Origin of the sequence: Archangium sp. Cb G35 (assembly GCF_001896145.1) — a bacterium.
Taxonomy (GTDB): Bacteria; Myxococcota; Myxococcia; order Myxococcales; family Myxococcaceae; genus Archangium; species Archangium violaceum.
In genome coordinates, this window is sequence record NZ_MPOI01000017.1 from 297,067 (window position 1) to 354,586 (window position 57,520).

48 protein-coding genes and 1 pseudogene (2 of these 49 running past the window's edge) are annotated in these 57,520 nt (G+C 67.1%); 22 read left to right on the plus strand and 27 right to left on the minus strand.

Going from position 1 to position 57,520, the window contains the following annotated elements:
• Window positions 1-5,340 carry the 5' portion of an Ig-like domain-containing protein gene (locus BO221_RS43330; RefSeq protein ID WP_073566785.1) on the minus strand. 264 nt of this gene lie to the left of the window's left edge, so only the first 5,340 of its 5,604 coding nucleotides appear in the window; its start codon is at window positions 5,338-5,340; the stop codon falls past the left edge of the window.
• Between the two features lie 407 nt (window positions 5,341-5,747).
• Between BO221_RS43330 and BO221_RS43335 the strand changes: the two genes are divergently transcribed.
• Entirely contained in the window at window positions 5,748-6,710 is a 963-nt protein-coding gene (locus BO221_RS43335) for a fatty acid desaturase (protein ID WP_158080018.1), read from the plus strand.
• 76 nt (window positions 6,711-6,786) lie between these two features.
• On the opposite strand, the gene BO221_RS43340 is transcribed toward BO221_RS43335, so the two are convergent.
• A complete protein-coding gene (locus BO221_RS43340) occupies window positions 6,787-7,992 on the minus strand; it encodes a serine protease (protein WP_073566787.1) in 1,206 nt (401 codons plus the stop codon).
• Window positions 7,993-8,466: 474 nt separating this feature from the next.
• Here BO221_RS43340 and BO221_RS57490 point away from each other — a divergent pair, with 474 nt between their 5' ends.
• Window positions 8,467-9,096, plus strand: coding sequence for a collagen-like protein (locus tag BO221_RS57490; protein WP_198956302.1), 630 nt, complete (start codon window positions 8,467-8,469; stop codon window positions 9,094-9,096).
• 160 nt (window positions 9,097-9,256) lie between these two features.
• On the opposite strand, the gene BO221_RS43350 is transcribed toward BO221_RS57490, so the two are convergent.
• Both BO221_RS43350 and BO221_RS53145 read right to left on the minus strand, forming a co-directional pair.
• Window positions 9,257-10,030, minus strand: a complete 774-nt coding sequence (locus BO221_RS43350) for a M57 family metalloprotease (RefSeq protein WP_073566789.1) — start codon at window positions 10,028-10,030, stop codon at window positions 9,257-9,259.
• Window positions 10,031-10,150: 120 nt separating this feature from the next.
• Complete coding sequence (locus BO221_RS53145) at window positions 10,151-14,731, minus strand: kelch repeat-containing protein (RefSeq protein WP_233166518.1); 4,581 nt, start codon at window positions 14,729-14,731, stop codon at window positions 10,151-10,153.
• A 322-nt stretch (window positions 14,732-15,053) separates the two neighbouring features.
• Between BO221_RS53145 and BO221_RS43390 the strand changes: the two genes are divergently transcribed.
• The 3 genes from BO221_RS43390 to BO221_RS43400 are packed head-to-tail and all read left to right on the plus strand — an operon-like array spanning window position 15,054 to window position 18,645.
• Window positions 15,054-15,794, plus strand: coding sequence for an ABC transporter ATP-binding protein (locus BO221_RS43390; protein WP_073566790.1), 741 nt, complete (start codon window positions 15,054-15,056; stop codon window positions 15,792-15,794).
• A complete protein-coding gene (locus BO221_RS43395; RefSeq protein ID WP_073566791.1) occupies window positions 15,791-17,227 on the plus strand; it encodes a DUF3526 domain-containing protein in 1,437 nt (478 codons plus the stop codon). The genes BO221_RS43390 and BO221_RS43395 overlap by 4 nt, the downstream gene beginning before the upstream one ends.
• Window positions 17,224-18,645, plus strand: a complete 1,422-nt coding sequence (locus tag BO221_RS43400) for a DUF3526 domain-containing protein (RefSeq protein ID WP_083682345.1) — start codon at window positions 17,224-17,226, stop codon at window positions 18,643-18,645. The genes BO221_RS43395 and BO221_RS43400 overlap by 4 nt, the downstream gene beginning before the upstream one ends.
• A gap of 40 nt (window positions 18,646-18,685) precedes the next feature.
• Here BO221_RS43400 and BO221_RS43405 read toward each other — a convergent pair whose 3' ends face one another.
• Window positions 18,686-19,351 (minus strand): TetR/AcrR family transcriptional regulator, encoded by a 666-nt coding sequence (locus BO221_RS43405; protein WP_143196023.1) that lies wholly within the window; start codon window positions 19,349-19,351, stop codon window positions 18,686-18,688.
• Window positions 19,352-19,435: 84 nt separating this feature from the next.
• Between BO221_RS43405 and BO221_RS43410 the strand changes: the two genes are divergently transcribed.
• Window positions 19,436-20,398, plus strand: coding sequence for an oxygenase MpaB family protein (locus BO221_RS43410; protein ID WP_083682347.1), 963 nt, complete (start codon window positions 19,436-19,438; stop codon window positions 20,396-20,398).
• A gap of 24 nt (window positions 20,399-20,422) precedes the next feature.
• Here BO221_RS43410 and BO221_RS43415 read toward each other — a convergent pair whose 3' ends face one another.
• Genes BO221_RS43415 through BO221_RS43420 form a run of 3 tightly spaced genes read right to left on the minus strand, consistent with a single transcriptional unit; the run spans window position 20,423 to window position 22,691 of the window.
• Window positions 20,423-22,093, minus strand: a complete 1,671-nt coding sequence (locus tag BO221_RS43415) for a vanadium-dependent haloperoxidase (protein ID WP_255408531.1) — start codon at window positions 22,091-22,093, stop codon at window positions 20,423-20,425.
• Window positions 22,057-22,203: a hypothetical protein gene (locus tag BO221_RS55170; protein ID WP_158080019.1), complete on the minus strand. Its 147-nt coding sequence runs from the start codon at window positions 22,201-22,203 to the stop codon at window positions 22,057-22,059. The genes BO221_RS43415 and BO221_RS55170 overlap by 37 nt, the downstream gene beginning before the upstream one ends.
• Window positions 22,200-22,691, minus strand: a complete 492-nt coding sequence (locus BO221_RS43420) for a DM13 domain-containing protein (RefSeq protein WP_083682349.1) — start codon at window positions 22,689-22,691, stop codon at window positions 22,200-22,202. Before BO221_RS43420 ends, BO221_RS55170 begins: the two co-directional genes overlap by 4 nt.
• A 168-nt stretch (window positions 22,692-22,859) precedes the next feature.
• Here BO221_RS43420 and BO221_RS43425 point away from each other — a divergent pair, with 168 nt between their 5' ends.
• Together BO221_RS43425 and BO221_RS43430 are read left to right on the plus strand one after the other, a co-directional pair.
• Window positions 22,860-23,504 (plus strand): RNA polymerase sigma factor, encoded by a 645-nt coding sequence (locus BO221_RS43425; RefSeq protein WP_073566794.1) that lies wholly within the window; start codon window positions 22,860-22,862, stop codon window positions 23,502-23,504.
• A gap of 5 nt (window positions 23,505-23,509) precedes the next feature.
• A complete protein-coding gene (locus BO221_RS43430; protein WP_073566795.1) occupies window positions 23,510-23,749 on the plus strand; it encodes an anti-sigma factor in 240 nt (79 codons plus the stop codon).
• A 4-nt stretch (window positions 23,750-23,753) separates the two neighbouring features.
• Here the strand turns inward: BO221_RS43430 and BO221_RS43435 are convergent, their stop codons facing one another.
• The 6 genes from BO221_RS43435 to BO221_RS43455 form a co-directional block, all read right to left on the minus strand.
• Window positions 23,754-24,458 (minus strand): metallophosphoesterase, encoded by a 705-nt coding sequence (locus BO221_RS43435; protein ID WP_073566796.1) that lies wholly within the window; start codon window positions 24,456-24,458, stop codon window positions 23,754-23,756.
• Window positions 24,442-25,116 carry a hypothetical protein gene (locus BO221_RS43440; protein WP_369866052.1) on the minus strand — a complete coding sequence of 225 codons (675 nt, stop codon included), beginning with the start codon at window positions 25,114-25,116 and terminating at the stop codon, window positions 24,442-24,444. Before BO221_RS43440 ends, BO221_RS43435 begins: the two co-directional genes overlap by 17 nt.
• A gap of 118 nt (window positions 25,117-25,234) precedes the next feature.
• The gene (locus BO221_RS57165; RefSeq protein ID WP_255408530.1) at window positions 25,235-25,366 is read right to left on the minus strand and encodes a hypothetical protein; all 132 of its coding nucleotides are present in this window, start codon (window positions 25,364-25,366) and stop codon (window positions 25,235-25,237) included.
• A 54-nt stretch (window positions 25,367-25,420) separates the two neighbouring features.
• Window positions 25,421-26,461 carry a hypothetical protein gene (locus BO221_RS43445; RefSeq protein WP_073566797.1) on the minus strand — a complete coding sequence of 347 codons (1,041 nt, stop codon included), beginning with the start codon at window positions 26,459-26,461 and terminating at the stop codon, window positions 25,421-25,423.
• Window positions 26,442-29,066 carry a hypothetical protein gene (locus BO221_RS43450; protein WP_073566798.1) on the minus strand — a complete coding sequence of 875 codons (2,625 nt, stop codon included), beginning with the start codon at window positions 29,064-29,066 and terminating at the stop codon, window positions 26,442-26,444. The genes BO221_RS43445 and BO221_RS43450 overlap by 20 nt, the downstream gene beginning before the upstream one ends.
• A 59-nt stretch (window positions 29,067-29,125) precedes the next feature.
• Window positions 29,126-34,132 (minus strand): hypothetical protein, encoded by a 5,007-nt coding sequence (locus tag BO221_RS43455; protein WP_143196024.1) that lies wholly within the window; start codon window positions 34,130-34,132, stop codon window positions 29,126-29,128.
• 222 nt (window positions 34,133-34,354) lie between these two features.
• Between BO221_RS43455 and BO221_RS57740 the strand changes: the two genes are divergently transcribed.
• A complete protein-coding gene (locus tag BO221_RS57740) occupies window positions 34,355-34,498 on the plus strand; it encodes a helix-turn-helix domain-containing protein (RefSeq protein ID WP_083682351.1) in 144 nt (47 codons plus the stop codon).
• Between the two features lie 268 nt (window positions 34,499-34,766).
• Here the strand turns inward: BO221_RS57740 and BO221_RS57745 are convergent, their stop codons facing one another.
• The 3 genes from BO221_RS57745 to BO221_RS43475 all read right to left on the minus strand — a co-directional run bounded on the left by BO221_RS57745 (window position 34,767) and on the right by BO221_RS43475 (window position 37,339).
• Window positions 34,767-35,174 (minus strand): transposase zinc-binding domain-containing protein, encoded by a 408-nt coding sequence (locus BO221_RS57745; protein WP_158080020.1) that lies wholly within the window; start codon window positions 35,172-35,174, stop codon window positions 34,767-34,769.
• Window positions 35,175-35,793: 619 nt separating this feature from the next.
• Complete coding sequence (locus tag BO221_RS43470) at window positions 35,794-36,498, minus strand: metallophosphoesterase (RefSeq protein ID WP_073566801.1); 705 nt, start codon at window positions 36,496-36,498, stop codon at window positions 35,794-35,796.
• Complete coding sequence (locus BO221_RS43475; protein ID WP_073566802.1) at window positions 36,482-37,339, minus strand: nucleotidyltransferase; 858 nt, start codon at window positions 37,337-37,339, stop codon at window positions 36,482-36,484. The genes BO221_RS43470 and BO221_RS43475 overlap by 17 nt, the downstream gene beginning before the upstream one ends.
• Before the next feature lie 210 nt (window positions 37,340-37,549).
• Between BO221_RS43475 and BO221_RS43480 the strand changes: the two genes are divergently transcribed.
• The 6 genes from BO221_RS43480 (at window position 37,550) to BO221_RS43505 (ending at window position 42,811) form a co-directional block, all read left to right on the plus strand.
• Complete coding sequence (locus BO221_RS43480) at window positions 37,550-38,548, plus strand: hypothetical protein (protein WP_083682378.1); 999 nt, start codon at window positions 37,550-37,552, stop codon at window positions 38,546-38,548.
• A 52-nt stretch (window positions 38,549-38,600) separates the two neighbouring features.
• Complete coding sequence (locus tag BO221_RS43485) at window positions 38,601-39,137, plus strand: RNA polymerase sigma factor (protein WP_233166519.1); 537 nt, start codon at window positions 38,601-38,603, stop codon at window positions 39,135-39,137.
• A complete protein-coding gene (locus BO221_RS43490) occupies window positions 39,134-39,883 on the plus strand; it encodes an anti-sigma factor (RefSeq protein ID WP_073566803.1) in 750 nt (249 codons plus the stop codon). The genes BO221_RS43485 and BO221_RS43490 overlap by 4 nt, the downstream gene beginning before the upstream one ends.
• Window positions 39,880-41,481 carry a caspase family protein gene (locus tag BO221_RS43495; protein WP_073566804.1) on the plus strand — a complete coding sequence of 534 codons (1,602 nt, stop codon included), beginning with the start codon at window positions 39,880-39,882 and terminating at the stop codon, window positions 41,479-41,481. The genes BO221_RS43490 and BO221_RS43495 overlap by 4 nt, the downstream gene beginning before the upstream one ends.
• A 13-nt stretch (window positions 41,482-41,494) precedes the next feature.
• A complete protein-coding gene (locus BO221_RS43500) occupies window positions 41,495-42,457 on the plus strand; it encodes a hypothetical protein (protein ID WP_073566805.1) in 963 nt (320 codons plus the stop codon).
• 132 nt (window positions 42,458-42,589) lie between these two features.
• A complete protein-coding gene (locus BO221_RS43505) occupies window positions 42,590-42,811 on the plus strand; it encodes a hypothetical protein (RefSeq protein WP_198956303.1) in 222 nt (73 codons plus the stop codon).
• Between the two features lie 78 nt (window positions 42,812-42,889).
• Here BO221_RS43505 and BO221_RS43510 read toward each other — a convergent pair whose 3' ends face one another.
• Complete coding sequence (locus BO221_RS43510) at window positions 42,890-43,288, minus strand: DoxX family protein (protein WP_073566807.1); 399 nt, start codon at window positions 43,286-43,288, stop codon at window positions 42,890-42,892.
• A 105-nt stretch (window positions 43,289-43,393) separates the two neighbouring features.
• On the opposite strand from BO221_RS43510, the gene BO221_RS43515 reads away from it, so the two are divergent.
• Window positions 43,394-44,155 (plus strand): phytanoyl-CoA dioxygenase family protein, encoded by a 762-nt coding sequence (locus BO221_RS43515; RefSeq protein WP_073566808.1) that lies wholly within the window; start codon window positions 43,394-43,396, stop codon window positions 44,153-44,155.
• Window positions 44,156-44,507: 352 nt separating this feature from the next.
• The gene (locus BO221_RS43520) at window positions 44,508-46,679 is read left to right on the plus strand and encodes a sensor histidine kinase (RefSeq protein ID WP_233166520.1); all 2,172 of its coding nucleotides are present in this window, start codon (window positions 44,508-44,510) and stop codon (window positions 46,677-46,679) included.
• A 109-nt stretch (window positions 46,680-46,788) separates the two neighbouring features.
• Here the strand turns inward: BO221_RS43520 and BO221_RS43525 are convergent, their stop codons facing one another.
• Window positions 46,789-48,159, minus strand: a complete 1,371-nt coding sequence (locus tag BO221_RS43525; protein WP_073566809.1) for a S28 family serine protease — start codon at window positions 48,157-48,159, stop codon at window positions 46,789-46,791.
• Window positions 48,160-48,450: 291 nt separating this feature from the next.
• Between BO221_RS43525 and BO221_RS54400 the strand changes: the two genes are divergently transcribed.
• A complete protein-coding gene (locus BO221_RS54400) occupies window positions 48,451-48,912 on the plus strand; it encodes a hypothetical protein (protein ID WP_143196025.1) in 462 nt (153 codons plus the stop codon).
• A gap of 115 nt (window positions 48,913-49,027) precedes the next feature.
• Here the strand turns inward: BO221_RS54400 and BO221_RS56770 are convergent.
• The 5 genes and pseudogenes from BO221_RS56770 to BO221_RS43550 all read right to left on the minus strand — a co-directional run.
• A pseudogene (locus BO221_RS56770) lies at window positions 49,028-49,178 on the minus strand (SMI1/KNR4 family protein); the annotation flags it as partial.
• Window positions 49,179-49,228: 50 nt separating this feature from the next.
• Window positions 49,229-49,714, minus strand: a complete 486-nt coding sequence (locus BO221_RS43535) for an SMI1/KNR4 family protein (protein WP_073566810.1) — start codon at window positions 49,712-49,714, stop codon at window positions 49,229-49,231.
• Between the two features lie 2 nt (window positions 49,715-49,716).
• Window positions 49,717-50,373: a hypothetical protein gene (locus tag BO221_RS43540; protein ID WP_073566811.1), complete on the minus strand. Its 657-nt coding sequence runs from the start codon at window positions 50,371-50,373 to the stop codon at window positions 49,717-49,719.
• A 90-nt stretch (window positions 50,374-50,463) separates the two neighbouring features.
• Window positions 50,464-50,580, minus strand: coding sequence for a DUF2381 family protein (locus BO221_RS53155; protein ID WP_233166522.1), 117 nt, complete (start codon window positions 50,578-50,580; stop codon window positions 50,464-50,466).
• A 240-nt stretch (window positions 50,581-50,820) separates the two neighbouring features.
• Complete coding sequence (locus tag BO221_RS43550; protein ID WP_073566812.1) at window positions 50,821-51,147, minus strand: hypothetical protein; 327 nt, start codon at window positions 51,145-51,147, stop codon at window positions 50,821-50,823.
• Between the two features lie 77 nt (window positions 51,148-51,224).
• Here BO221_RS43550 and BO221_RS43555 point away from each other — a divergent pair, with 77 nt between their 5' ends.
• The 4 genes from BO221_RS43555 to BO221_RS43565 all read left to right on the plus strand — a co-directional run bounded on the left by BO221_RS43555 (window position 51,225) and on the right by BO221_RS43565 (window position 54,221).
• Window positions 51,225-51,467, plus strand: a complete 243-nt coding sequence (locus BO221_RS43555; protein WP_073566813.1) for a hypothetical protein — start codon at window positions 51,225-51,227, stop codon at window positions 51,465-51,467.
• Window positions 51,468-51,781: 314 nt separating this feature from the next.
• Window positions 51,782-51,985, plus strand: a complete 204-nt coding sequence (locus tag BO221_RS43560) for a hypothetical protein (RefSeq protein ID WP_073566814.1) — start codon at window positions 51,782-51,784, stop codon at window positions 51,983-51,985.
• Between the two features lie 168 nt (window positions 51,986-52,153).
• Window positions 52,154-52,522: a hypothetical protein gene (locus BO221_RS54405; protein WP_143196026.1), complete on the plus strand. Its 369-nt coding sequence runs from the start codon at window positions 52,154-52,156 to the stop codon at window positions 52,520-52,522.
• 226 nt (window positions 52,523-52,748) lie between these two features.
• Complete coding sequence (locus BO221_RS43565) at window positions 52,749-54,221, plus strand: adenosine deaminase (protein WP_073566815.1); 1,473 nt, start codon at window positions 52,749-52,751, stop codon at window positions 54,219-54,221.
• 50 nt (window positions 54,222-54,271) lie between these two features.
• Here BO221_RS43565 and BO221_RS43570 read toward each other — a convergent pair whose 3' ends face one another.
• The 3 genes from BO221_RS43570 to BO221_RS43580 all read right to left on the minus strand — a co-directional run.
• Entirely contained in the window at window positions 54,272-55,036 is a 765-nt protein-coding gene (locus BO221_RS43570) for an SDR family NAD(P)-dependent oxidoreductase (RefSeq protein WP_073566816.1), read from the minus strand.
• A gap of 90 nt (window positions 55,037-55,126) precedes the next feature.
• Window positions 55,127-57,136 (minus strand): methyl-accepting chemotaxis protein, encoded by a 2,010-nt coding sequence (locus BO221_RS43575; RefSeq protein WP_073566817.1) that lies wholly within the window; start codon window positions 57,134-57,136, stop codon window positions 55,127-55,129.
• A 279-nt stretch (window positions 57,137-57,415) separates the two neighbouring features.
• On the minus strand, window positions 57,416-57,520 hold the end of the coding sequence (locus BO221_RS43580; RefSeq protein WP_233166523.1) for a biotin transporter BioY. Its footprint extends 321 nt past the window's final position; only the last 105 of its 426 coding nucleotides appear in the window; its start codon lies off the right edge, out of view — the gene reads right to left on this strand; it ends in the stop codon at window positions 57,416-57,418.

Sequence of the window (57,520 nt, forward strand, 5' to 3'; positions counted from 1 at the left end):
GGGCGCGGTGTTGTCCACCGATGCGGTCCGGGAGGCGGATTGAGTCACGTTGCCCGCCAGATCGTAGGCCCGCGTCGTGAGTGTGACGGCGCCATCGGCCAGGGCCGTCGAGTCCCAGCTCACCACGTACGGCGCGGTGGTGGCCGTTCCGAGCAGCGTCCCGCCCGCGTAGAACTCCACCCGATCCACCCCTCCCGAGTCGCTGGCGGTGGCACTGACGGGGACGATGCCCCGCACCAGGGCGTTCTGCGCCGGAGCGCTGATGGCCGTCGCTGGCGCCGTGCGGTCCACCGTCACCGTCACTCCCGCGGAGGTGCGCACGTTGCCGACGCCGTCATAGGCCTTCACCGTGAGCGTATGGCTCCCCTCCCCCACCGCCGCCGTGTTCCAGCTCATCGCATAGGGCGCACTGGTGTCGGTGCCGAGCAGCACCGCACCGTCATGGAACTCGACCCTCACCACGCCCACGGTGTCGCTGGCGGTGGCCTCGAGCACGATGGAGCCCGCCTTGAGGAACATCGCCTGCGAGGGTGAAGTGAGCGCCGCGTCGGGAGCGGTGTTGTCGGTGGTCACCACAACCGCCGTGGAGGTGCGGACGTTGCCCGCGATGTCGTAGGCCCTGGCCGTGAGCGAGTGGGCCCCATCCGCCACGGTGGCGCTGTTCCAGCTCACCGCGTAGGGCGCGCTGGTATCGGTGCCGAGCAGCACTCCGTCCGCGTAGAGCTCGACCTGCGCCACCCCTCCGGTATCGCTGGCGCTGGCGCTGACCTGGACGGTCCCTCCCACCCGGGCGTTGGACACTGGAGCGGTGATGGCCGTCGTCGGCGCGGTGTTGTCCACCGTCACCGTCACGCCAGCGGAGGTGCTCACGTTGCCAACGTTGTCATGGGCCTTCACCGTGAGCGTATGGGCACCGGAGCTCACTCCCGTGGTGGCCCAGCTCATCACGTAGGGAGCGGTGAGGACCGAGCCGATCCGCGTCGAGCCGTCGTAGAACTCGACCTTGGAGACCGGCTGATTGTCGCTGGCGGCGGCCTCGAGCAGCACCGTCCCCCGCAGGAGCGCCCCCGGTGCGGGTGACGTGAGGGCCGCGGTCGGCGCGGTGTTGTCGGTGAGCACCACCACCGCCGTGGAGGTGCTGGCGAGGCCCAAGGTGTCGTAGGCCCTGGCGGTGAGCGCGTGGGCTCCGTCCGCCACGGTGGCGCTGTCCCAGCTCAGGGCGTACGGGTAGCTGGTGTCGGTGCCGAGCAGCGTCGAGCCCTCGTAGAATTCGACTCTCGCCACGCCCTCGCCATCGGTGGCCGTCGCGGTCAGCGGGACCACCCCCCGCACCTGGGCGTTGGAGGAGGGAGCGGTGAGCGTCACCACCGGGCCCGAGTTCACCGCGAAGGTCACATCGTCATGGTCGTCCAGGGCGCCCGTGCTGCACGCCGAGCCGCTGCCGCCGCCGACCCGGAACTGAGCGCGCACCGCCTGGTAGCTGCCCACGGGCAGCACGTACTCCGTCGAGAGCACCTGGGCCCCCGTCGCGCCCGGCAGCAGCGTGGCCAGGTACATCCACGACGGGTTGTTGGCGTCGCTCGCGAAGAACAGGTCCAGCGCATCCGTGGCGGTGTCGAGGGCGAGGACATGGACCTCGACCCGGACTGGCTGGCCCTGCGTGAAGGGCGTTCCATCGACGCTCGACAGCTTGATCCGGTTGATCTTCTGCGCCTCGAGGGAGCCCGTGCCATCGGCGCACGCCGAGTTGATCGTCCCCGGCCCCCCGTAGACCTCTCCGGTGTGCCGGCCCTTCGCGTGGCCCGTGGTGTCGCAGATGCTGCCCAGGGTGGAGCACCTGGGAACGCGGAGGGTGTAGAGGTCGAACACGGCGCCGCCGGGCTGGTTCGTGCTCACCGTCACCTGGGCGCTCGAGGTCACGTTGTTGGCCACGTCATGGGCCTTGGCCAACAGCGTGTGGTTCGCGTTGAACCACGAGCCACTGTCCCACTCCACGCTGTACGGGGCCGTCGTGTCGCTCGCGAGCAACACCCCGTCCACGAAGAAGTCCACCCGGGTGACCCCCTGGTTGTCCGTGGCGTCCGCTCGAAGGGTGATCCGATCCACCACGACCGCTCCGCTGACCGGTGAGGTGATGGCCACGGAGGGAGCGGCGTTGTCCACCGTCACACCCACCTCCGTGGAGGTGGCGATGTTGCCGTAGAGGTCGGTGGCGCGAGCACTCAGGACATGGCCACCGTTCGCCGCCGTCAGGGTGTTCCACGCGTAGCTGTAGGGCGCGGAGGTGTCGGTCCCGAGCAGCGCACCGTCCAGGAAGAACTCGACCTTGCGCACCCCGGAGCCGTCGGAGGCGTTGGCGGTGATCGTCACCGCCCCGACGAGCGTCACACCGCCCACGGGCGCGGTGAGCGAGACGGAGGGGGGCACGAGCTCGTACACGATGGACGCCACCACCGGCGCCGAGACTCCCACGTTGCCCGCCGCATCGTAGGCCCGGGCGGTCAGGGAGGCATTGTCCGCCGAGCTGAGCATCGTGTCGCACTGGCAGGAGAAGGGAGCCGAGGTGTCGGAGCCCACCATCCGCGAGTTGACGTAGAACTCGACGCGGGTGACGCCCTCCGGGTCCGAGGCCTCCGCGGAGAACTCCACCACCCTGCTCAACCTGGAGCCCGAGGCGGGAGCGGTGAGGGTCACCACCGGGACCGACAGATCATTGGCGGCGGTCACCGTCACGGGCGGCGAGCTCCCCACGTTTCCGGCCGCGTCACGGGCCCGGGCCGTCAGCGTGCGGCCGCCGTTCGGACCATTCCGGCTGTTCCAGCTCATGCTGAACGGGGACCAGGTCGCCGTCCCGATCAGGGTCTCCCCATCGAAGAAGTCCACGGCCACCACGCCGTGGTTGTCGCTCGCCGAGGCCGTCAGCGTGAGGGTGCCGGTCACCGTCGCGCCAGGAGCGGGAGCGGTGAGCACGACCTCGTCCGGTGGGACGGTGTCCGTCTCCTGCGGGCCGACCGGGAAGACCAGGTCGTCGCGATCCATGAAGTTGTACGTGCTCGTGCTCGTCGTGCACGTTCCGGCCGAGCTTCCCGCGCCGCTGCCGAAGACCGCGCGAATGGCCTGCAGCCCACCCGCGGGCAGGATGTACTCCGCCGAGAGCGTCTGCGCACCCGCGCTCGTGGCCCGGAGCGTGGTGAGGTACGTCCACGTGGGAGACCACCTCGCATCCGCCGTGTAGTACAGGTGCAGGCCGTTATAGGTGCTGTAGGCCCAGACGTCGGCCTCGATCCGGACCCGCTTCCCGGCGGCCATGGGCGTGCCATCCTCCCGGATCACCCGGAGCCGATCGAGGGACTCGTCCTGGTGGTACCTCCCACTCGAGCCGTCGGCACATCCGTCCAACGTGTTGGGCGTGTTCGGCTCGCCCTGCAGCATCTGCCCTCGTGACCAGACCAGATTCCGGGTGTCGCAGCTCGCCGCCACGGAGTCGCAGCGGGGAGCCATCAGCACCGTGTCGTAGCGCGCATTGCCCGGGTTGTTCAGCGCCACGGTGACGGTCGCGCTGTACGTGAAGTTGCCCCCCACGTCCCGAGCCAGGGTGACCAGGCCATGGCTCCCATTGGAGCTCCCCGTCGAATCCCAGGAGACGGCATAGGGAGGCGTCGTGTCCGTCCCGATGAGCTCGTAGTCCACGTAGAACGACACCGACTCGATTCCCCGGTCATCACTCGCACTCGCCTCGAGGGAGACGGTGCCACTCACGGCCGCCCCGCTGGCGGGCGAGGTGAGCGAGGTCCGTGGATCGGAGAGGTCGTTGTCCACGAGCACGTTCACCGTGCTCGGGGGCGAGGCGTTGCCACCCGCATCGTAGGCCGTCGCGCGCAAGGTGTGCGGCCCGTTGGACCCTCCGCGGGTGTTCCAGCTCAGGGTGTAGGGCGGCGAGGACGCACTGCCCCTCAGGACGCCGTCCACATGGAAGTCGACGCGCACCACGCCCCGGTCATCGCTGGCGCTGACCGCGAGGGTGACCGTCTGGTTCACGGTCGCTCCTTCCCCAGGCGTGACGAGCGCCACCTGTGGCGCCACGTAGTCATTGTCGATCAATACGGTGACCGGAGCCGAGGTGGAGACATTGCCAGCCAGGTCGTATGCCCGCGCGGTGAGGGTGTGGAGCCCGTTGGGCACCGTCCGGGTCGCCCAGCTCAACGAATAGACGGAGGGAGCGTAGGGGCTGGTCGCGATCAGGGTGTCGCCGTCGTACAGCTCCACGCGTTGCACACCGAAGTCGTCGCTCGCAGCCACGCCCACATTGACGACGCGCTCGAGCGTGGCGCCCTCCGCCGGAGAGGTGATGGCCACGGCCGGTGGCGTGACGTCCGTCTCCCGGCCCACCGCGAAGACGAGGTCATCATGGTCGGTGGAGGGGTTGGTGAAATGATCGCTCGGGATGCAGGGAGAAGGAGCGGTTTGACGGCCGTTCCCGCGGAACACGCCCCGGAGCGCCTGCTGCCCGCCGGCGGGGAGCACGTACTTCGTCGAGAGGGTCCAGATTCCGACCGCATTGGGTGGAAACAGGGTGGCGACAAAGGTCCAGGTGGGGTTGCTCGCATCGGGTGCGGCATAGAGGTCCAGCGCCTGGTACGCGTAGGAGGCAGTGGCCTGGACCGTGGCCTGGACCGTCACCTCCTTGCCCTCGGCCAACGCGGTGCCATCACTCCGGAAGACGACGAGCCGCTGCACCGCGGCCGTGGGGCCCCCCACTCCGATGGTCCCATCCCCGCAGGAGCCGCCCACGGTGTTGGGCTGGTGGAGCTCGGGGCTGATGGCTCCCCTGCCCTCCAGGAGATCCGCCGAGTCACACCGGGTGCCCACGGCCGCGCAGGCGGGCGTCGCCCACGCGGCGTCGTACGCCGCGATTCCGGCGTTCTCGATCGTCACGTCCACCGGAGCGCTCGTCGTCCAGTTGCAGTTGGCGTCGCTGGCCTGGGCGGTGAATACCCCCGGACCGTTGCCGTGGGTGGCGCTGTCCCAGAGCAACTCGAACGGAGGCGTGTTGTCCGAGAGGAGCAGCCGGCCGTCGAGGTAGAAGTTGACCCTCACGACGCCCACGTCGTCCGTCGCGTCGACGGTCAGGGTGACCGTGCCGCTGAGGGCCGAGCCCGGGCCAGGCGAGTTGATGGAGATCCGCGGCGGCGTGGCGTCGGAGGACCCGGAGCAGGGGTTGGCGAGCTCTCCTGGCACCGTGCGGAGGGCGGGCTCGGACCCGGCCGTGCCACCTTCGGAGGGTGGCACACATGACGCGAGCACGAGTCCTGCCATCAGCCATGTCACCAGGGTCCGCATGGTTCTCCCCCTCGGGAATGAAATCCGCTTCTCCCTGAATTGAAGAAATCCAGGAAGGATGGATCACTCCCCATATGAAAATGGGCGAGCGTCACGGAGATGGAAGGCGAAGCTGCTGGCGAAGCTGTGAGCCATGTCGAAAGAACTCTTCGACGCGGGCGCCGATCCAGAAGCCCCGGACGAGGACGACCGGCCCGCCCGTGACCGCCTGCCGCCGCGCGGTGCATCCAATTACCAGTGCTCACCATGGCGCTGTTGGTGTTGCTCGCGCTGTAGTTGAGGGTGCCCGTGGTGGTGGAGGGCGGTGTCGTGGTGGATGCACGGCTTCTGAGTGGACTAGCGTCACGGAGATGGAAGCGGAACAGGGTGAGAGCGCGCGTGTCTCGAAGCAGGAGTTGCAACGGTGGATGACGCGTCGCGACGCGCCAGCGTGGGCACGTGTCGCGGTCCAGGTGCCATTGTTCCTGGGCTCGGCGGTGGCCACCGCGTGGCTGGCGGCCAGCGGTCATCCCGCGTGGATGGGCACCGTCCTCCTCTGCGGTGTGTTCCTGGTCACCTTCTTCCCCTCGCTGCACGAGACGGGGCATCGCACCGCGTTCCGCTCGGGCCCGCTGAACGAGGGGCTCGTGTGGTTGAGCGCGTTCCTGATGTTGCAGGCCCCCAGCTTCTTCCGTGAGTTCCACTGGCAACACCACCGGTTCACGCAGTCCCTGGAGCAGGATCCGGAGATCGCTGGCGCGCCAGGATTCCTCGTGGGGTGGCCTCGAAACCTCGGGCACTACCTGGCACGAGCGTCGGGACAGGCGCTGTTGGTGGGCAAGGCGCTTTTCACCCTGGCGTCGGCGGTGCTGTTCACGCCGGCGCAGTGGCAAAAGGTGTTTCCGTTCATCCGGGCCAACCAGCGGCGGCGCATCCAGTGGGAGAGCTGGCTGGTCATCGCGCTCTGGTGCGCACTGCTCTTCGGGGGATTCAAGTTCGTCCCCGGGTTCGGCCACGTGCTGCTCGCGTGGCCCATCGCGCATGTGCTGCTGGGGTTGTTCGTGATGACGGAACACACGGCCCTTCCCATGGAGGGCAGCCAGCTCCAGCGCACGCGCACCACCCGCTCGAACGCGCTCGTTCGCTTCCTGATGTGGAACATGTCCTACCACGCCGAGCACCACGCCTATCCCGCGGTGGCATTCCATGCGCTGCCGGAGCTGCACCGGGCACTGGGACCAGACGTGGAGCATGTCTCGTCTGGGTATCTGGCGTTCCACCTGCTCGCGCTGCGCCATGCGCTGTTCGGGCCACCCGCCGCGGCCGTCACTCCCAAACCCGTGGGGCTCGGAGGAGACGATGCACCCCAGCCTGGCCTTCAGGACCGATGACACGGACTGGTTCGCGTCCCTCACGGAGTGAGGACACTCCGCGAGGCCCTGGCACCTGCCGGGGTTCCGGTGACGCTCAGTAGATGGAGCGCCAGTACATCATCTGATCACCCAGCCACTTGTCGATGCGGATCGCGACGTTCGGCGTGGTCCCGCTGCAGGCCGAGCCCTTGCACGACTCGGCGATGTTGACGGCCAGCAGGTAGGGCCCGTTCGAGCCCGGGCTCCACGAGTAGAGCGGGCCGCCGCTGTGCCCACCGGACATGTCGCAGCCGTGGAAGAAGTTCCGGTTCCAGCCGCCCACCGGGTTGAAGAACGAGCCGATGTCGCAGGTGAAGCTCTGGCCCCACATGGAGTTGTCCACGCAGCCCGCCGGAGCCCCGGCCGAGCCACAGCCCGGGTAGCCGTAGTGGTACGTCGAGTACGCGGCCAGCCCGCTGTCCGAGGAGTTGTAGAAGACACCCATGTAACCCGGGGTGACGCCCGTCGAGCTGGTGGGCGTGGTCGCGAGCACCAGCACCGCCCAGTCATACTGCTCGCAAACCTGGCGGTAGCCCGTCGTCTTCCACTTGTGGCAGTCGTTGTCCACGAAGCCCTGGTCCCAGTACTTCCACGTGTGGTTGACGGCGGCATAGGGCTGCGTGGTGCCGTCCTGTCCCGCGCGGAACTGCGGATTCACCCAGTTGCCGTAGCCGTCCCACAGGCAGTGGAACGCGGTCAGCACCAGCCGGCCCTCGAACAAGGTACCCGTGCACCAGCTCGAGCCGTTGGGCGACACGACGCCAATGGTGTCCCGCGGCCAGTCCGAGCCCGAGTTGGTCCACCGCACCCGGCTGTCGAGGCCATTGGACCACCCGCTCTCACTGCGCGGCTGCTCCGAGGGGAGGCTGCTGCCGCTGAGGCCTCGCTCCCGCATCGCGGCCCCCACCTTCTCGGCATCGGCGTCCGGCACGCTCACTTCGTAGATCGTTCCATCCGGGCCCATCGCGCGCATCTGGCCACCCGGCTTCTCCAGCCCGCTCTGGGACTCGATCTTCCGGATGGAGGGCAGCTCCCCAGGCTCGGGCTGGGCGAAGCGGGTGACCTTCTCCAACGGGCGGAGGCGTGGCGCGCTCAGGCCCAGCTGGTGGCCGACCCAGTCGGCGGGAACCTCCAGCGTCTGTTCCTGGGTGGAGGTGACGGGCTCGCTCGCGCCAGGCTCGATGTCCTGGGCGCCGCACGCGCTCAGGGCGAGCGATGCGAAGAAGGTCAGGCCATACCGCTTGAGCATCATGGGCTTCATCAGGGTCTCTCCTGCCTCGGGTTCATTCCCGAGACACGAGCGACATGAGCAAGCGCCAGGCCAGGAGCTCACGGCAGCGATTTCGCGGGGATGCACGGCGGCACGGAGCAGGTGGCACAGCTCCGGAGCGCGCATGGCACAGGCCAGCCCGTGCCACCTGTGCCACGGATCGAGGTGGGGCGCGTATTCGTGCTACGCTACGCGAGACGCGAGCCGAGCTGGGGGACTGCGCCCGCTAGCCGCGATGGCCAGCAGGCACTGGATGTTGCAATCGTTGCCCTGCGCGTAGCAATCCCAGACACCTTCCAAGCTCACGACGCGAGTCAGAAATCGCGAAACGGGTTTTCCTTATTTCGCCAATGGCTGTCAAGGCGTAGCGGGCACGAGGGTGGGCCCCACATCCCAGCACAATTCTTGCCACCTCGAAGACACCATGCAGAGTACAGATGCTGTCTTCATTGCCAAGGAGGCGTGATGCGTCAAACCAGGATGTTCGCCGTCGCGATGCTGTTGGGGGGTCTCATGGCTTGCACGTCCGAGACCCAGGGGCCCAAGGGAGACACGGGCCCGCAGGGTCCCAAGGGAGACACGGGGCCGCAGGGACCCAAGGGAGACACGGGGCCCAAGGGAGACACGGGTCCGCAGGGCCCTGCCGGCATCTCGCGCCCCGTCGCCGTGTGGCGGGACGCGAACAACGCGCTGGTCGGCCCGGGGTTGATCGCGGACGACGAGGTGCCCTATTTCGATTCCAGGGGGTTCATCTGGATCCTGGATGCGTTGACCGGAGAGCTCCGGACGGAAGAGGAGTCCATCCTCTACGACGACGTCAATTGCACGGGGAATGCCTATTTCTCCGCGCACAGCCTGGTCCGGCTCATCTTCACGTTGCCGGGCGATCCCGCCGATACGTTCCGGGTCCTGCCCGACACGTTCACCACCACGAACATCCAGATCAAGTCCACCCGGTATGGCACGGGCGCAACGGATTGTTTCAGCGACAATTATGAGGCTCGGGTCGTGCCGCTGACGGCCACCCTGCCCGCGACGCCCATCGTCAAGCCCGTCATCAACTTCGTGGGCCCCCTCCGCCTCGTCGTGGAGTAGCTCCCGGCGTGCTCACGCCGGCAACGGGTCAGGGGACGCTCCTGAATGTTGGATGAGCTGACAACCGGGCGTCAGGCGTGAAGGTGGAGGCCAGGGTTTGACCTGTTTGATCAACCTGCATCCACCCTCACGCGAACGAATGCATCGAAGCCAGACGCCCTCAGTACAAGGCATTCAACGCAGTGCGATCAGAGCTGGTGAACTCACCGTCCGTCGTGAGCGGGATGCAGGTGTTCATGAGCGACCCCCCCGTCGTGGCCGTGGGCGACGTCCCGGGAATGAGGATGCCGCCCACACCAACGTAGTCCGTGGATCCGCTACCGCCGAGGCCACAGCTGATGGCCGGATTGGAGGCATCCGTGTGGAGGAGACCGATCGTGTGGCCGAGCGTGTGGGTGATGACGTGCTCGAGCACGTCACCGTTGTAGCTCGCCAGGCCAATGCCGATCTTGATGGTGTGGTAGGGGAGGCCGTTCGCGGGGAGCCCAGAGGAGTGGGCGGTGCCGGTCATGGTCTGCAGGGAGATGTTCGCGGTGCAGCCCGTGGCCGGTGCCCGCGCGAAGTGGATGCGGAGCCCCAGGACATTGTAATTCGCGATCGCCTGATCGAGTCCCATGCTGAGCTGGCTGTAGCTGTTGAACGCGGTGGTGGGGTTGATGCAGATCCTCGTCACGGCGGTGCCGACGATATTGCCACTCCTGTAGTGCTCCGCGCTCCCCGGGCCGGGCTGGAGCAGTTCCCGGGACGCCTCGAGGCTCACCTGGGTGTCGCGCCCCACGTACACGGCATCATCGACAACCGTGACGCCGTCGGCCGGAATCCCCGCCTCGAGCAGGTTGGAGATGATCTCCTGATTCTCGTTCTGTACGCCGGCGCCGCAGCCAGCCAGCAACGCGCCACAGCCCACCACGAGCACTGCCGCTCTCTTGAACATGGTCGTACTCCCCTTGTCCGGAAGCGATTCTTCCCACGGTCCCGGAATGGGAGCGTCGGGTCGGACGACAGGCTTTTTAAAACGTCCATCCCGCAAATTCCAGGAAGTTAAGATTAGAGATCAATTCGTGATGATGAACTCCACGCGGCGGTTCGCGCTTCGGCCTTCCGGCGTGTCGTTCGTGGCGACGGGACGCGACGGACCGTAGCCCCGGGCCTCGAGGCGAGAGCCCGCGATGCCACGCCGGATGAGGTAGGCCCGCACCGCCTTCGCGCGCTCCTCGCTCAGTGTGCGATTGAGCTGTTCCTGTCCCGAGTCGTCCGTATGGCCCTCGATGCGAAGCGAGACACCGGGCCGCGACTTCAGCAGCTCGGCGATCTCATCCAGAAGGCGCGCGCCGTCTCCCTGAATCTCGGAGAGGCCCACCTCGAAGGCGACCTTGCGGCCCGCCAGGGAGAGCCGCTCCTCCTTCACCGGAGACGAGACAGGCTCGGGGCAGCCCTGCCGGTCCGGCACTCCCACCTCGTTCGGGCACCGATCCAGCCGGTCGACGACGCCATCACCCTCCGAGTCCCGGTCCGGGCATCCCTCGTTGTCCGGCGGCCCCGCCTCCAGCGGACAACGGTCCGCCTTGTTGGGCACGGAGTCACCGTCATCATCGGAGCCAGGGCACTGCTCGGGCGTGTGCTTCCGCCCGCTCTGGCAGACGTCCTCGGGCGGAGGGTTGTGCGCCCAGGCGATTCCCACCCCCGCCCGCCACGAGGGCGACCCCGGGATGTCGGTGAAGCCACGCCCGGCGAGCGCGCTCACCTCGAAGCCATGTCCGATGGGCAGCCGCACCGCCCCGAGCAGCTCCACCGCCACGTCCGGGTGCACCAGCGACTCCGCCACCTGCAAGGCCAGCTCGCCGCGAAGACCGCTCCCCCGCGTGGCCACCACCAGCCCCTGCTCCAGCTCGGTGCCCACGTCGCGACCCGGCTCGGCCTCCCTCGACCTCACTCGCGCGCCCACGCTGACTCCCAATGCGAACATTCCCACCTCGCGCCCCAGCGAGACGCGGGGCCAGAACTGGAACCCGGCCCAATGCTCCTGGCGTCCGAACGCACTCGCACTCCCCCCCGGAAGTCCCACGTCGAGCCCCACCGCGAGGGACACCGGCGCCCCATCCTCGCGCCGGAGCAGCGAGTAGCGCCCTCCCACCTCCGGTGTCCCCAGCCCCGAGGGCGAAGGTGCGGAGACACCTATCAGCGCCTCCGCGCCATGGCCCCCCTGGGAGATGATGACCGGCAGCCGGGCGGACACTTCCAGGCGCTCCACCGGAGACCACGCCCCCATGAGCCAGGCCGACGTCCGGTAGTGCAGGAGGGACCGGCTGTACCCATCACTGCCCTTCAGCACCAGGATGCCGCGCTCGTAGTTGCTCAGGAGAGCGAGGCGATAGCCGCCCATGGGAAGCAGCCGCCCGGAGTCCACCAGCAGCGAGTCCGTCGCGGCGGCGCTGAGGCGCAGGCGCTCCACGTCGAACGCAACCAGGGGGCTGGAGGGCGTCTGCCCCGAGGCGCTGGTGGTGGCCAGGGCCGCGACGAGCACGCAGGTTCGCGCCACTTCACGGCGCCGACGCCCCGCCCACACGGCGAGGACCGACAGCACGGCCAGCGCCGCGTCCGCGCCTCCACCGGCGGCCTGACATCCGCCGCCAGCAATCGACACCACCCGGACCTGAACGGTCACGGCGAACGTGCACGTCGCCTGATTGCCCGCCGCATCCTCCGCTGTCGCGGTGACCGTCGTACGCCCCGCCGGCAGGGTGCTCCCCGACGGCGGCGAGTACGTCACCGTAGGATTCCCGGTGATGTCGTCGGTCGCGGTGGCGGGGGGATACGTCACCGGCGCCCCCGCTGGCTCCGTCGCCTCCACCCTCAGGTCCGCCGGGCAGGTGATGTCCGGAGGCGTCTGGTCGGCCACGTCGAGCGTCACGGTGGCGACGTTGCTGTCCAGGCCGCAGTCACGTGCCTGGAAGGTGAAGCTGTCCGGCCCCAGGTAGCCCGGCTCGGGTGTGTATGTGACGGAGGGCGGCGTACCGCTCAGCGTCCCGTGGGATGGAGGGGTGACGATGACGAAGCTCAACGAAGGATCCGCCTCGGCATCCGTCGCCACCAACGACAGATTCACGGGCTCGCCGGGCGGCGTGGAGACCGTCTGGTCCTCCGCCACCGGCGCGGTGTTCTCCACCACCGTCACCATCCGCCCGCCACCTCTCGCGTTGGCGAAGACGGAGAGCGCATAGGAGCCAGGAGCCACACTGGCGGGAATGGACACCGTCACGCCGGTGGCGGACATCCCGCTGCCCGGCAACGTCCAGAGCTGGCGCCCCTCGGCCGCCAGCAACCGCACCAGGGGGAAGTTCGTCGCGGAGTCCCTGTAGTCTCCCGCGCTGGCTCCGGAGATGCCTCGGAACAGCGTGCCGGTGATGCGCGCGGAGCATCCGCGCGACACCTCGTCGGGCCCCGTCACCACCGGACGCCAGGCCGGCTGCGCCCCGGTGTCCTCGTACAGCTCGGCGCTCGCCAGCCACGCGCCCCCGGCGCCCTGCCCTCCCAGCACGAGCACCTCGTTCGACGGCAGGACGACGATGCCGAAGCGCTGCCGCTGGGCGGCGAGGCCCGTCGCGGGCTTCCAGGTGTTGGTCGCGCTGTCGTACAGCTCCGCGGTGGCGAGCACCGTGCCTCCCGGTCCCTGGCCTCCCACGGCCAGCACCCGGCCGGAGGGCAACAGCACGGCAGAATGGAATGCGCGCGGGCTGGCCAGTGTCCCCGCCGGAGCCCAGGTGTTGGAGACCGGGTCATAGACCTCCGCTGACGACAGCTCCGTCGCGAGTGAGGTCCCCGCCACCGCCAGTACCCGGCCCGACGGCAGCAGCGTCAGGGTGAAGGAGACTCGTGCCTGCGAGAGGGCCGCGGCGGGGGTCCACGTGTTGGTGGCCGGGTCATACAGCTCCGCCGAGGCCAGCGGTGTGCCCCCGTTCTCGCCCCCCGCCACCAGGACCCGGCCGTCATGCAGCAGCACGGCCGCGTGACGCGAGCGGGGCGTGGCGGCCGGCCCGGCGGAGCTCCACGTGTTGGAGGCCGGGTCATACAGCTCCGCCGCCCCCGTACCCGCACCGCCCACCACGAGCACCCGGCCCGAGCCCAGCACCGTCGCGGTGTGCCCATCCCTGGCGGCCGCCATCGAGCCCGCGGGCGACCAGGCATCGGTCACGGGATCGTACCGCTCCGCCGAGGTCAGTGGCCCCCCACCATTCCCACCTCCGGCGGCGAGCACCTGACCGGACGGCAACAGGCTCAGCGTGGCGCGCTCTCTCGCGGTGGCCAGGGAGGCAGCGGGAGCCCAGGTGTTGCTCGCGCGCGTGTAGCGCTCCGCCGTCCCGAGTACGCCACTCGCGCCCCGGCCCCCCGCGGCCATCACCTGTCCCGACGGCAGCAGCACGGCGGCGGAGCCCCGGCCCTGCGCGAGATTGTCGGCCGGAGCCCAGCGGCCGCTGGAGGTCTCATAGAGCTCCACGTCCGCATAGAAGGTGGTCGTGCCCGAAATCGAGTTGAAGCCACCCATGACCAGCACCTGACCCGTCGTCAGCAGGGTGGCGGTGGCATTCTCGCGAGCCACCGCCATCGTACCGGCGGCGGCCCAGGTCCCCGTCGCCGGGTCATACAGCTCCGCCACCGCCTGCGCGTTGCGAACCCCATCCGAGCCACCCTGGACCAGGACCTTGCCATCGGGCAGCAGGGTGGCCGTGTGCCCGTTTCGCGGATGGACGAGCGCACCGGTGGCGGTCCACGTATTGGCCGCCGGGTCATAGAGCTCCGCGTGGTTGGTGACCCCCGCGCTCGTGGTGCCTCCCGCGAAGAGGACACGGCCATCGGGGAGCAGCGTCGCGGTCGCATAGTGCCGGGGAACCAGGGGAGGCGCCGCCAGCGACCAGGTCCCGGCGGAGGGCGCATAGAGCTCCGCGACGGGCACCTCTCCCGTGCTGATGAAGCCACTGACCACCAGCACCCGGCCGTCCCTCAGCAAGGTGGCGGTGTGAGCCCTGTGGACGACGGACATGGAGCCGGTGGCGGTGAAGGTGTTCGTCGCGGGGTCGTAGAGCTCCGCCGTGTTCAGGTTGGAGCCTCCCGCGACGAGCACCCGCCCCGAGGACAGGAGGGTGACGGTGGACAGGGAGCGAGTCGCGGACATCGCCCCCGTGGCGGACCAGGTGTTCGTCGCAGCGTCATGGATGCGTGCCGACAGGCTGCCGTCCATCACGACGAACGCCCTCCCGGTGGGAAGCAGGACGCCCGACGTGACGTTGCCCGTGATGCCTGGACTTCCGGCGGAGGCCCAGGTGCCGGTCTCCGGATTGAAACGCTCGGCGGAAGTCACGAACCCGGTCCGGTTGACGCCGCCCACCACCAGGACATCGCCGCCGGGCAGGAGCAGCGAGGCGTGCTGCCCCCTCGCGATCGCCATGCTGGCCGTCGACGACCAGCCGCTCCCGGCGAGCCGGGGGGTGAGCTCACGGGCCCACGCGACGGAATCAGGCGCGAGGTGGGCTCCAGGGGACGCCGTCACACCAGTGGTGCCATTCTCCTCGCATGCGAGGACGAAGACACCGCAGAGCACCACGAAGATGAGGCGTCCCGAAAGCCGACCTGGCTGCATTCACCCTCCAGGCCCATGCATGCGCCATGGGCTGACGCGCCGGGGGGCGCGCCCCACGCGGAAGTCCTCCGCATGTGACACAGCCTGTATCACGCGGTGTCACACGGCGTGAATCACACAATGACCACATTCGCCTCGACGAGACCCCCTTCCGGAACGCCGATTGTTCTGGAGGGGGGCATAAGGGATTTTATCCGCATTCGCGTGAACGCGTCCCCGGCCTCGGCAACGGCCTTGCTATTGCCACTGGGTTGCATATACCTCCTGTCCTGAGACGGTGGAGCATTGCGAGCTGTCGCGGTTCATTCGAAGTGAGGGAAGCATGTCCGACGTTGTAGGCACCGGCGCACTGGAAGCGTTCGGGCTCGAGCACCGCTACGGCTCGAAGACCGTTCTCCGAGGGCTGAGCTTCACCGTGGCGCCCGGCCAGATCTATGCCCTGCTCGGCGGCAACGGCGCGGGCAAGTCGACGACGCTCAGCATCTTCCTGGGTCTGGTGCGCCCGACGGCGGGGCAGGCCCTGGTCTGTGGCCACGACGTGGCGGCCGACCCCCGGGCCGCGCGCTCGCGGCTGGCCTATGTCCCCGAGAACGTGGCCCTCTACGAGCATCTCAGCGCGCGGGAGAACATCGACTACTTCCTGACCATCGCGGGAAGCGAGCAGCGCTCACCGTCGCACATCGATGAGGCACTGGAGGCAGTCGGGCTGGCGAGCGAGGCGTGGGGAAAGCGCGTGGGCGGGTTCTCCAAGGGCATGCGCCAGAAGGTGGCGATCGCGCTCGCCATCGCCCGGCGCGTGCCGGTGCTCCTGCTGGACGAGCCGACCTCTGGCCTGGACCCACGAGCGACCGGCGACTTCAACCGGCTGCTGGACACGGCCCGGGCGCGCGGCGTCGCCACCCTGATGGTCACGCACGACCTGCTGAGCGCCGCCGAGATCGCCGATCGGATCGGCTTCCTGGCGCAGGGCCGGCTCGAGGAGGAGCTGGCCGCCACCGGCGCGGAGCGGTTCGATGTCAGAGCCCTGCATCAGCGCTATGCGCAGGCGGGAGAAGCGGCATGAGCCTCGGACGCACGAGGGTGCCGAGGGTCGCCGCCGAGGAATGGCGGGCGCTGGTACGGAACCGGGTGGCGATGAGCGCCAGTCTCACGCTCGCGGCCCTGATCGTCACCTCTTCCCTCCTGGGGATGGAGCAGCGCAACGCCACGAGGGCGGCCAGGGCCCGCTACCAGGCCACGGCGGACGAGGCATTCGACGCCCAGCCGGACCGGCACCCGCACCGGATGGTGCACTATGGGCAATTCGTCTTCCGGCCGCTCTCGGCGCTGGCCTTCTTCGATCCAGGGGTAGACGGCTTCACCGGCAACACGGTGTTCCTCGAAGGGCACAGGCAGAACAGCGCCAACTTCAGCGAGGCGAGGCAATCCTCGCTGCTGCTGCGGTTCGGCCAACTGACGCCGGCCTTCGTGTTGCAGACCCTGGCGCCACTGCTCATCGTCTTCCTCGCCTTCGGCGCCGTCGCGCGGGAGCGTGAACAGGGAACCCTGCGGCTGCTGCTGGCCCAGGGGTTGCGGCCAGTCGAGCTCGCCGCGGGCAAGCTGTTGGCCCATGCCGGCGTGGTGGCCGCGGTCGCCGCTCCAGCGCTCCTGGTGTTGGCGGCCCTGGCGCTCGCCGGCCAGGCTCCGCCAGTCCCAAGCCTGCTGATGGTCTCCGGCTATCTCGTCTATCTCTCCATCTGGGCGGTCGCGGCCCTGTTCGTATCGCTGCTGGTACGGCGCGCCCGGGACGCGCTGCTCGTCCTGGTCGCGGCCTGGATGGGAGTGGTCATCCTCGCCCCCCGGTTCCTGCCCGAGATCGCGGTGGCGCGAATACCCACGCCAACGCGTATCGAGACGGACGTGGCCATCCATCATGAGCTCAAGCAGATCGGCGACAGCCACAATCCGGACGACCCCTACTTCTCCGAGTTCAAGGCGAAGACCCTCGCCAGGTATGGCGTCGAGAAGGTCGAGGACCTGCCGGTCCAGTGGGCGGGGCTGGTCGGCATGGAGGGAGAGCGCCTGACGAGCGAGCTGTTCGACCGCCATGCACGGGAAGCCTCCGAACGGGAGGCCGGGCAGAACCGGCTCGTGCGCCAGTTCGGGATCATCAGCCCGCTCATCGCCATGCGCCAGCTCTCCATGAGCCTGGCCGCCACCGATACCGAGAGCCACCAGGACTTCCTCGAGCAGGTGGAACAGCACCGCTACCAGTTCGTCCAGGCGCTGAACCTCATGCAGGTGACGAAGATCCCGAACCGGAACGCCGGAGCGGACCCCCGGATCTCCGCCGATCATTGGAAGACGCTGCCGGGCTTCACCTATCGGGAGCCTGACGTGCTCCTGCTCGCGGGCGGCCGGATCCGGGCCAACCTGCTGATACTCGTTTGCTGGCTGGCGGCCTTGCTCGTGGGTTGCGGCCTGGCTGCCCGTCATCTGGGGGAGGCCACACGATGAGCGCTTGGAAGGCCGATGTCAGATTGCTGTTCCGGGCTCCCTTGAGCGTGGGCGCGCTCCTGCTGCTGCTCCTCCTGACCACCCTGTCGGTAGTGGCCGGACTCGCGGCGGCTGCCCGGCAGAAGGCCGTCATCGAGCGGGTGGAAGCCGCCCAGCGGATGGACCTGGCCTCGGTGACCCGGGAGCATGGCAAGCCTGACGGAGTCGCGGGCTCCGCCGCCTACTACACCTTCCACCTCACCACGGACCCGCCGTCGCCCCTGGCCTTCGCGGCGCTCGGCCAGCGGGATGTGCAGCCCCATGTCCTGCGGGTGCGGCTGCTGGGCCTGCAATCCCAGCTCTACGAGTCCGAGACCTTGAACCCGGAGCTCGCGCTTCCAGGCGCATTCGACTTCGCCTTCGTGCTGACCTACCTGGCTCCGCTGGTCATCATCGCGCTGATGCATGACCTGGTGTCGAGCGAACGTGAGGCCGGGCGATTCCGGCTCCTGGTCTCCATGCCAACGTCCGGGCTCGGAGTGTGGATGCGTCGCAGCACCCTGCGCTATCTGCTGGTCCTGGGTGCCCTGCTCGCGCCGCTCATGCTCGGCGCTGTGATCAGCCGGGCCTCGGTCGCGGGAACCTTCGCGATCGCCCTGACGGCGGCACTCTATGTGGCCTTCTGGTTGGGGCTGGCGCTTCTTGTCGCCGCTTGGGGCCGGAGCTCGGCGGCCAACGGCGCCACGCTGGTCGGATGTTGGATCGTACTGACCCTGCTGGCGCCCGCGCTGGCCAACGCCGTGATCTCCCGCGCCATCCCCGTGGCCAAGGGCATCGACCTGACCCTGGCCCAACGTGAGCTGGTGCATCGCGCCTGGGACATCCCCAAGGAGGAGACCTTCCGTCCCTTCTTCGTCAAGCATCCGGAGTGGCGCGACACGCCGCCGGTGCTCGGCCGCTTCCATTGGAAGTGGTACTACGCCATGCACGAGGTGGGCGACGACGGAGTCTCCGCCGAGGTCGCGGAATACCGCCGGAGCCTGACGGCCCGCGAGGCGTGGACCGCCCGGCTCGGCTGGATCCTCCCAGCGGCCGCCGTTCAGACAATCCTCCACCGGGCCGCGGACAGCGACCTGCTGGCGCATCTGGAGTACCAACTCAGCATCGAGCGGTTCCACACCCGGCTGCGCGACTTCTACTACCCGTACATGTTCCACGAGCGGCCGTTCCAGAAGGCCGACTTCGAGCAGATGCCCCGCTACCAGCCCAGGCCGTCGAGTGCCTCACTCCCGGTCTCGCCCATGCTCGGGCTGCTGGTGCTGGCAGCGCTCGTCTCCGGTGCCGCTGTCATCGGCGTGCGGGCGCTCTCCAGTGGAGTGTCCACGAAGTTCCTGGACAGGGTGTGGGCTCCGAAGACGCGCAGCGAGAGTCCGGCCTGATTGAGCCAGGAGGCATGAGCCGGAGTGAAGCGCAGGGGCGTCAGCGCCCGATGAGACCGTCCAGCAGGCGCCTCGCGAGAGCCGTCACGGTATCGCGGCGGGTCTCGTCGAGCCGCTCCCACCCGAGGAAAGAGAGCGCCACGGGCTCTATCGCCGTGAAGGCGGAGAGCGAGGAGATCAGCATCACCGCACCCGCGCGATCCTCCTCCCTCCCGGGGCGGCGCTGGCGAGCGATCGCCAGCAGGTCGGCGACGAGACCGATGCCGGGACTCCACAACTCCTCGAACAACAACGCATAGCCCGGGCCCTGCTCGCTCATCTCGCGCAGCACGAAATCGGTGGTGAGCCGTTGCTCGGCATCGGCGGTGAGCGCCTTGACGAGTGCGTCGAGGATCCGGTCGAGCCAGTCCCGCGCTTCCGTGGCCGAGAGCGATCCCTTGTGCGCCGCCTCGTGAGCGGCGCTCACCAGCGGCAACAACCGGCGCCTGTGCTGTTCGATGATCTCCTGCGCGCAAGCGCGGTGCAGCCCCTCCTTGTTGCCGAAGTGGTAGGCGATGACCGGGAGCGTGACACCCGCCTCGGCGGCGATCATCCGGGTGGTGGCGCCCGCGAAGCCCTCACGAGCAAAACACCGCATGCCCGCCTCGAGGATCCGGGCCCGGGTCATCTCCGTCGGCGTCAGGCGGCTTTTGGTCTCGCGGCTCATGCTCCGCCATATAGGCAGGGAGGGCTGTTGCAGCGCAGCCTATCACCTGATATACGGAATATATCAACTGATAGGGGTGACGATATGGCTTCACCTGAGCCAGTACCGGCCGAGCACGAAGCAGCGCCTGCACAAGCGGCGAAGCGGGCGGCCGCGCGCGAGTGGAAGATCGACTATCTCTCCCCCGCCGGGGAACCTTCGTTGGTCCCGCCGGACTCGGTGCAGTGGCGGGTCTACCGCAACCCGATCGCCATGGGCATCGGCGGAGTCGCCGCCGTGCTGCTCGAGTTCGCCGACCCACGGATCCGCAGCGGTGTCTGGGACCACTCGATCTACAAGGTGGACCCGATCGGACGCTCACGGCGGACCGGGGTCGCGGCGATGGTGGGGGTGTATGGCCCCGCCTCGGTGGCGCGCAAGGTGATCGCCGGCGTCACGAAGATGCACGCGCGCGTGTCGGGTGAGACCCCCAATGGCCAGTCGTACCGTGCGCTCGACCCGGTGCTGCTCAATTGGGTCTCCGCGACCGCTGCCTACGGCTTCTTCAAGGCCTACCACACCTTTGTTCGTCGGCTCTCGCCGGAGGAGCAGGTGCGCTTCTTCGCGGATGGGAAGCCGGTCGCCGAGCTCTACGGCGTCACGCAGAGCGTCGGGTCGGAAGCCGACTTCGTCGCGATGATGGAAGGGCTGCTGCCGGGTTTCGAGCCGCACCCGATCAACCTCGAGTTCCTGAACATCATCGAATCGGGCCGCGCGGCGCCGTCCGTGCCGCGCTTCCTGCACCGCGCGATGGCCCGCGGCGCGGTCGCGATCCTCCCGCCGGTGGTCCGGAAGAGGCTGGAGCTCGGGAAGGAATGGGACCTGACGGCGCTCGACCGGATGGCGCTGACCTCCGCCGGCCGGCTCGCTGACCGCTGGCGCGACCGCAATTCTCCCGCCTGGCAGGCGGCGCTGCGTCTCGGGCTGCCAGGAGACTTCTCCTGGCGGTCGCCGTCGGCACAGCAAAGCCTGCTCAAGAGCGCGACGATCACACCTCGAGCAGCATGAAGCGCTGATCGGGGTGCACCACCGCTACTTCTTCTTGTCCTTCTTGTCCCGGCGCCGGCAGCCCAGGGGCTCCGCCTTGTAGGGCGTGGCCGGCGGCGGGGGCACCCCCTTGGCCAGGCTCGCGGTGCTCGGCTTCAGCCCGTTGTTGAAGATGGCCTCGGCGATGTCGAGCCCCAGCGGCACGCCTCCGATGGAGTCGCGCGGCACCACCACGCTGTCGGGATCGGGGTTGAACGTGGCGGAGGGGCCCTCGCCGCCCGGGCCATCGGAGTCGTAGCCGCCCGTCGTGCCGTCGAACCGCCAGTGCACCCCAAGGTAGACGCGGCTCACCGAGTTCTCGACGATCGCCTGGAGCAGGCTCGCGAAGCGACGGACGTGCCGGGTGCGCACGCTGCCATCGACATCCCGGGTCACCCCGTCGAGCTCTTCCGAGATGAAGTCGAAGCCGACGTCATCGCTCCCGTCGGGGTAGAGGGTGGCCTTGCCAATCGACGCGAGGTAGAGGCGCGTGATGTGCAGGACGGCAGCACCGAAGGTGGCATGGCCCGAGGGATAGGACGGGAAGTTGGGCGTGAAGCCCGTCGTGGTCAACTCGTTCGTCCTGGGCGAGCCGAGCGGCTTCCAGAACACATCGGAGAACGGCAGCCGCGCCGCTCCGGGATCCGCGCTGGGACCGCAGAACGGATCATGCTCGCGGACGCCGAGCACCGGCCGCCACAGGTCGTAGTGGAACTTGTAGAACCAGGCATGGATGCCCGCATCCGCCATCGCCACGTTGGCGAGCGCGAACAGCTTGACGTTCTCCGCCTCGGTGAGCCCCTTCTGGGTCGAGATCGTCTTGATGATGCGGTTGTAGATTCGCGGCGGGGTTCCGAGCTTCTGCGAACCGTCATAGGCCCAGAAGATACCGATGAGGGACTCTTCCGGTTCGCGAGTCGTCTCCGACGAGGTGGGGCTGCCGCCCAGCAGGTAGATCTCCTGATGATGAGCCGCGTAGACCGGGTCCGTCGGGGTCAGCACGCCCGTGGCGGCGTCCAGCCCGGGAGGCGGCGCGAGGAAGACCGGTGCCGGGGTGGCGAAGAACGGCATCTCCCCCCAGTAGGCATTGAGGAACCCCTGGCCCGGGCTCATCGGATCGGGCCGGTGATGGCCGTAAGCGGGGCTCGCGACATGGCTCGGCCGTGTTGGACTTCGCTCGTCGAAGGCTGCGTCCCCCTGACGTAGGGCGATCAGCGCCTCCGCGATGGCCTCCCCATAGGTGGCTGCCGTATTGGGATTACCCGTCCCCCGCGGAGCGCTGACCAGCCGCTCCTCGATGAAGGCCCGCTGCTTGGGATAGAGCACGGACAAGACCTGGGCGCAGGCGACCCCGGCCGCGAACTGCGGCGAGGCCAGCGCGACCGCCGGTGGTACCGAGCTGAGATAGGTCGGTTGGCCCTGGATGCCAAAGAAGGCATCGTGGACCGCCAGCATCGCGAGCGCCCCCGCTCGTGCGGTCCGAGTCGGCCCCGCCTGATCCGCCAGGATGGGAGTCCCGGAGTGGTCACGGGCATTCAAGTCGTCGACGACATCACTCCAATAGATGGCGACATCCATGTTCAGCCGCTCCTTGTGTGGTGTTCTGTTCAGGAAGAGCGGCTGAGCGTTGGATGTGAGGGTCAGCCTGCTCGCTGAGGGGCTGCCCGAACCTCGAATGAGAGCGGCTCGTCCACCTTCTCGTCGATCACGAGGCGCTCTGGCCGGAAGAGGAACCAGAGGCTGACCAGGGCCACGACGGCCAGGAGCCACCAGAGCAGTCTCTTCATGACGCCTCACCGGAGCTGGCCGGCAGCGGAGCCGCGGCGAAGTTCACCCCGAAGCGCTTGCACCAGATGCTCACCGAGCGGTACCGGTCGAGGTCGAGGTCCGCGGGGAGCTCGTAATTCTGGTTGCCGATGTTCCCCTTGAGTGCCCCCAGTGACACGAAGCGGCCCGCCTTGATGGCCGCATCGTCCGAGGCGGCATCCCCTTCCACCAGGTAGACGTGCAGGTCGGGCCCGTTGGACGTGTGGAGCTCCTCCAGGCGGAGCACTCTCCGTCCATCCGGAAGCTGGTACACGCTGGCCGAGCCGGACGTCTCATGCGCCAGTCCCTTGAAGAGCCCGGAGCGCAGCCGCGTGGGGCCCTCCTCGTGCTGGGACATCTCCCCGTGCTTCATCGCCATGTCCTGCCGTGCCCAGACGGGCGTGCTCACCCCCAGCGCGGTCACCGCGACCAGGAGCATCCGGGCGCCTCTCATTGTCTGCTTGCTCATAGGGACTCCCTGCGTTCGCCGTCCCCGGGGCGGGCTGTATTGCCTGCGGACCGGGACAGCGCCTCGTACCTTCTGAAGGAGATGTCTTCGTTCGAGGCCACGCGTTACAGCCCGAGGAAGAGCGAGGCCATCTCGTGAACCAGAAGCGCATGGACCGGGGGGTCGGAGATGCGCACGCATGGAGATACAGCGTGGCTCGGGAGTGACAGTGACCAGGAGTTCGTTCAACGCCTGTTGAGGAGGGACGAGGCGGCCTTTGTGCGGCTGGTGGACACGTACCACTTCCGGCTCCTGCGCCTGGCCCTCCCCCTTGTGGGCAGCCGCTTGGTGGCCGAGGAGACCGTCCAGGACACCTGGCTGGCGATCCTCGACGGCCTGGCGGGCTTCGAGGGGCGCTGCTCGTTGAAGACGTGGATGTTCCACATCCTGCTGAACCGGGCGCGCAGCCGGGCAGCGAAGGAGGGACGGAGCCTGCCCTTCTCGGCGCTGGGGCCCGCCAAGGAAGGGCCGGTAGAGGAACCCGAACGCTTCACTGCCGCGGGGATGTGGGCGGTACCACCTTCACCCTGGGGCGTGGAGAGCCCGGAGGCCCTGGTGCTGCGAGGCGAGGCGATGGAGTGTATCGAGGAGGTCCTGGCGCAGTTGCCAGCCAACCAGCGTGCGGTGGTGACGCTGCGAGACGTGGAGGGGCTTGAGGCGGAGGAGGTCCGTGAGCTTCTCCAGCTCAGCGAGTCCAACCAGCGGGTGCTGCTCCACCGGGGCCGGGCGAAGCTGCGCCGGGCGCTGGAGGAACGCTTCGGGGAAGCGAGGTGAGGCCCATGCTGACGTGCCAGCAAGTCACGGAGTTGGTCACCCGGTATCTCGAGGGACAGATGGAGTGGAGGCAGCGGGTGGCGTTCCGGTGTCACCTGGTGGTGTGCCCGCACTGCCGCCGGTATGTGCGGCAGATGCGGGTGACCATCGCCACGCTCGGGAAGCTGCCCGAGGCGCCTCCTCCGCCCCAGGTAAGGAAGGCGCTGCTCGAGCACTACCGCGCCTGGAGCCAGAAGCCCGAGTAACGCCTCACACCTCGAGCAGCATGAAGCGCTGGTCTGGGTGCATCTTCGTCATGAGCGGCATCGCCACGTTGTAGACGGGAATGCCGCTCTTCGTCTTTCCGGCGTGCGCGCCATGGTGCGCGTGTCCGTGGAAGACGGCCTCCGCCCCATAGTGGTCCACCGGCATCGCCAGGCGGCTCGTCCCGAGGAAGGGGCGGATCTCGATGTTCTCCCCTTCCAGCGTCTCCGGCACCGGGGCGTAGTGCATGATGACCACCTTCTTCGGCGTATCCAGGTGGCTGAGCGCCGCCTCCAGCTTCAGCGACTCGTGCACCGCCTCCTGCACGAAGGACTTCGTCTGCCCTTCGCCGAAAGCCTGCAACGTGGCGTTGCCGAAGCCTCCGCCGAAGCCCTTCACCCCCGCCACCCCCAGCACCTTCTCGAAGATGAAGTGGTCCCCATCGAGGATGTGGACACCCACCCTCGCCAGCTCGCCGCAGATCTCCTTGGCCTGGTTGTGCTCGTAGTCATGGTTGCCGAGCACCGCCGCCACCGGCACCCGCAGTGCCGACAGCTCCTCGGCGAGCACCTTGCCCTCCTCCACCATGCCCCGGTCCGTCAGATCTCCACACAGCAGCAGCACGTCCGCTTCCGCGTTGATCTGCTTGACGAGCTGACGGAAGCGGCCGTGTTGATCCTCGCGGCAGTGCAGGTCACCGACCGCCGCCAAGCGTATTTTCGAGTTCGCGTCCCGCGCCACGTGCCTCCCCCTTCCCTCGATCTCGTTCATCCCAGGACCGGCCATCGCCGTAGCCCCAGTGATGGATGTCCACCGCGTAGTTCACCCGCGAGATGAGATTCCCGCGGCACAGCCGCTCGTCCCAGTTGCCTTCCTTGAGCGTGTCCAGCGTGCGCGACATCAACTCCGTCATCAGCCACGTGGGCACCAGGTCCCGCTCGCACGGATAGGCGAAGCGGAACATCATCAGGTGGCTGAGCAGCACCTCCCAGTACCGGTCGAAGCGCCGCAGCAGCCGCTCCCAGTCCATGCTCCTCCCCATCTTGAGGATGAGGTGGTTGATGTCCGCGCCGTCGTAGCGCTCGCGCTCGTTCACGAAGGCCTTGGACCAGATGGTCTCCTCGGCCGGCGAGATGAGGCACTGGTGGCCGAAGACGGTGGCCGTCCGCGCATGGACGAACCACTCGTCGTCCACCGTGGCCACGCCGTTGCCCGAGGAGAAGATGAAGTCCACGAAGTACTCGCCCTTGTAGGCCTTGTAGATCCACACCTCGTCCGCGCGCTCACACCTCACGCGGACGAACATGTCGAAATCGAACGTCCTCCTGAGCAATTCCACCTGGTCCACTCGCGGCGTCCTCTCCTTCAGAGGCGCCTTCCTGGCCGCTGCTTGGGGAGCCACGCTCGCCTCCTCCGCACTTGCCGCACCTGCTTGGGGAGCGTTACGCTCGCCTCCTCCTCTCCTGCTTGGGGAACCGCAGCATGCCTCAGGAGCGCGGCAGGGCGTGGAAGCCGCGTCCCGTGAGCGTCCACCCCTGTCCCACGTTGGATTGCGTCGAATAGTAGAACCGCACGCCAGTTCCGTTCGCCTGGACCGCGTAGTATTGATAGACGGGCACCGTCCCCGGCTGCGCGGAGTGGTGGTGGACTGAGCGCCTCCTCTTTTTTGCCACCTACACGCCGGGCAGGGGCACCAGCAGATTGAAATGCCCGACCACCAGCCAGTTGTTGCCAGGCAGGGCAACCCGGTCGACCTCATAGGCTGTGCCCTGGTTCTCTCGCGGGGAATCTCGCAGGGCCTCCTGGAAGGCCGCTCTCGCGTTCTCCTTCAACAACAGGTTGAGCCACGCCGCTATCATGAATCCGCTCCCCGTGGACAGCATGTCGGCGAGGGTGACGGCGGTCTGACGGCTCATGATCAACGAGAAATCCGTACTGTCTGGAACCGGTTCGTTGACGTGGAGGGTCATGCTCAACGACGGAGGGTCTGGCTGCGCCGACAGGAAGAGCTGCAGTACGCGCTTGCCGCTGTTGGTTTCCAGCGTGTTGAGCTTGAATGAGGTGAAGAGGGACGGCAGCGACTTGAAGAGCTTTCCCGGGAGTTTGGCCACCTGGTAGCTGGCATTGTGGCTGGCGAAGTAGGTTCTCAATTCGCGTTGCAGGCGGTCGTTATCCTGGACTTCCGCGAAGGCTGGCGAGTTGAAACTCCCGCTGGGGAAGTCCATGACCACAGCGATGCCATCGGCGAGGCCTACCATCTGGCCTTCGACAATCGACATGGGGACAAGCGCGGCGAACCGGCTGCTGCCCAGCTCCGTCGTCTTCCAGCGGATAGCGGCGGCGTCCGCGTTGGCGTCACGGGCGGGGACGAATCCCTCAGCCACCACCTGGCTGCCGAGGCGCAGCTGCCCCGTCGCCTCGAACTCGATGTTGGCCATGCCGGGATGGGCGGGGGGAAAGTGGAACTCCGGCTCCTGCAGGACGATGTCCACGACCGTGTAGAGGGCGAGCTGGCCCTCGCCGTCTGGGTTGGGCAATGCCTGGCAATAGGAGATAGCCACATGCATCCTCCAGGCCCAGAAATCGACGGCAGGGAGATTCATGATGTGGGCAATCGGCTTCGCAACAAGGTTGATCACCAGGTCCCAGCCGTTCAGCACCTCCTGATTCTGCTGCATCTGGGCGATCAGGTTGTCAATCGTGTCGCTGGACATTCGCGTCTCTTCGCTCGTTGAGTTCGTTGCCCTGGGCCTCGACGGTCCAGACCATAGCGGACAGCCCGCCCGCGAGCCGCTCACCAGCGCGCCCCAGGGCGGCCTCCTGAAGCCTCCTCAGATGCGCCAGGACCACCAGGATCCGGCTGTGCTCGTAGGCCAGACGTGCCGGCGCTGAGTCGGCATCCACGGGACGGGTATCCGCCGCTTCCAGCGCTCTCGCGGTGAGCGCGAGGACTTGCGCTTCGGCCAGGCGATGGCGGGCGGCCAGCCAGTCCCGCCCCAGTGCCACCATCAGGCCCAGCGCTTCGGCCGCTGGCTGGGGCAAGGTGGCCTGCACAGCCCCAACGGCTTGACCGAACTCCACCCAGTTCTCTTTTCCAGGCAGGCCGGCGCCGGCCTGTGCCGCATCCAGCGCCTCGGCGCTTTGCCGCAGGGCGAGCTCGCTGCCATCGGTCGCTAGACAGTCGAGCGCGTCGAACAGGCCCACCAGCGCCTGGCACTTGCGAGCATGCCGACGCAGGATCGCCTCGGGTAGCCCTTGCGCGGAAGGTTCAGCCGAGGCGGGCTCGGCACCGCCGGCAAAAGCCTGGACGATGATCGCAACCCAGGGCGACGGGGCAGCGAGTGCCGATAGCACCTGCCGCAGGGACTGCTCGGCCTGGCGGACCTCGGCGGCGGCGCTCCGGCCCAGCGCCACCAGCATCCGGCCGTGGATGTCCTCCAGGCGCCGCCGGTAGCTGGCCAGGATCGCCTGTTCATCGCGCTGGGCCTCGGCCAGCACTTGCCGCACCGCTGGCCCGGCATCGGCAGCCAACGCCTGTCTCATCAGCATGCGGAGCCGCGGACGGGAGTGGCGGAGCAGCGCCTCGAGCTCGGTAGCGGCGTTGATCAACTCGGCGGCGTCGTCCCGCAGGTCGGCATGGCACAGGGCGGGAGCTCCGCCGCGCCTGGCGTCGTCATCCGCCAGCACGCTGGCGAGCAGGCGCGCCACCACAGCGACAGGGGCCACCTGCCCTGCACTGGCCGACAGTCGCGCCAGACGGTCGAGATGGGCCAGCAGCAGGTCTCGCGCCTCCGGCTCCACCATGTCGGCGGCCGCCGCCACGGTCGGCAGAAGCCGCTCGAGGAGGGGAATCAGCCGACAGGGGGCCTCGGGCGCGAGGGTGTGCAGGTCGCCTCGCGACATGACCCCCCTGCGGCCGGTCTCGGGGGAGGGCGGGCCATCGGCATAGCGCAGGCCGTCCACGACCACCTCGCGACGGCCCGTGCCATCGACCAGGACCAACGCCCCCTCCATGAACTCGGCCGTCAGCACGAGCGCGTCGAAGCCCTCTCCCGGCACCTCCAGGATCGCGGCACTGGCGGTGTTGCGCGGAGCGTCGATGATCTGGGGAGCCAGGGTGACGGGCGAAGCCGGCAGAACGATGCGGCCCCCCGCGGACAGGTCGAGCACTGGCGCGGCGAGGACCGGGTCGCTCCCGCTGCTGGGGCCATTGGCCGCATCCGGGAACACCTCTGACCATGGCCGCTCGACCAGGCGGGGTAGCGGCAGGGCGATGGTAGCGCCGAACTTCTGGAACAGCGCGCCCTTGAGCACGCGGCGGAAGGACAACGCGCGGAAGTGCTCCATGAAACGGTCGAGGGAGGTCAGCTCCAAGGCCACCGGCACGATGCGCTTGAACCGCGACAGCAGCTCGTCCGCTCGCCCAGGCTGGCGGTGGAAGGGGGTGAACAAGCTGTCTCCGCCCAGACGCTCGTCATGCCACAGGCCCAGGCGGCAGCTCTCGGCGAGGGCGGGATCCCGGCTATGGCTGACCAGCCGTCCCGCCTGGGCGCCCGCTCCCGGTCGCGCGTAATAGGCGAAATCCAGCGCTTCATAACCGGTGATGGAACCGCCGCGGTCCTGGACGGCCCGAGCCGCGGCTGCGACCTCGGCGAAGGCAGCGCGGTCATAGACGAAGACCTGGAGCAGGATTTCTCCGACGGTGACGCTGGAGACGAAGTGGGTGCCGAACTCGCGGCAGAACTCCAGGCAGCGGGCCGCCTGAGCGCCGCCCACCACCGAGTCATAGGCGGCACCCGCGAAGCGCCGCCTGCCGGGACGCAGACGCAGCATCGCCTTCCTGCCTTCGCGGGTGAGGTGGCGCATGCGGCTGAACATCACGGTGTTGTTCTCGACCGTCACCTCATGGTCGGCACGGCCGGTGACGCGGCGCAGCCGGGCCAGCATGTAGCCACGGTCACCCGTCAGGTCGATGCCGAGCCGTTCGCCCAACTCGGCCAGCACCCCCCCGCGATCGGTATCGCCCAGCAGCAGCTCGCCCGAGGGCAGTTGGAACGGTTGGCCCTCCCGCCGAATCGGAATGACGCGACAGTCGTACAGGGCCGTCACCAGGCTCTCGCGGTCGTCGTGCAGCGTGAGCTCGGGAAAGCCCCAGCCGTCATCGGCACGGGCGACGATGGCGGCGTCGCAAGTCTCCAAGGGCGCCCGCGGTGGCGCGTAGAGCGGTGAACTGTCGCCATTCGATGGGTCCCAGCCCGGCCGGAAGCCGAAGAGCAGGTTCGCCGCGGTTCCAAGACACAGGGAGGGGGGGATGGCCATCCGTTGCCTCATCTGGGACCGGCGCGCTGCCCTCAGGGCCGCGCGCCGGCAGGGTGGTTCTATGACGCGTCGGAAGCGAAAGTGCCCAGGACCAGCAGATCGCCGGGGAGGTAGCACTCCTTGGTCTGGATGAGCGTCTTCGCCGGGAACAGCAGGTTGTAGAGCGCGAAAAGCGAGATCGCCTTGAACTCGACGCCCGCCATCTGCTTGGCCAGAGCCTGCGGCACACTCTTCGCCATGGTATTGATCACCTGGAGCTTGAGGTCGTTGTCGTTACACTCGCAGGGGCCGGTGGGCTTGATGTCGGTGTTGTCCACATTGACCTCCGGAGGCGCGCTGGCGATCTGAATGAACTGGTTCTTACCTTCGCCGCCGGTGGTGATGGCATAGGTGCCTGTCATATTGAGGTTGACATCGACGCTGCTCGAGCGCCAGCCCGTCCAATAGTATCCTCCTCGTGGGTTCTTCATCTGCGTCCGGTACTCGAAGCCGACCGAGGGCTTGGCAATGAAGTGGAGATCCAGGCCCCCCTTCTCCCTGCGCTGGAACTTCAGCCCGGTGATGTCGGTGGTGAGGTCGTTGGATGAGCTTGAAAGGCGGAACTTATCATAGTCCTTCCCCCAATCGATGCGGCTCGTGACGCTCCCCTTCGAGATCTTGGCGCTATAGGCCTTGAAGTCTGGCCCCGGATTCACCGCCTCGACCGCCAGGTTTCCGGCTTGGTTGAAGCTGTGTACGAAGATGTCCTCGAACATGATCTTCGTGTTGATCATCAGCGAGTTCTCGTAACCATCGGGGATCGGTTCGTTCACGTCGATGGTCAGGTTGTTCTGCTGCTTGCCCGAAGTGGTGATGAACAGCTGGAGGATCTGCTTCTTGCTATTGGTGCCGAGCACGTTCAGCCTGAAGCTGCTGGGCCGCAGGGATGGCAACGTGGTCTTGTCATCGAACACGACGGTGTTGATGATGTATTTGCGCTCGGTGGTCTGGAAATAAGCCGACAGCCGGTTGTTCAACTCGGCGTTGTCGGTATCCACCTTGATGTTCTGGGCGATGACGGTGCCCTTGGCGAAATCCAGCACCACCGAATGGGTGTTGGTGCTGCCGTCGCGGCTCTGCACCAGGCCGTTGACCACGGTGATCGGCACCGAGAAATTCAGGCTCGGATTGCCGTCAAGGGGCAAGTCGGTGTGCCTCCACTTGATCCCGGGATCGGACAGGTTGCAATTCTTCGCTGGGTCCCAGTCATTTCCCACCTTCAGAGCGCCTTTGTCCAAGGAGCCCTTGAGAATCTTCTGGGTCATGGCGACATAGGCGCTGTTGTTTTGCTGGAACTGCACCAGCGGTGGCCCCAGGGTGATGTTGAAGCGGGTGTAGGCAGCGATCTGTCCCTCGCCCTCAGGATTGAGGAACGTCTGACAGAAGCCGACAGTGATGACTTCCTCTTCTTGCGGTCCGACCTTCTTCTTGAACTGCTCTTTGATGAAGTCATTGACCCTGTCCTCGAGCATGTTGAGGACCACGTCCCACCCCTTGAGCACAGCCTGGTTCTGGTACATCTGCTCCAGCAGGCGCTCCCGGGTGGCTGTGCTGGGAGCGTCGGCCAGGAGCGGGCTGTCGGCGGCCAGCAGCGAGGAATGCGGCGCGCGCATCGCTCGCAGTGCGGCGGAATCGACCAGCCGCGCGGTGATGCTGAACGTCAGCACGATGTCCACCGTCGGACCGGAGAAGGTCAGGCCCTTGTTGATGCTGGTGGGGGGCAGGCTGACCTGCCAGGTCGAAAACGGCGTGAAGGCAGTGAGTTTGTCGTTGAGTGTACTGGTCTGGTCACCGAACCGTGCCTGGCCGCTGGCGATGTCGTAGTTGTAAGGGCCCAGATGTCGCTCAACGGTGTTGAAGGTAATGAGCTGGCGGTTGGCATCTCGGTCCAGGAAGGGATCGCCCCGATAGGTGACGTTCAGCAGGTATTCCCCGCTGGCCGAGCCGCTGATGCCCTCGACCGACGCCACCACCTTGGTGACCCGCACCATGGTGTATCTGAAGAACTCGGTGGCGCTCGGCTGGATGACGAACTCGTAGACGCCGCCATTCTTGAGCTCCGACACCGGCACGCCGACGATGCGGTACTGGATGGGCTGGCTCACCGGCAAGGGCGGCGGATTGAGCTGCTCCAGCGCGGTGACGATGCTGTCCTTCTGCAGCCGCATCACCGTCTTCAGGCTGTTCAGGTCGAACTGTTTGATCGCCGTCGGTTGGCCCAGATATTCGTACTGCACGGCGGCATCCTGGATGGCCAGGGTCCGTGCGAGCACCGCCAGTACCTGATTGAGCTGATACTGAACCTGGCCGGTCAGCCCGATCAGATCGATGCGGGCGGTCTCGGGCTTTGAGGTGTCACCGAGATGCAGGGCCTTGGTGAGGTCGTCGACTCGCTTCGCCTGGGCCTGGTTGATCTGCCGCAGGCGCAGGTTGTAGTAGATGTCGGTGAGCAACTGGCGCTGCTTGCCGCGCGCATCCACCCAGGCCTGGCCGCGTAGCACCAGGATCTTGAACGCGGCCACCAGATCGGCCTTGGCCTGCTGCACCCCCGGATCGTTGGGCACGGTGGTCAGCGCGCTGTCCATGTTGATGCTGAATTCAGACCATTCGCGCGAGCTCGGCATATCGACGTCGCTGCTCAGTTGCGACAGCGTGCGCGAGACGCCCTGCATAGTGCGGATTTGGGTCTCGATGCCCTGCTCGATCTTGGCCAGGATGCTCAGTACGTTCAACACCTTCTGGATCTTCTGCGCGGTCTGGCCCAGGCTGGCCACCGCCTTGAGCTCGCTGGAAGGAGCGGCAATGGCCGCTCCCAGTGAGAACACGTCGACGGCCAGCTGCAGGCAGAACTTGGCCACCTGCTCTTTTTCCCAAGTGGCGAGGGCCTGCTTGAACGAGGCCACGGCGGATTTGACCTCCGCTTGCTGGGTTTGCAGCTGGGTTTGCAGCTGGGCAATGTCGACGACACTCTTGTCGAATTCCTGCTGCTTCTTCGTGACGATGTCGTCGTAATAGCCCGCCATGTCCTGCTGATTCTGTGCCACCGCGCTGAAGTAGTCGGTCAGCAGCTTGCCGGTCTTCTTGATGTTGTCGTTGAGATCTTCGATGCCCTTGGCCAGGAGCTCGGTTTGCTTGCGCTCCCTGATCTCCCGTTGGAAGTCGCGGATTTGATCGGACAGGCTGTCGGCACTGGCGATCAGCGACTCCACATAGCTTTGATAGGAGGCATAGCGCAGATAGCTGACGGTGACACCCTCGGCGTTCAGGTTGCCGGCGATGCGAGCCAGATAGAGTGCCTGCATCTGAATGCCGGCCAGCTCGGCGTCGTCCAACTCCTCGGGAATGAGGCCAGCCAGCCAGTAGAGGTAGGCTCTCGCCAGAGTCTCGGCGAACTGGGCGTTGGTGCCACGGGCGTAGAGTCGCGTCTCGGCGGAGACCAGCGAGAATTGCATGCTGGTGGTCAGGGACTTCAAGACTGGGAGGCTCGGCCTGGCGTGGATGTCGGACAGCAATTTGACGGTCGCTCGTCCCGTTGCCGCGTCAGGGTCGCCGAAGGCGAACAGGAAGCCGTCCATCACGGTGCGCCGGGCACCGGCTGCCCGCCCGGTCACCATCAGCACACCAATCATCCGGCCGCAGGTCAGCACCAGGTTCTTGAACCCGGCATCGCTGAGTTGCAGCACGGGGACGGTGTCACTGGCGGAGGTGTCGATGAGGTAGCTGACCAGGGTGATGGTGCTGCCAGGAAGCACGATGGGCGCCTCGCCGGTTGCCTGCAGCACCTGACTGAAGGTCGAAAACGTCGAGACTTCATCGACGTTGCTCATCTGGATCCGGCGCAGATCCAAATAGTCCTGATAGACATTGACGGTGGGCGTCAGGATGGTCGACAGCCAGTCGGTATTGTCGCCGAAGACGGCGCTCCAGAGGGCCGGCGCCTTGACCTTGAAGGGCACCCGCACCGCCGAGCCGTATTTCTGTACCAAAGCACCGTCGAACAGTCGCGCCCAGACTTGGCCACGGTAGGACGCGTTGGTCAATGGGATCAGCGCGGCCAACGGCTTCAAGTCGAAGGCGACCGGTACGACCTGTCGGAACTGGGTGAGGATGGCGTTCGGTTTGCCAGGCCGGACAAAGGGCATGAAGATGCTGTCGCCGCCGACATAGCTTTCATCCCGCCACTGGCCCTTGGCCAGTGATGCCGCCAGCAGCGGGTCACGGCTCCAGGCCAGCACCTTGCCCGCCGCCGCGGTATAGCCATAGGGGTGACCAGTGGCCGAACTGGCCGGGGTTGTGTAGTACTGGTAGTTGAGGGCATCCAAGCCGCCCACTTCGCCAAGGGTGTTCTTGTCGTGGTCGAACGCCTTCTTCAACTCGGCGAAGGCGGGGGCCTCGTAGGCGAAGACCTGCCAGATCATATCGCCGAACTGGATGCGCGACACGAAATGAGTGCCATGGCGATAGAAGGAGGCGACATAGGCCTGGGCCTCGGCGCTAGTCAGCGAACCGTCCTGGGGCGCCGTGGCCTGTCCCGCCGCCAGCGCGGCATAAGCCGCGCGGGCTTCCGCCGTCAGATACTCGCCGCGATCCTTGGCGCCAAAATTGGAAACGTATTCGTGGGTGGCCGCGCTGGTCAGGCGCCGGAGTCGCACCAGCATGTACGAATACGACTTGGTCAGGTCGATGCCCAGCGCACCGCTCAGGGCGGAAAGTGTCGCAAAGCGGTCGAGATCTTCCAGCACAAGCGCACCTGACGGCACCGAATAGTCCGTGGCGTTGGGCTGGAAGGACAGCACGTTATAACCGTACAAGCGGCTGATCAGGCTGGTGACATCGTCATGCAGGGTGACCAGAGGAAGGTCCCAGGCCGAACCGTTGTCGCTGGGAGTCACTTCCGTGGTTTCGGTGGGCTGAGCCAACGGGGCATGGAACGGCAAGGCCGTTACGTCCACAGGGTTCCAAAGCGGCTGAAAGCCGAACAACAGGTTGGCTGCAGCACCCAGGCGCAGCGTTGAAACTGTGGTCATGGCACGTCCCTTGGTGTCCGGTCACGAGTGAGGCTTGGAGGTTCGTTCACTGGCTGTGGACTCATATTACACCTAATACGACCCGGTCACTTCCCCAGGGGCATTACGAAACTTCGAGGGGAAATCCTCCTCGGAGAGCATCCGAAATGACCGAGTAGTACTAATGGGCTTCAGGAAGTTAGGTGAAGAAGGAGGCGTTGAAGCCAGAGGAGGCTATCTCCCATGGCTTGGCGGCCCAAGAAGCTGACGACGGAGCAGCGCGAAGAGCGGAGGATGGCGGCAGCACGCCTGCTTCGCTCTGGCTGGTCGCAGGCACAGATCGCGCAGGAACTGGGAGTAAGAGCGCCTAACAAAAATCTGGTTTGAGGGGCGTGGCCCCTCGGGCGGGAGAGCCCAACCCTTACTTTTGTTAGGCGCTCAAGCCCCGCGGCCATATGCACGTGGGCAGGCTTGTTGAAGACCCGGGGTCGGAGCGGCCTGATGGCTCGTCCGCGTCCTGGGCGCCACGCGCGCCTGAGCCCAGAGCAGTGGGCATAGTCACGGCGCGGTGCAGGCTGTCGTCGCCCGCGGGCTCTCCCGGCGGTGCCACCTTGCGGATTTGCTCGTCCCACTCGAAGCGAGAGAGGCCCCGGTGTTACTGGGGCGCAGGTGGGGCGAGTTGCACCGGCTCTCCCAGCAAGAAGAGCAGGCGCTTCGCCTCATCATCAATGCGCACGTGAGGCCCCAGAAAGCCCACAGACGCCCAGGGCCAGCGCATGGCCGCCAGCTCACGTGTGTTGATGACGTGCGGCAGCACCCGCTCCACCAGGTGCGCCGCCGTCACATGCGCCCGCTTCGCATTGCAGGACGGGCATACCCCTCGTCCCTTGCACGAGAAGGCGACGAGAAGCTCGTCCTTGCAACTCTCACAGCGCACCCGCGCGAAGCCGTGCGCCAACACTCCACACTCCAGGTACCGGGCGAAGTCCCGCTCCACGTACTGGGGCAGGCCGCGCCCCAGCTCGCTCGCCTCCGCCAGCAGCGTGGCAAGGTTGTCCCTCACCGCCGCATACAACACTGTCCCCTCCGGCCGCCTCCGCCGGTACTCCCACCCGTGCGCCCCCACCAGCCCCTCCCCAGCCACACCTCGCCAGGGCACACGCTACCGCCAGGCTCCCACAAAACTCCGCCAGGCTCACTCTGGGAGCGCCAAGCGGCGGGTTCGATTCCCGCCGCCTCCACTAGAAGTTACCCGCCGCTTCGTGCTCCCTGGGGTCCAAATAAGGACCAAAACGGAGCGTACGACGTGGGCAACAACCGGCGCGTGGAAGTGTTCCGCGAGCCGCGCCCAGCGGGCGCACTCAAGAGGGAGGCTGACGAGGCACGGGCAGAAGCGCACCAGTGTCAGGAGGACAAGGAGCGGTTCCTGGCCGAGCGCAGAGAGCCCGGCGGGCGCATGGGGGTCTCATGGCTGGAGTGTGGAGGAGTGCTTCAACTTCAACTCGCAAACCCTGGCGCCGAACCTTGGACAGTCGCGGGGGCGGTGTTGAAGAAATCGACGGGCGCAGCGGACAGCAATCTTGAAGAAGATGGGCTTGGACTCCATCCGCTCCAGGTTGTCTCCCATGAGGGAAAAACCCAGCCGAGTGCCGACCGCAGTCGGCACTCCCCGAGTCTCTACCTCACACCTCGAGCAGCATGAAGCGCTGGTCTGGGTGCATCTTCGTCATGAGCGGCATCGCCACGTTGTAGACGGGAATGCCGCTCTTCGTCTTTCCGGCGTGCGCGCCGTGGTGTGCGTGCCCGTGGAAGACGGCCTCGGCACCATAGTGGTCCACCGGCATCGCCAGGCGGCTCGTCCCGAGGAAGGGGCGGATCTCGATGTTCTCCCCTTCCAGCGTCTCCGGCACCGGGGCGTAGTGCATGATGACCACCTTCTTCGGCGTATCCAGGTGGCTGAGTGCCGCCTCCAGCTTCAGTGACTCTTGCACCGCCTCCTGCACGAAGGCCTTCGTCTGCCCCTCGCCGAAGGCCTGCAGCGTCGCGTTGCCGAAGCCTCCGCCGAAGCCTTTCACCCCCGCCACGCCCAGCACCTTCTCGAAGATGAAGTGGTCCCCATCGAGGATGTGGACGCCCACCCTCGCCAACTCGCCGCAGATCTCCTTGGCATTGTTGTGCTCGTAGTCATGGTTGCCGAGCACCGCCGCCACCGGCACCCGCAGCGCCGACAACTCCTCGGCGAGCACCTTCCCCTCCTCCACCATGCCCCGGTCCGTCAGATCCCCACACAGCAGCAGCACGTCCGCTTCCGCGTTGATCTGCTTGACGAGCTGACGGAAGCGGCCGTGTTGATCCTCGCGGCAGTGCAGGTCACCTACCGCCGCCAAGCGTATTTTCGAGTTCGCGTCCCGCGCCACGTGCCTCCCCCTTCTCTCGATCTCGTTCATCCCAGGACCGGCCATCGCCGTAGCCCCAGTGATGGATGTCCACCGCGTAGTTCACCCGCGAGATGAGATTCCCGCGGCACAGCCGCTCGTCCCAGTTGCCTTCCTTGAGCGTGTCCAGCGTGCGCGACATCAACTCCGTCATCAGCCACGTGGGCACCAGGTCCCGCTCGCACGGGTAGGCGAAGCGGAACATCATCAGGTGGCTGAGCAGCACCTCCCAGTACCGGTCGAAGCGCCGCAGCAGCCGCTCCCAGTCCATGCTCCTCCCCATCTTGAGGATGAGGTGGTTGATGTCCGCGCCGTCGTAGCGCTCGCGCTCGTTCACGAAGGCCTTGGACCAGATGGTCTCCTCGGCCGGCGAGATGAGGCATTGGTGGCCGAAGACGGTGGCCGTCCGCGCGTGGACGAACCACTCGTCGTCCACCGTGGCCACGCCGTTGCCCGAGGAGAAGATGAAGTCCACGAAGTACTCGCCCTTGTAGGCCTTGTAGATCCACACCTCGTCCGCGCGCTCGGTGCGCCAGCCGTCCTTCTCCAGCTCCACCAGCGCCCGTTCCGCGTCCCGTTTCCTCGGAAAGAGGTCCAGGTCCTTGGTGTCGCGGTAGATGCCCGTATAGGTGGAGTAGGCGTAGGCGCCGCCGACCAGGAACGGCACGCCGGCGTCCAGCAACACCTCGATGGCCCGGCCACGGGCGTTGATCTCGTCCGATGTCCGGCTCCGCTCGGCGAGCGAGGCGTCGATTCCCATCTCCCCGGGGTGGTTGGGGTGTCGCTTTTCCATGCGGCAAACCTAGGAACGGGTCCTTTTTCTCGTCGGAGCCCCCGTCCGGTATGCCTGGAGGGCAACCAAGGGACTTCCAACCCATCGGAATCCTTGAGGTTCTCACCCGCGAGAAATCGCCTTTTCTGTTTTTGGACCCTGCTGTGTCCCTACGGGCAGATGAGCCGCACCGGTCACGAGGACCGGGCGGGCAACCGAGAGGGAATGACCATGACGCTGCGCAAGAGCCTGCTGATCTCCGCCCTGATGCTCGCTGGCTGTGGCCGGATGGACCGCGAGGAGGAGTTCCGCTCCGTACTGCCCACCAAGGAGATGGTGGAGGTGAAGACGCCGGAGAAGAGCGGCCAGGCACTCACGTCCGCGGAGGCCGTGCACGGCCAGGGCAAGGGCGACCTGAGCGAGTTCTACAAGCTGACCCGGGCCACGACCGTGATGGTGAACGGCGGCACGCTGTGGGTGCTGCGCCTGGTGGACCAGGTGACGAAGTACCCGCCCACCACCCTCACCGAGGACACGGCCGTGTGGGGCCCGCACACCGAGGCGCTCGCTCGCAACACCTGGAAGCTCACCGTGAAGAAGACGGGCGAGAACACCTACAGCTACACGGTGTCGGCCAAGGCGAAGGAGGCGCAGGACCCGGCCTTCGTGGACGTCATCACCGGCACGCATACCGCTGCGGTGGACGCGGCTGGCGAGCCCCTGAAGGGCTTCGGCAAGGGTGAGTTCACGCTGGACTGGGACAAGCAGGCGACGCTGCCCGAGCATGATGAGAACGTGGGCCGCTTCACCGTGAAGTACGCGCGCGAGGACGACACGAGCGCCGCCACGGTGGACGCGGCGTTCCGCCAGGTGCGCGACGAGAACGACACCAGCAAGCGCGTGGACGCGGACTACCGCTACGCCGCCACCCCCGCCCAGGGCGGCCAGTTCGACTTCAAGCTCGTCCAGGACTGGTACAAGGCGGAGGGCTCGGCCGCGAAGGAGACCCTCACCATCAAGAGCCGCTGGCTGGAGTCGGGGGCTGGCCGCTCGGATGTGGAGCTGTCGGGCGGGGACCTTGGCTCGAAGGAGGCCCACGTCAATGAGTGCTGGGACACCACCTTCGCCAGCCGCTTCCTGCGCGCCAGCTACGCCTTCCCCGAGGAGGTGCAGTACGGCATCGAGGCGAATGACTGCGCCTTCGCCACGGCGAGCTACTCCTCGTTGTGAGTCCTCGTTGTAAGCTCGCGGCCCTTCAACCCGCAGCGAGATGAGGCAGTTCGTGGCAGGAGTGACACCGGTCCTCAAGGGTATCGACGGCGGTCGGAAGGACCGGCGCACGGTCCTGCGCGAGCTGTACACGGCATATGGCGGCAGCGTGTATGGGCGTTGCCGCTACCTGTTGAAGGACGCCAGCAAGGCCGAGGACGCGATGCAGGAGGTGTTCGCCCGCGCCCTCACCCACGCGGAGGGCTTGCACAACGAGTCCTCGCCCCTGGCGTGGTTGATGAAGATCGCCACCCACCACTGCCTCAACCAGTTGCGCGCGGAGCGGGCGCCCTGGCGGCGCTGGTTCGAGCGGGACGAGCTGGCCAGGCCCGAAGGCGATGACGGGGCCCGGCGGCTGGAGACACGGGAGCTGGTGCGCTCGCTGCTGTCGCGGGTGGACGTGGAGACGCAGGCGGCGGTGGTGCACTACTGGGTGGACGGGATGACGCTGGAAGAAGTGGCCGCGATGTTGGGGCGCTCGGTGCCCACGGTGCGGAAGCGGCTGGAGCAGTTCGCCGCGCTGTCGAACGAGGAGCTGAAGGTCCCATGAGCGCGCACCTGTCGGAATGGACATTGCGGCGGCTGCACGCCGGAGAGCTTCCCGGCAAGGAGGCCGAGCAGGCCCGGGCCCACGTGTCCGGGTGCGCGGAGTGCCAGGAGCTCGTGAAGGGGCTCGAGGCGGACCAGGCCCGCTTCGAGGCCCAGGTTCCCTTCGAGCGTTTCGAGGCCGGCGTGGAGCGCGCCCTGAAGAAGCCGAAGACGCAGCCCTCGCGGCCCCTGCTCAATGGGGTCCTGGTGGCGATGGCGGCCTCGGTGCTGCTGGTGGTGCTCGTGCGGCCAATGCTCTCCCAGCCGCCCACCAACCGGCTCAAGGGCGGGGCCTCGGCGGAGTTGAGAGTCGGAGGAGGAGGACCGCAGCGCGGCGTCCTGCCGGGTGGCACCGAGGAACTGGAGCAGGACGAGAAGGTGCGGCTGGCCTACGTGTCCGGGCCGTACCGGTATGTGCTCGCGATGTCGGTGGACGCGGCTGGCGAGGTGTCGGATCTCTACGCCCAGGACGGGATGAGCCTCCCCGTGGAGGCGGGCCCCGGCCGGCACTGGCTCCCCGACAGCCTGGCGTTCACCGGCTCGGGCTACGAGCGCGTGGTGATGGTGCTCTCCGATCGGCCGTTGAGCGTGGAGGCGGTGCGGGAGTCGGCACGGAGCGCCTGGGAGGCGGCCGGCGGCAAGGTGGAGAACATGACCACGCTGGGCTCCGGCGGCGAGGAGACCCACTGGCTGCTGCGCAAGCCATGAGCCGCCTGTCCGGACAAGGCCTGGTGCTCGCCCTGGCGCTGGTGCTGGCGGCGGCCGTGCAAGCGCAACCGCTGCGGCGCTTCGCGCTGGTGGTGGGCAATGACGAGGGCGGCGCGGACACCCGGCCGCTGCGCTTCGCCCGGGACGACGCGCGCAAGATGCATGGGTTGCTGACGCGGCTGGGCGGCGTGGAATCCGGCGACGCGCGGCTGCTGCTGGACGAGGACGCCGGAGACTTCCTCCGGGCCCTGGCCGAGCTGGAATCGGGCTCCCGGACAGCGCGGGCCCGGGGCGAGCGCACCGCGCTCATCGTCTACTACTCGGGCCATGCGAAGGACGGCGCGCTCCGGCTGGGAGACAGCGCGCTGGACCTGGAGTCGCTCAAGCGCCGGCTGCTGGCGGCTCCCGCGGACATCCGCATCGCCATCCTGGACTCGTGCCGCTCCGGAGCGCTCACCCGGACGAAGGGAGCCCGGCGAGCACCGGCCTTCGCCATCGACTCGGGCGCCGCGCGCGAGGCCCGGGGGCTCGTCATCCTCACCTCCAGCTCGGCGGACGAGGATTCGCAGGAGTCGGACTTGCTGGGGGGCAGCTATTTCTCCCACCACCTGGGCAGCGGGCTGATGGGGGACGCGGATCGCTCGGGCGACGGGCAGGTGACGCTCTTCGAGGCGTACTCGCATGCCTACGCCCGCACCGTGGCGGACACCGCCGACAGCAGCGCCGGAGCCCAGCACCCCACCTTCAGCTACGACCTCGCCGGCAATGGCGACCTGGTGCTGACGGACCTGCGGGGACGTGACGAGGGCCTGGTGGTGCCTCGCACCGCTCCCGCGGGGGCCTACTACTTCGTGAACCCGGCCGGACTGGTGGTGGCGGAGCTGGACAAGGCCGTGGACGTCGAGCGGCGGCTCGCCCTGGCCCCGGGCCGGTACACGGTGAAGCGGCGGCTGGCGGACCGGCTGCGCGTGGGCGAGGCCGAGGTCCAGCGCGGACGCACCACGGTGCTCGACGAGTCGCGGCTGCATGATGCGCCCTTCTCGGATGATCCGGTGAAGGGCGTGGCGCCCCGCGAGCGCGCGCTGCGCACGTATTGGACGCTGGGGCTCACCGGCGGCTACCACTCCTTCTTCGATACGCCCACGCGCGAGAACCTCTTCCTCTCCACGCCGCTGCTCGGCCTGGAGGTGGGGCTGCACCACTACTTCCGGGAGAACTGGCGCTGGGACATCGACCTGGCGCTCGGCGCGCGGCAGGCCACGCTGGAGCTCCCCACCCTCTCGGGGCCGAGCTACCGCTACTCGCTGCTGAACGTGGGCACCTCGCTCGTGGCCGAGTGGCCCCTGGGCCGCGTCTCCCCTTTCGTGGGCCCCCGGCTGGCCTACCTCGTCATGGGCCGCGACTTCGAGGACGCGAGCCTCCCGGACCAGTTCTACGCCGTGTTCACGCCGGGCCTCGTGGGCGGCGTGCGCTGGCGGATGTCGGACCGCTTCGAGCTCACCGGGCGCGCCCGCCTCCACTACCTCCTCTATAACGTCGACGCACAGCGCTCCCTGGGCTACTGGGAGCTCGGAGCGCTCGTGACGTACCGCCTCTGACAGGGAGCGCGTGATGCGCAACTGCTGGCTCCTGCTGTTGGGCTGCCTCGCCGCCGCGTGTGGCGGGAACTTCTCCAACGACGATCTCGAGTTCCTCAACGCCCTGCCCACCCGGGAGGACCTGGCCTCCGAGCTGCCTGGCGCCAGCGGCACGGTGAGCGAGGGAGGCCTGCGCCGGCGCACGGATGCCCTGGCCGTGGGAGAGCCATCCAGGCTCTACCAGGACACGCGCGAGGCCTCGGACACGTTCAACAACGGGATGGATGGGCTGCTCACCCTGCTGGAGGAGATTCGCAAGCTGCCGCCCACGACACGCGAGCCGGAGCTGCGCGTATGGGGGCCCTGGCCGGCACCGCAGCACCCCGGACACGAGGTGCGCTTCGCGATGAAGCGCGAGCCCGAGCGCTTCACCTACCTGCTCCAGTACCGGACCCGGGGAGCCGGAGAGGAGGAGTGGTGGTCCGCCCTGGAGGGCACCTTCCAGCCGGACGGAGGGCTGCGCAAGGGCACGGGCGCGGTGCGGATCCTCGTCAAGGAGACGAAGGCCCATGGCTTCGACGTCGGAGGGCTCGCGAACCTGGACCTGTTGGAGATCGTCTACCAGACGCGCGCGCTCCCCATCACCGTGCGGATGCGCTTCGTGCCAGCCGCTCCCCGGACCGCGTCCGAAATCCTCTACGCGTACCGCGAGCTTCCCGGAGGCCTCGGGGAGATGGGCTTCCTGCTGGAGGACACGGACATCCTCCCCGGCACGCGGAGGGAGGACCTCGCCATCATCAGCCGGTGGACGAAGGACCGCGGAGGCGTGGGAATCATCTCCGTGACGGGCGGAGACGTACCCGTGGGCTTCACCGCCACGCAGGTGGAGTGCTGGGACGCCAGCTTCCGCGTCACCTATCTGAAGCGGAGTTGGGAGACGGCGGAGGTGGGCAGTGCCTCCGCCTGCCCGGACGTGTCCGCGCTGGAGCAGCCGTGAGCTGGCCCTCCATGACGACATCTCTTCCAGTTCCTTGCCCTTGGTTTCCCGGGAGCAGCCAGGCAATCAGGCGCCGTCATGACAGGTGCCCAGGGCCTGGAGGGCACCCACGTTGGAGGGAAGGAGGCCGCCATGAGCCAGAAGAAGGACGACGTGCTGCACATCCCGCCCGAGGCATACCCCACCGCGCCCGACCGCGAAGCCGGGACGGAGGAGGACGCGCCGCACCACCGGGGGCCGCCGCATCTGCGACCGGATGGCGGGCCCGGCAACACCCCCGGATCGGGAGGCAACCCGCGCATCATCGAGCCCGCGGGCACGCCGCGCCCCTATCCCGGCGTCAGCGTGACGTGAGCTTTTGAAAAGCCCTGTGTGAGGGCCTCGTGGAGACAGCACTGGACCTTTTTGCCGGCTGAAGCCGTCGAGGTCGAGTCAGGGCTCGAGCACTTTTCGTACCCGCGCATCGCGCAGGAAAAGCCCCAGCCAGAGGAAGACCGCCACGTAGATAGGGAACAGCGTGTGCGAGAAGAGCGGATTACCCACGCGCACGTGGCTCGCGACCGCGCCGCCGAGGTAACCTGTGAGCAAGATCGCGCCCAGGATCGCGGTCCGGGGAATCAAGTAGCACGCGAGGCAGATGAGCAGAATCGTACCGACCAGCGGCATGCGCTCGATGGGCCACTGCAGGGCGGATCCCGCCTCGAGGGCTTCGGGTGGCAGCTTGTCCATGATGAATTTCATGACGGCGTCGAAGAGCAGGAACGCGACGGCAAGCCCGCTCAGGATGCGGCCGGTCCAGATTGATTTTTGGGAAAGCGTGATTGTGCTCATGGGAGTCTCCTTTGTCTCTGAAGCCGGACTAACACATCAGCGGCCAAAGCGGGCGTCACCAGTGGCGCCTTCTTGTTACTACAAGCAGCACCTCGAGGCGCTCGCGTGACGGAAGCCGAACGGAAGATCTTCGCGGAAACGGGAATCCTCGGCCTGAAAGGGTTCATTCCCAGGAAAGCGGTGGCGGCCGTCAAGGATTCCATCCTCGCCGAACTGGATCGCCTGAAGCTGCGGGAGAAAGGGAAGCTGTCGTCGGCGAAGCTCCAATCCCTTCCCTTCTTCCAGCAGACGGGGAAGCTGAGCCAGATGGTGAAACCCGGGCCGGAGCTCGATGGGTTGTTTTCCGCGGAGCTTCTGGGGACCATGAACGCTCTCGCCGGAGCTCCGCTCAAGGCAGCGGCTCCGCGTCCGCAGCTTCTTCTCTCCTTCCCCAACAAAGAAGAATGGTCGCTCGGCGGCTTGAACTGGCATCTCGACCTCGCCGTTCCGAAAAGAGACGAGCTTCCAGGAGTTCAGGCCTTCCTGCTCATCGACGACTTGCAACCCAGGGGCGGAGCGACCTTGGCGATCGCGGGCTCGCACCGCCTTCACTATGTTCCCGAGGCTCGAAACGGGAACGCGCACGCCGTTCTCCGGAAGGATGCGCTCTTCGGGGCGCTGTTCGAGGGCCCGCAGGCTTCAGCGGAGAAGCTCATGAAACCCCACTCCATTCATGGCGTGGACGTCTCCGTCGTCGAGTTCTGCGGGAAAGCGGGCGACGTCTTCCTGATGGATCTGCGAGTGATGCACTCTCCGTCACTCAATGTGACGAAGAACGTGCGCATGATGACGACGAGCCGTTTTCTCAAAACGGGCATCTCCATGTGAATCAGATGGGCGGGCTGTGCGCCGGGTCGGAGCACAGGCCGTGCCGCCTCTGTGGGCACACGCCGGCCCAAGCGGCCCACCAGGCGGCAGGCCGCAGGGGCGTGGGCTTGCAGGTCACTGACGTACGAAGTGCCGTTGCGGCATTCGCGGCCAGGGCCGCTCCAGCCCGCCACCCCTCCACATGCCTTCGCACACAGCAGTCAGACGGGGGACCGCCGCTCTTCTCCTCGCGGAATTCTCGCGGCTTGTCTTATGTCAGAGGCGTCACAGCCGACCCCGCCGACGCGCTTCGAACCCAGCGGACAGCCAGACGGGCAGGTCCGCGGCCAGGACGCCAGGTCGGCATGCCACCATGCCGACATCCTCCCGCCCCCGCGCGCCCCTGGCTCAATCCACGCTCATCCGTATGGGCGTGCGCATCGCGGTCGTCATCGCGCTCAGCACCCTCTTCAGCTACCTCCACATGTTCCACACCCTGCGCACCGAGGCCCTCTCGCGACTGCAGCAGTATGTGGCGGAGCGCAGCCAGCGTGAGCAATCCATCTTCCTGTTGGCCGAGGACAACCACGCCGTCCTCAAGTCGGCCCTGGAGGAGAAGATCCACGCCTATCAGCACGAGGACGTGAGTGCCCGCTTCGACAGCCTGTTCGCGCTGATGCCCGATGGCGCGATCCGCAACCGTCCCGAGGTGTTCGACGGAACGAGGATGCCCTGTCTCTTCGTCCCCAGGGGCGTGCCCGTCGACCTGGACCAGCGCCGCCGGCTCCTGGCCGCGTACGATGTGCTCCTCCAGTATGGGCCCGCTTTTCGTACACGCTTCGCGGACTCCTTCATCACGCTGCCCGAGGGGTCGCTCGTCATGTTCTGGCCGGAGCGCCCCAACTGGATCCACGAGAGCGATCCCAACACGTCGATCATCACCCAGGACTTCTTTCCCGGCAGCCTGCCCGGGAACAATCCGAAGCGGCAGACGACCTGGTCCCCCATCTACAAGGAGCCGGTCTCACAGCAGGCGATGTCCACGGTCACGACTCCCCTGGACATGGATGGCCGCCATGTCGCATCGATCAGCCACGATGTCATGATCGAGGAGTTGATGGCCCGCACCCTCAACGACCACCTCCCCGAGTCCTACAACATCGTCTTTCGCGATGACGGCAAGCCCATTGCCCATCCCGGGCTGAAGCAGGAGGGGGGCGCCACCGAGGAGCAGCAGGCCCACCTGCGCGGCATCGTCGAGCAGGTGAAGTCGAGCCCCTCCGGCCAGGTCATCCAGAAGCATCCGGAGACCGGTGAGTACCTCGCCGTGGCACGGCTGAAGGGCCCCGGCTGGTACTTCGTCACCGTCCTGCCCGAGAGCGCGGTGTCCCGCCCCGCCCTCCAGGCCGCTCGCATCGTCCTGCTGCTCGGCGTGCTGTCGCTGCTCATCGAACTGGCCATCGTGTCCTGGGTGCTCAGGCAGCAGATCACCCGCCCGCTGCTCTCCTTCACCCAGGCCACGGACCGGGTGGCGGCCGGGGACTTCAAGGTCGAGCTGGACACCACACGTGAAGACGAGCTGGGGCAACTGGCTCGCGCCTTCCGGCTCATGGCCAATCAGGTCCAGCACCGTGAGGAAGAGCTGCGCCACGTCAACGAGAGCCTGGAGCAGCGTGTCGAGGAGCGCACCCGCGAGCTGAAGGAGGTCCACCTGCAGCTGGTGCAGACCGCCCGCCGCGCCGGCATGGCGGAGATCGCCACCAACGTGCTGCACAACGTGGGCAACGTCCTCAACAGCATCTACACCTCGGCCCAGCTCGCCAGGGAGCGGATGACGGACATGCGGCTGGAGCACGTGGGCCGCGTGGCCGGCATGCTCCAGGAGAATCAGTCCGGACTCGGCACCTTCCTCACCCAGGACACGCGCGGCCGCAATCTGATGCCCTTCATGAGCAAGCTGGGGCAGAACCTGCTCGACGAGCGCAAGCAGATCGTCACCCTGCTGGAGGACGTCGGCCGCTACACCGAGCACGTGGGCGACATCGTCAAGGTGCAGCAGAACTACGCGCGCACGCCCCGGCTGCAGGAGCCCGTGCACCTGGCCGGACTGGTGGAGGACGCGCTGCGCATCAACGCGGCCGGACTCACCCGCCACCAGGTGAAGGTGGAACGGCAGCTGGCCGAGCTGCCTCCGGCCCTCACCGACAAGCACAAGACACTGATGATCCTGGTCAACCTGGTCAGCAATGCCAAGTACGCCATGGATGGCGTGCCCGTGAACGAGCGGCGCCTCCTCGTCAAGCTGGAGCACACCCCCAGCGGCCACGTCCGGATCTCGATTCACGACAATGGCATGGGCATCGCGCCGGAGATGCTCACGCGCATCTTCCAGTACGGCTTCACCACCCGTGAGGAGGGACACGGGTTCGGACTGCACTCGAGCGCTCTGGCGGCCCAGGAGATGGGCGGCGACCTCACCGTCCACAGCGAGGGCCTGGGGCACGGGGCCACCTTCACGCTGGAGATGCCCTATCACCCGGCCTGATGGGCCGGCAGCAGGGGCGTGGGCTTCCAACGGCCGGAGAGGACCGCCCCCCTTGGACGAAGGCCGCCCCGCGTGCCCCCCGCGCCGTGGCGGCCTCGCCCTGTCCGGACTACAGCGGCCGGTGCGCGGGCTCGAGGGAGTCCTCCCACGACCAGGTGTCGGCCTCGGGCACGCGCAGGCCGTGCCGGGCCGCGGACGGCTCCAGGCCGGCCCACTGGAAGAGGTGCTCGAGGGCGGCGGTGCGCTCGGGCTCGGGGAGCTGCGCGAGGCGTGCGCCGTGGTTGCCGCGGGGCACGACGAAGCGCAGCGAGTCATTCGACTCGCGCACCTCGAAGGGAACGGAGGACCACGGGTCGTCCTCGCCGTAGAGGAACAGCATCCGCTGGCCCGAGTTGCGCACCCAGTGCCCCACGCGCAGCATGGCGGTGACATCGAACCGCTTCTGCACGCCGAGCGGCGGCAGGTGAGCGGGGAGGTCCTGCCGTGGGTAGCGCAGCAGCCCGTGCAGGTGGTGCTCCGCGTAGCGCAGCGCGCCAATCTGCGTGGCCGCCTGGTAGTAGTAGGGCGCGAGTGACTGGAGCCCCGCGTCCCCGAAGCTGCCGGTGAAGTACGTGTGGCGCTGGATGAAGTCGAAGAGCGCCGAGGCGGGCGCGCCCGGGGCCGGAATCGTCGGACAGAGGGTCTGGCCCCCGAGCTGCCAGAAGTAATAGGGCAGCTCCAGGACGGAGAACTCCAGCGCCCGGTCCAAGCCGAGCACGTTGAAAGTGGCGCCGGTGCTCGCCGCCACCCCGGCGGCGAGGGGCAGCAGCTCCTCGCGCCGGGTGAGGGCGGCCCGCTGGATGGACTCGAGCCGCTCGCGGCAGTCCGCGTCGGTGCCCACCGTCTCGAGGAAGCGCACGGCCCGCACGTCCGTCTCCCCGCGCACGTTGGGCGTCACATAGGCGACGGTGGCCTCCACGTCATCCGGGTAGAAGTAGCGGTGGTAGGTGGCCGCCTGGCCGCCCTTGCTGTTGCCGGTGCTCAGCCACCGGCCGTCCCCCAGCAGCGGGCGCAGCGCCTGGACGATGCGGTGGTGGTCGGCCGCGGCCTGCTCGATGGTGAGCCGCTTCCAGTCGAGGGAGGCCGGGCGCGAGGTGCCGAAGAAGCGGTGCTCGACGCGCAGCTCGTGGGCCGTCAGCAGCCGCGTGGGCTCACTCTGGGCGGGGGTGGGCGTGAGCCCGTACCCGAGCGTGTTCAACACCACCGGCGTTGGCCCCGGCTTGTAGCGGTAGAGGAGCGTCATGCGCTGGCGAAAGCGCTCGCCCTCGAGGTGCTGGTGGTCCGTCGGTTGCTCGTAGTCGAGAATGAAGAAGCGCGTGTCCTTCGTCGTGTCCGACAGCCACACGTCCAGCAGCACGGTGAGCCCCGGGACGGCGCGCAACCGCTCCCCGAGATCCTCCGACTCCAGCGCGGAGGCCCGGGCCGCTCCGGCTTGTCCCAATAATCCTGGTCCACTGCCCATGCGACGGAACGGGGGAAGTTCCGCGCATAAGCTCCACACGTCCCGCCCTTTTTGCCCGGGGCGGCTTCGGGACTGCTGACTGCTCACGACCCAGTCAGCGTTCAACCCCCGCATGCCCTGTCAACCGCGCATGAAAGCACTGAAGTTGATTGCGACCGCCACAGCAGCACTCCTTACGCACGCTCCAGCGTCGGAACTGGGACAATTGAACCAAGGGAGGCACCATCATACCGCCGACGTGCCAGGTTCTCGCGAGTCCAGGAGGGGCAAATGAAATACAAAGCTCTATTGCCTGCCGTGTTGTTGTTCTGTGGTTGCGCTAGCCGGGAGCACGAAATTGAGGTTATGGCCTGCACAACCATTCGTCGCCCAACAGTAGAATATCTCGCACCAGGAGTGCGGCATATTCTCTCGGTGGATAAGCGCTACAATGTGAGTTTGTCGCCGAACTCTGCGGGGTATAAAGCCGACCTGTTGATCCACGTCGAAGAGGCCGGAGACTACGTCGCCTTTGTGGATGCGGAAGAGCCTCATGTGACTGTCTACGTGAGCGGATCGTATGAAGACCACAGTGAACCGTGGCCCCGTGGCCCAGATGACTTCAAGTGCGCAGAGGTTAAACAGCGGCGCGTGTTCCGTGTCTCGGGAGCCATCAAGACTCCAACTCACGTCAATCTTGAGGTCTACCGCTCTGTAGAGTCTCAAATTTCCATTGTCGTGGGAAAGCTGTGAGGACGACGCTTATTCTGACTCTAGGCGGAATGGGGGCCGTGCTTGAGGGGGAGGGCTGGAGCAAAGGGGTTGAGAAGGGCCGCTGGAGGGTGACGCGCGGGCTGTGCGCCGGGTCGGAGCAGAGCAGGTAGAAGGCCCCGCAGGTCCGGGTCCAACTCCCAGCCCACCCGCCGCTCGAACTCCTCGATTTCCTCGGGCGTGGCGGGGGGATGCGGGAATGGCTCGCGGGAGACCTCTTCGAGCAGGCTGCTCATCGGGGTGGTCATCGTCAGCTGTCTGTATAGGGCAGATCGGGTATCGACGGCAGCCGGCCTGCTCAACGCCCAGCGGCACGCTTCAACCAGAACTGGCGCCCCTTGCTCCGCAGTGCCTTCTCCAAGAACTCCGAGAAGGAACTGGCAATCTGGCCGCATTGCTTCGGGTCCGGCCATGCTTCATGCCAGCCATCGACGAGGGGATAACGTCCGTTCTCCTGGTGGCCCACATCCACCACCACGTAATCGCCGTCCTGAACGTAGCAGAGTGCATACACGGAAGCGGGACCCCACTGGTCATCATCTTCGTCGTAGATGGCCACCCGCGCCCGGATGATCTCGGACAAGGGAAGGATGCGGTAAGGACAACCTGGCCGCTGCTTGAACAACTCCGCCCCGTTGCAATGCAGATAGAAGGCCCGCAGGTCCGGGTCCAGTTGCCAGCCCACCCGCCGCTCGAACTCCTCGATCTCCTCGGGCGTGGCGGGCGGATACGGGAAGTGCTCGCGCGAGACATCTTCAAGCAGGTCGCTCATGGGCATGGCCATCGTCAGTTGTCCGTGTAGGGCAGGTCGGGCCCCACTGTATTCCAGGGCGATTGGCCGCTGTAACAAGCGGGGTACGCCTTGGTGAAGGTCTTATGCACGCCCGGCTGCGCGGGAATGATGTTGTTGCGGTCCACCGGGTTGCCACCGTGCTTCAGGTCATGGACATGGTGCCCTGGCCAATTCTCCCCGTTTTCGAAGGGCCACTGCCCGAACTTCTTTGACCAATCATCCCGGAACGAGGCTCTGAAGGCGTCCCATATATCGCGCTGGGTCTCGTTTTCTTCCTTCGACAGCTCGGTGTAGTTGCAGCAGCAGTGATAAATGCCGTAGCGGCTCCCGGCCTCAACGTCCACGGGCAAGAGGAAGAGGCTTCCTTCCCAGTCGAACTTGAGATCGGCCAGCCACATGCAGCCCTTGAGCAAATGGCCCTCACTGGTGCACTTCATCTGGCACTCGTTCATGAACTGTTGGCGGCACTGCCAAGGGCCGTAGAAGAGGGTCATCTTCATGCGCCCGCCCGGCACCGTCAGCCACGGCAACTCCTTCTTCACGGCGGGCTTGGCCCCCGGTGAGGGCGAAGGGCCAGAACCTCCCGTCCCCTGGTGTGTCGCGCATCCGGTGAGGAGTACCAACAGCACCACCGCTCCGGCCAGCTTCATGGGAAGTCCCCGTGGTGATGGCCACCCCCTGATGGGTTGCCAGTCCGAGGGGGTACCCGTTGGGTCTGACACACGCATGAGCGTCAGGACTCAGTGGAAGGTCATGTTGCCGATGGTGACGAGCCGCATCCCGATCTCGTCCCACAGCTTCAAGGTGAAGGGACCCCGGGTCTCCTGGGCCGTCAGCTCCCAATCCACCACGACCACGCCCGACTCCTTTGGGTCCGGTGGGGTGGGCAAGGGCTGCCAGCTCAGACTCTAGGCGGAATGGGGGCCGTGTTTGAGGAGGCGGGCTGGCGCAAAGGGGTTGAGAAGGGCCGCTGGAGGGTAACGCACGGGCTGTGCGCCGGGTCGGAGCACAGGCCGTGCCGCCCCGCGCCCTGTGCGAGGCTCGCTCCAGTGCGGAGCGGCCCGTGATGAGCTGGCCCGGGTGTGGGACGCCACGCGTCAGGAGGCGGTACGGGCCGCGTTCCTCGCGACAGGCCAGCCGTTCGCTCCGGTGGCGTGGGAAGGCGTGCGACGTGCGCTGGATGCGTACGGGGCCTCCTGGGTGACCACGCGCACCACGGCCTGCGAGGCCACGCGCGTGCGGGGAGAACAATCCGAGAAGGTGCTGGCCGGGCGCATGCGCTGCCTGGACGGACGGCTCGCCGAGGTGGCCGCCCTCACCGAGCTCTTCTCCCAGGCCGACTCGGGCGTGGTGGAGCAGTCCCTGCGTGCCGTGGGCCGGCTGCCCGCGCCCACCGAGTGCTCGGAGCTGGCGGCACTCGCCACCCGTCCCGCGCCCTCGGACCCGGCCGCGCGCGAGCGGGCGGAAGCCTTCGAGCGTCTGCTCGCACCTGGAGAAGGCGGTGGCGGGTTGGGAGCACGCGAAGCCCAGCGACGTGGATCGTGCCAACGTCCGCTTCCTGCTGGCCTGGGCCCTGTGGGAGGCAGGAGGGGACAGGACCCGGTCCCTGCACCTCCTCGCCGAGTCGCGCCAGCTGGCCAACGCGCTGGGCCCGGAAGCGGGGAAGCTCCAGAAGGACATCGAGGTGTGGCTCGGCAAGCACGGCTCGCCTCGGCTGCCGGAGGTGGCCAGCTCCTCGCCCTGAGCTCCCCCATCCCCTCCCCGCGAGCCTCCGCCGGGCATTGCCCGCGCAACCGCGACTCAACGTCTGGCCAGGCAGCGTATGGGAAATCCACGATAGCGGATACGCGTCACCTTCGGCCTCGCACCCATTTGCGCAGGGCCGATTCGGTGAGGTCCATTTCCTTCCACCTGGGGCAGGCTGCCTCGCTTAACGTAGCCCGCGCAGTGCCCACCCAGGAGACACATCACAGTATGCGCAGCGCAATCATCGCAGGGTTGATGGCAGTGGGGATGCTGGCAGGTTGTGGAGGCACCACGACCGACAGAAGCGGAGAGGTGCATGTCGTGTGCTCCGACGGCACCGCGTGCACCGGTTCCACCGACGAGTGTGTGACGAAGTGCGGCGAGTCCGGTGGCACGAAGCACGCTCAAGACTTCAGCATGATTTGTTGCGACGGCTTCGAGTGCTACACCCCCGGCGCTCCTTCCATCTGCATCAACTACTGCAACACCTACGGCGGCGGCAGTTGGTGCCAGTAACACCGCTCGTTCTGTCCATGCGGCGGCCCGCCCCGAGCTTTCAGGGCGGGCCGCTGTGCACGTTGTGCTGGGTGCTGGCCACGTACGCACTGCCCTCACACAGCGCCGCGCCCCGAGGAACCCGACGTCCAGGTGGAATAGAGTAGCTCCCTGAAGACAGGAGGTTTTGTGGGTGCCAAGATTTTCGATTTGTACGGTGTCTGGGAGCCTGACTTGACTGCCGCAAGCCAGCGTTTGGAGCTGGCTCTCGGGGTCCGTTTTTCGCTGCATGATAGTGAGTATCTCGGAGGAGATTACTATCGAGCGAAGCATCAGGGAGCGGACATCATCCTACAGGTCAATTATTTGCATTTCATAAAGAATTGGACGGAACCCGAGTACAAGGAATTTGGCGTGCTGCTGCGCATTAGCAATGCCTCGGAGCCTGACGTGCTACGGGCTTGTCTCGAGCAGTCTGGCAATAGTGGAACCGTATGGCTTCGCCGGACTGTTGTCGATGGGAAGAAGCGAGAGGTCATTCGCCGGGGCGTGAATTAGGATTCGTCTCGACACAAGGCCGCGTGGGTCATCTGGCTCGTGACGTGTCAGTACGGCGGACTGACGTGTCCACCTTCGGCGTTGACGTGTCAGCCCACACGCCGTACCGCGCGACTGGAGGCGAAAGGCCCGCGCCGCCCGGTTGGCATCCTACTTGCCTCTCCTTGAGCAAACACGCGGAGTGGAGCGCGTCCTCCCCTCCCCCTCATCACCCCCGAGAGTGCTCATGCGAAAGCTCCTATCCAGTCTTCTCATCCCCCTGCTCACCAGCGCCATCGCCCCCACCGCGCACGCGGCCAGCAACGAAGCGACCACCCAGCGTCATTTCGCGTCGCTGGTATCGGGAGCCGAGCCGAAGCTGGCCGAGCTGTCCCTGTTCATGACGCTGATGCCCAAGGGGGGTGACCTGCATCACCACTACTCGGGCGCCATCTATGCCGAGCAGTATCTGGAGTGGGTGGACAAGCAGGGCTACTGCGTGGACAAGGCCTCCTCCAAGATCCAGAAGCATCGCCCCGATGCCAAGGGTTGTGTCAGCGCCCAGGACGTGATCGCCGACGAGGAGGCCTACCGCGAATTGCTGCAGCGCTGGTCCAGCAAGGACTTCAGCAACCATGGCGCGGTGAAGCCGCCGCCGGATCAGCAGTTCTTCGACACCTTCCTGTATTTCGACGACGTGGCGTCCACCAACACCCGGGAGGGTCTGCGGACGCTCAAGCAGCGCGCCATCGCCGAGAACCTGGGCTACATCGAGACCATCTTCGAGCTGGCCCCGAGCCTGCCGGACGCCGGGTTCGAGCGCGACCTCGCGGCGGCGGGCAGTGACAGCGCGAAGCTGCAGGCGCTGATGGCCGCGCAGCTGACGAAGCTGGACGCCGACCCCCAGTTCAACAAGGGCGTGCGGGATTACGTCGCCAACGTGCAGGTGAGCAGCGAGGGCATCGACGATGCGGACTTCACGATGCGCTACCAGGCCTACGTCCTGCGGGCCCTCTCGCCGGCCCTGGTGTTCTCGCAGATCGCCAGCGCGTACAAGATCGCGACGCTGAACGACAAGGTGGTGGCGGTGAACCTGGTGGGCGCCGAGAACTCGAACGTCTCGATGCGCGACTACAGCCTGCACATGCAGATGTTCAAGGCCGTGAAGGCGCGCTACCCGAACGTCAAGCTGGCGCTGCACGCGGGTGAGCTGGCCCTGGGCATGGTGCCCCCCGAGGGCCTGAAGTTCCACATCACCGAGGCCGTCGGCGTGGCCGGCGCCCAGCGCATCGGGCACGGCATCGACATCTCGCACGAGCGCGACGCGCTGCGGCTCATCCAGACACTGCGCGAGCGGGACATCCCCATCGAGGTGAACCTGACCAGCAACGAGTTCATCCTGGGCGTCAAGGGCGCCGCGCATCCGGTCGAGCTGTACCGCAAGCACGGCGTACCGTTCGTCATCTCCACGGATGACACCGGCGTCACCCGCCATACGCTGTCCAACGAGTACGTGCTGTTTGCCAGCCGCTACAAGCCCACGTACGCGGAGGTGAAGAAGCTCTCCTACGACAGTCTGCGCTACGCCTTCCTGCCCGAGGCGGACAAGCAGCGTCTGAAGAAGCAGCTCGACACGCGCTTCGCGAAGTTCGAGGCCGACATCGCCGCCAGCGAGTCCAGGGCCCAGAAGCCCGTGCGCACGGCGCGAGACGTCAAGTAGGCCTTCGTCACGGCACATCCCCTCCCCCACCCACGCGCCGCGGAACGGCCCTAGGAGCGGAAGATCCAGCCGCCGTCCACGGGGAGGGTGGTGCCGGTGGTGAAGGTGGCATCGGCGCAGAGATAGAGGATGGCACGGGCCACCTCGTCGGGCTGCCCGATGCGGGCCAGGGGGTGGTAGGTCTCGGCCATCATCCGCTGGGTGGCCGCGTCGCCCTGGGTGAAATCCAGAAAGGTCTCCGTCACGATGGAGCCCGGGGCCACCGCGTTGACGGTGATGCCTTCCGAGGCAACCTCGAGCGCGGCGGTCTCGGTGAGGCTCTCGAGCGCGCGCTTGGTGGCCCCATACGCACCCAGTCCGCGGAACGCGCGCTTGCCGATGGCGGAGGAGACGTTGACGATGCGGCCGCCTCCGCCCTGGGCCCGCATCTGCCGGAGCTCGGCGCGCAGGCACCAGAAGAAGGCCGTGAGGTTGAGGTGGAGCACCTGGTCCCAGTTGTCGTCGGTGCAGTCGGCGATCGTGCTGGGCTGGCCGGTGATTCCCGGTACGTTGACGGCGCAGTCGAGCCGGCCAAAAGCAGCCACCGTGCTCTCCACGGCCCGGGTCACGTGGGACGATTGGGTGATATCGGTCTCGACGAAGCGTGCCGTGCCACCCTGGCCGAGGATCTCCTGGACCACGGCCGAGCCCTCGGTCACGCGCCGTGCGGCCACGACGACCTGGGCTCCGGCCTGAGCAAGCATCAAGGCCGCCGCCCTGCCAATGCCGCCACTTCCACCCACTACCAGTGCCACCTTGCCATCGAGCCGAGCCATGGTCTGTCTCCCGTGTGCCGGCACCTTACCTGCAATGCGAACCGAGGTGGATGCTCCCGACGTGGCTTTCCGGCGAGCCCCGGCGGGCCCTCACATGCGCTGCTCGTGCCGCCGTGCCTGGGGCGTGGGGTGCACCCGCCGGAGGTCCGGAGACATGCTCTCGAAGGCCCGCGCACCCGGACGGCCTCGCGGCGCGCTGGGGTCCTTGGCCCCGTCCACCCGGAAGAAGCTCACCATCCGCAGCAGGCCCTCCGCTTGCGCCGCCATCTCCTCCGCGGTGCTCGACAATTCCTCGGAGGCCGCCGCGTTCTGCTGCGTTACATCGTTCAGGCCGAGCATCGCCTTGTTGAGCTGTCTGACGCTCGTCGACTGCTCGCTCGACGTGGCGGCGACGCCCTTCACCAGGTGCGACGTCGTGTCGATCGACGGGACGAGCGCCTGGAGCAGGTGGCCGGACTGCTCGGCGATCTTCACGCTGTCCGACGCCACCGTGCTGATCTTCCTGGCGGCGGTCTGGCTGCCCTCGGCCAGCTTGCGGACCTGGGACGCGACGACCGCGAAGCTCTTGCCGTGCTCGCCCGCGCGGGCCGCCTCGATGGAGGCGTTCAGCGCGAGCAGGTTCGTCTGATAGGCGATCTCCTCGATGATGGAGATGTGCGCGGCGATCTGCTTCATGGCATCCACCGTCGCGGTGACCGCCCGGCTGCTCTTCTCGGCGTCGGCCGCTCCCTGGGCCGCGATCGTCTCCACCTGACGGCTGCTGCCGGCGTTCTTGACGATGGACTCGCTCATGGTCTCCAGGTTGCTGGTCATCTCCTCGAAGGTGGCGGCCTGCTCGGTCGCCCGGCTCGCGAGTGATTGGGACGTTTGCGAGAGCTGTGACGCGGCCGACGAGAGCGCCGCGGCCCCATCGCGGACATCGGCAATCACCTGCGCCAGCCGGTCGCGCATCGAGCGGAACGCATCCGCGAGGACGCCAATCTCATCCTCCGAACGGTGCTCGAGCCTTCCGGTGAGGTCGCCCTGGGCGATGCGGGTGGCGACGCTGGAGATCGTCTCGAGCGGCCGGGTGATGCGGCGGATGACGAGGAGGACGGCGCCACCGAGCGCGAGCAGCGCGAGCGCCCCGAGCAGGACCGTGAACTCGCGCAGCTCCTGGGCCGGCGCGAGCACCTCATCCAGGGGAGCGAAGACGGCGAGCGCCCACGGCGTCACGGTCTCACCGATGCGGATGGGGACCACCACCTCGATGGCACCCGCCCCGAGCACCTCCGAGTAGACGCGGCCGGAGCGCGCGGTGTCGCTCGAGAGGGCGGTCTTCACCAGGGCCTCCGCGGGCGAGTCATCGAGCTGCTTCGCGCGGCGCTCCTGCGAGGGGTGCGCGACGAACGTGCCATTGTTCGAGACGAGCAGCGCGTACCCCTTCTCGAAGGCGGAGATCTCCGAGACCTGCTTCTGGATCTGCTCGAGCGAGATGTCCGCACCGACGGTCCCGGCGAACTTGCCATCGAGGATGATGGGCACGGTGATGCTCGTGATGAGGGTGGGCCTGCCGCCGACGGGGTAGAGATAGGGATTGACGATCGTCTCCCGCCGGGTCTTGCGCGCGAGGAGGTAGTAGTCGCCCGTGCCTTCCTTCTCGTAATCGACGTTGGGCTCCAGCGTGATGCGTCCGGAGCCGCGGGACCAATTGGAGATGTAGCGCCCGGTGGCGTCAGAGCCGGGCGTGTTCACGTACTTCGCATCGAGCCCATCGAATGCATTGGGCTCCCACGTCGTCCAGATGCCGAGGACCTTGGGGTTGGCCTCGGCGACGTCCCGGAGCGCGGCATCCGCCAGCCGGCGATCGGTCAGGCCGGCGGCCTTCTGGGCCGCCAACGTCTGCGCGAGCGTGCGGACGGGCATGAACGCGGCGTCGAACTCCGAGTTGACCAGGCGCGCATAGCGCTCGGCCATCTGCGTGACCATCTGGTTCGCCTGCTCCTCGGCGACCCGCGAGGACTGCCGGCTGACGACGAGGATGAGGATGCCGAGTGCGATGCTGATGACGCTGCAAAGAGCGACGAGGAGCTTCGTCGCGAGGCTCTTGCTGAATCCCATTCGCTCGCAAGTAGCATGGGGAAGATGGTGTGAGAGCGAAGGGCCCCTGAGTCGGCGCTCGGATGCCCCCTCGCTTCATGCTCTGTCTCACCTGGAGCAAGCGGCTCTACATTCGACGCCCGGGCCGCTTCGGCATCGCGTTCTTCGCTCGTCCCCCTCCTCCATGACGAGCGGAGGAGGGGTCCGCCACATCTTCGTCGTAGATGGCCACCCGCGCCCGGATGATCTCGGACAAGGGAAGGATGCGGTAAGGACAACTTGGCCGCTGCTTGACATCGCTCACCCCCCTGACTCGCGAGACCGTATGAGCCTCCAGGCGAGGGGCATCCCCAAGCCGGCGATGGCTGCCTTGAGCAACCCACCGGGGAGGAAGGGCAGGAAGCC

What these genes read in the sequence shown, in the direction of transcription:
- BO221_RS43335 (WP_158080018.1), top strand. Translation starts at nt 5,748, where the DNA reads ATGACGCGTCGCGACGCGCCAGCGTGGGCACGTGTCGCGGTCCAGGTG.
- BO221_RS43340 (WP_073566787.1), bottom strand. Translation starts at nt 7,992, where the DNA reads ATGAAGCCCATGATGCTCAAGCGGTATGGCCTGACCTTCTTCGCATCG.
- BO221_RS57490 (WP_198956302.1), top strand. Translation starts at nt 8,467, where the DNA reads ATGCGTCAAACCAGGATGTTCGCCGTCGCGATGCTGTTGGGGGGTCTC.
- BO221_RS43350 (WP_073566789.1), bottom strand. Translation starts at nt 10,030, where the DNA reads ATGTTCAAGAGAGCGGCAGTGCTCGTGGTGGGCTGTGGCGCGTTGCTG.
- BO221_RS53145 (WP_233166518.1), bottom strand. Translation starts at nt 14,731, where the DNA reads ATGCAGCCAGGTCGGCTTTCGGGACGCCTCATCTTCGTGGTGCTCTGC.
- BO221_RS43390 (WP_073566790.1), top strand. Translation starts at nt 15,054, where the DNA reads ATGTCCGACGTTGTAGGCACCGGCGCACTGGAAGCGTTCGGGCTCGAG.
- BO221_RS43395 (WP_073566791.1), top strand. Translation starts at nt 15,791, where the DNA reads ATGAGCCTCGGACGCACGAGGGTGCCGAGGGTCGCCGCCGAGGAATGG.
- BO221_RS43400 (WP_083682345.1), top strand. Translation starts at nt 17,224, where the DNA reads ATGAGCGCTTGGAAGGCCGATGTCAGATTGCTGTTCCGGGCTCCCTTG.
- BO221_RS43405 (WP_143196023.1), bottom strand. Translation starts at nt 19,351, where the DNA reads ATGAGCCGCGAGACCAAAAGCCGCCTGACGCCGACGGAGATGACCCGG.
- BO221_RS43410 (WP_083682347.1), top strand. Translation starts at nt 19,436, where the DNA reads ATGGCTTCACCTGAGCCAGTACCGGCCGAGCACGAAGCAGCGCCTGCA.
- BO221_RS55170 (WP_158080019.1), bottom strand. Translation starts at nt 22,203, where the DNA reads ATGAAGAGACTGCTCTGGTGGCTCCTGGCCGTCGTGGCCCTGGTCAGC.
- BO221_RS43420 (WP_083682349.1), bottom strand. Translation starts at nt 22,691, where the DNA reads ATGAGCAAGCAGACAATGAGAGGCGCCCGGATGCTCCTGGTCGCGGTG.
- BO221_RS43425 (WP_073566794.1), top strand. Translation starts at nt 22,860, where the DNA reads ATGCGCACGCATGGAGATACAGCGTGGCTCGGGAGTGACAGTGACCAG.
- BO221_RS43430 (WP_073566795.1), top strand. Translation starts at nt 23,510, where the DNA reads ATGCTGACGTGCCAGCAAGTCACGGAGTTGGTCACCCGGTATCTCGAG.
- BO221_RS43445 (WP_073566797.1), bottom strand. Translation starts at nt 26,461, where the DNA reads ATGTCCAGCGACACGATTGACAACCTGATCGCCCAGATGCAGCAGAAT.
- BO221_RS43450 (WP_073566798.1), bottom strand. Translation starts at nt 29,066, where the DNA reads ATGGCCATCCCCCCCTCCCTGTGTCTTGGAACCGCGGCGAACCTGCTC.
- BO221_RS43455 (WP_143196024.1), bottom strand. Translation starts at nt 34,132, where the DNA reads ATGACCACAGTTTCAACGCTGCGCCTGGGTGCTGCAGCCAACCTGTTG.
- BO221_RS57740 (WP_083682351.1), top strand. Translation starts at nt 34,355, where the DNA reads ATGGCTTGGCGGCCCAAGAAGCTGACGACGGAGCAGCGCGAAGAGCGG.
- BO221_RS43475 (WP_073566802.1), bottom strand. Translation starts at nt 37,339, where the DNA reads ATGGAAAAGCGACACCCCAACCACCCCGGGGAGATGGGAATCGACGCC.
- BO221_RS43480 (WP_083682378.1), top strand. Translation starts at nt 37,550, where the DNA reads ATGACGCTGCGCAAGAGCCTGCTGATCTCCGCCCTGATGCTCGCTGGC.
- BO221_RS43490 (WP_073566803.1), top strand. Translation starts at nt 39,134, where the DNA reads ATGAGCGCGCACCTGTCGGAATGGACATTGCGGCGGCTGCACGCCGGA.
- BO221_RS43495 (WP_073566804.1), top strand. Translation starts at nt 39,880, where the DNA reads ATGAGCCGCCTGTCCGGACAAGGCCTGGTGCTCGCCCTGGCGCTGGTG.
- BO221_RS43500 (WP_073566805.1), top strand. Translation starts at nt 41,495, where the DNA reads ATGCGCAACTGCTGGCTCCTGCTGTTGGGCTGCCTCGCCGCCGCGTGT.
- BO221_RS43505 (WP_198956303.1), top strand. Translation starts at nt 42,590, where the DNA reads ATGAGCCAGAAGAAGGACGACGTGCTGCACATCCCGCCCGAGGCATAC.
- BO221_RS43510 (WP_073566807.1), bottom strand. Translation starts at nt 43,288, where the DNA reads ATGAGCACAATCACGCTTTCCCAAAAATCAATCTGGACCGGCCGCATC.
- BO221_RS43520 (WP_233166520.1), top strand. Translation starts at nt 44,508, where the DNA reads ATGCCGACATCCTCCCGCCCCCGCGCGCCCCTGGCTCAATCCACGCTC.
- BO221_RS54400 (WP_143196025.1), top strand. Translation starts at nt 48,451, where the DNA reads ATGAAATACAAAGCTCTATTGCCTGCCGTGTTGTTGTTCTGTGGTTGC.
- BO221_RS43535 (WP_073566810.1), bottom strand. Translation starts at nt 49,714, where the DNA reads ATGGCCATGCCCATGAGCGACCTGCTTGAAGATGTCTCGCGCGAGCAC.
- BO221_RS43540 (WP_073566811.1), bottom strand. Translation starts at nt 50,373, where the DNA reads ATGAAGCTGGCCGGAGCGGTGGTGCTGTTGGTACTCCTCACCGGATGC.
- BO221_RS43565 (WP_073566815.1), top strand. Translation starts at nt 52,749, where the DNA reads ATGCGAAAGCTCCTATCCAGTCTTCTCATCCCCCTGCTCACCAGCGCC.
- BO221_RS43570 (WP_073566816.1), bottom strand. Translation starts at nt 55,036, where the DNA reads ATGGCTCGGCTCGATGGCAAGGTGGCACTGGTAGTGGGTGGAAGTGGC.
- BO221_RS43575 (WP_073566817.1), bottom strand. Translation starts at nt 57,136, where the DNA reads ATGGGATTCAGCAAGAGCCTCGCGACGAAGCTCCTCGTCGCTCTTTGC.